Below are 42,740 nucleotides of genomic sequence, written 5' to 3'. Positions count from 1 at the left end.
GTTGGGGGCGGGGGCAACGTCTGGCGGTTGCGCGCTTTCGGCCGCTGTGTTGGGGGCTCTCATGGGCGGATACCTCAGGGGGTGGGGTGCGGGCCGGGGCGGCGAACCGCCTGGGCCCGAGGTGACCTGGTCAGTGACAGGTCGTGATGCTCAGGCTGCTGTCGCCGCAGAGCAGCAGGCTGGCCCGGCTGCCGCCGCCACCGCCGCCGCCGGTCAGCTCGGTGGCCTCTTCCTTCGGGGTCTCCATCGACTGCAGGTCAAGAAGCGTCATGTCAGGTTCCTCTTCTTCCGTCGAGTGGTGCCATGGGTCACGGCCCCGGACGGGGCCGGCTCTGGGGCCGCCGCGCGCTCGCGCAGCGGCGGGAGGAACGGCAGGTGCGCGCGCCCGCCGGGCGCCGCGCTGCCGAGGGCGAGGAGAACGCCGGCCGTGCCCGTGGAGAGGTCCATGGACAGCCGCATCATCTGCTCGCCGGGGAAGGCCAGATGCCCCTGGTACGGCACTGCGTGCCGGGCCAGTGCGTCGATCTGGCGGGCGACGGCCTCGGGTCCGGTGCCGGGGCCCGGCGTCGTGGTCCGGGCCAGGTGGAGGATCATTCCGGCGGCGCCGCGCATCAGCCCGGGCTGGGCGTAGAAGGTCGCCTGCGCCGCCCGTACGATCTCGCGCCGGGCCTGTTCGAAGCGCTCGTCCGGGCCGTGCTCCAGCCAGTCGTCGATCACCATGCCGATGCCGACGCTGCCCTCGCCGAGGTACGGCATCGTGCGCCAGCCCTCGTTCACCTGGAGGGTGCCGAACGCGCTGGTGACGCAGCGGTCGAGGTCGCGGTGGAGCGCGCGGGCGGCCTGGCTCAGGAGCTCCTTGTCGCCGGTGCGTTCGTAGAGCCGCAGGAAGAGCAGGGCGGGGCCGGAGTCGCCGTACAGCAGTCCCGCACGGGCGGGGCGGTGCTCGGGGCGGGCGAGCAGCTCGGCGCAGCGCAGGGCCGCCGTGTGCAGTTCGCCCTCGCCGACCGCGGTGCCGAGCGCGTCCAGGGCCAGGCCGATGCCGGCGAGTCCGCCGTGCAGGTCGGGCCCCGAGCTCTGCCAGGGCTGGTGGAGCAGCTGTTCGGCGAGGTCGAGGGCGCGGCCCGGATGCCCGAGCCGGTGCAGGGTCCAGGCCGTGCCGGCCAGGCCGTCGTAGAAGCCGAGCGGGGTGCCGGACGGCGGTTGCCCGGCCCGGTCGAGGAGCCATTCCTCCGCCTCGGGCCAGGGCCCGGCGCCGGTCTCGGCGAGGGCGTGGAGCACTCCGGCGATCCCGTGGCCGAAGCCGGTTCCGCCGCCGGCGGTCGCGAACTGCGCGATGTCGCCCGGGACGAAGCGGTCCTCGCGCTCCGGGGTGGCGCTCGCGCGCACCGCCGCGGTCATCGAGGTACGGGCGGCGGGCCAGTCCTGCGGCCCGACGGGCAGGTACGGTACGGCCGGTGCGGGCGGGTGGCCGCCCGGTGCGCGCTGCGGGACTCCGGCCATGATCTCCTCGACGGCCTCGTCGAGGAACTGCCGTGGTACGGGGAACTGTTCGGCGATGACCGCAGCCAGGTGGGCGGACTTGGCCCGGTCGAGGACGAGCAGGCTGGTCAACGGGAGGAAGAGGGCGAGCCGCAGGCAGGCGAGGGCGTAGCGGTCGCCGGAGAAGCCGCGCCGGTCGGCCGGGGCGACGAAGGCGGGGTTGGCGACGGTCTGCCGCAGCCCCTCGTCGACGTGCGCGGCCGCTTCGAAGTCCAGCAGCGAGACGGAGGGGTCGCCGGTCTCGTCGTCGGCCACCATGATGTTGAAGAGGTGGAGGTCGTTGAAGACCACCCCGCGGGCGTGCACGGCGTCGAGGGCCTCGGTGACCTTCCGGTGGATGGTGAGGGCCCACTCGGTGTACGAGGCGAGCTCCGCCGGGTCGGGGTCCGCTTCGATCAGCGGGTGGCGGCGGGCGAAGTAGGTGTTGAGCGGTTTGCCCGCGAGGTGCTCCAGCACCAGGAAGTGGTGGTCACCGACCGTGAACCTGCCGCGCACCGCGGGGACGCAGTCCAGCCCCGTCAGCCTTTCCAGCGCGGCCTGCTCGCGGTGCAGCCGGGTGACGGCGTCGGCTCCGTCGGCGGCGAGGCCCGCGTACGGCCGGGCTTCCTTGAGGACGACGGACTCGCCGGTGCGGGTGTCCTTGCCCACGTAGACGCCCCCGCCGTTGGAGAAGTGCAGCGCCCTCTCCACCGTGAAGGGGAGACCGGCCAGGGTGAGCCCGGAGCGCGCTTCGAGGTGCGGCTCGAGGAATGCCGGCAGTTCGAGCCACTCGGGCGGCTGGAAGACCGGTCCCCGGCGGTCCGGTACGAGCCGCCCGTCGGGGGCCTCGATCGCCGGGACCAGCTGGCCGCGCTCGTCGTAGCAGTGCCGCAGGGTGAAGCTGCCGTAGCGGAGGTGGACCGGTCCGGCGCCCCAGCGCAGGTCGCTGAGGATGTACGGGCCGGCCGCGCCGGCCAGGGCGGCGTCGAGGTCCCCCGCGATCCGCCGGCACTGCTGCTCGTCGGCCGGGTAGACGGTGATGAACTTCCCGCTCGCCGCGCGGTCGGCGTACTTGGCGTTGCGCAGGTGCAGCAGGTAGCGGCTCGGGACGAACTTGAAGGCGATGCGCCGGGCGGTGCAGTACTCGTACACCGTCGTCAGCAGGGACTCGGCGTTGTCCAGCGTGGCCGAGACGTGGATCTTCCAGCCCTGCGCGGGCAGTTCGGCGTCGTCGGGACGCAGCGCGAGCCAGTCGCCGCTCCGGTGGGAGCGCCATCCCGGCGGGACGGGGGCGAGTGCGGTCGGGTAGTCCTCACCGGCCCGCCGGTACGGCGCGTCGTAGAACCACCGGTCGGCGTCGCAGAAGGCGGCGTACCCTTTGTTCACACCTGCTCCCTCGGTCGGTTGCAGTACCGACCGTGTCACGTCCCGCGGATGCGGCGACAGTCACCGCTGTCATCGACGGGGTGTGCAGTACGCACGAGTCACTTCCACCAAGGGCCTGCTGACGGTCCGGCACTCCGCCTGCTGACGGTCCGGTAGATTCGCAGGGCAACTGATCTTCAGGGGAGCGGCGTGATGCCGCGTGTGCGACACGGGGGCAGTGGGTGCGGAGCGGACACGCGCAGGACCGTCGGCGGGAGGCCCTGCTGGAGTGCTGGCGTGCGATCGAGCTGTTCAGTCCACCGACCATCCCCGCGCTGCCCCGGCGGCGCTCCGCCGTGCGGTCCGGGCCGAAGGACGAGTACGTCAGCGACCTGACGCCGGAGCCGGGCCGGGTGCCTCCGCTCCTGCCATGGGATCCGGAGCATCCGGAGACGGGGGCACGGCGGGCGCGGGCCGGATACATGTGGCGGCACGAGGTCTACGGCGGGGTCTTCGAGTTGGAGCTGCTCCGCCGGGCGATGATCGCGGTGCTGCCTGCGGGGACCGATCCGGACCCCGGCGTGCCCCAGAGCGAGCTGGTGCTGTCGGGCCAGAGCGCGATGTTCGCGCTCGTCCTGGACGACGAGGGCCGGCCGCTCGAGGACACGTCGGTGATCTCCGCGTGCGGCTGGGCGACCGGCCGGCTCTTCGATCCGGGGCCGTCCGTACCGGGGTGGCTGAACGGATTCGAGGAGCTCGACGACGCGTTCGGCACAGCGATCGACGAGCTCACCGCCATCGCCATCCCTTACGGCCCTACCGCCCCGGGCGCCGCAACGGCGTACGGACGGTGGCCCGGCTCCGGGGACGGGCCGGGAACGCCGGCCGCGGCCGGCGGCGGGAGCTGGCAGCGGCTGCTCGCCGAGGTGCTGGGTGGCGCCGCCGTCGGCGCGGTCGGGGCCCTGTTCGGCGAGGTCGCCGGCGCCGTGCTGCAGGGCGCGGCGGAACCCCTGGTGCGCCGCGCCGCCGACTGGGTCGCGGCCCGCCGGCCCGCCGAGGAGCAGCCGGAGCCCGGGCGGCCGGAGGGCACCGGGGGCGTGCCCGAGCGGGCCTCGGCCGCCGGGCCCGGCACGTCGCCGGAGGCGGAATCCGGGGCCGGGTCCGGGTCCGGGGCAGATCCCGGCTCCGGCGCCGGTCCCCGTGCGCTCGGGTTCGCCGACCTGGTCGCCCTGACCGCGCAGATCGCCGACCTGTGCGGAGTACGGGATCACCTGCGGCCGCAGGTGGTCCGGGTACGCAGCAGGCTGGTCCGCCGGCCGTCGGACCCGCGGACGAAGGTCGCTGCCACAGCGCCCTTCCTCAACAGTCTGCTCCCGCCCGATCTGGCCCGGGTGTCCACGGCCCTCGACAAGGGAATCGGACCGGCGCTGGAGGCGTACCTGACCGAGCTCGGCTCCGTCGCCGTGGGCGCGCGGACGGATGTGCGCGGGGAGCGGGGCGTCGTCCTGGAAGGGGTGGCTCCGGACCTCGTTCCGGCCGGGCGCTGGCCCGCACCGGCACGGTTTCCGCTCGCCCTGAGCCAGCAGTTCGCGGTCGACCGCCTGCTCGCCGACCGGGCGGGAACCGAGGGCGGGATGTTCTCCGTGAACGGCCCGCCGGGCACGGGCAAGACCACGATGCTGCGCGACCTGGTCGCCGCACTGGTCGTCGAGCGGGCTGCGGTGCTGGCCACGTTCGACCGGCCCGGAGAGGCGTTCACCGGTCCGGCCTGGCGGGGCAGGGACCGCCAGGGCAAGCACCCCCGCTTCGTGTCGCGGCTCGACCCGCGGCTGACCGGGTTCGAGATCGTGGTCACCTCTTCCAACAACGGCGCGGTGGAGAACGTCACCGCCGAACTGCCCGGCATCGGCGCGCTCGGCGAGCACTGGCAGGGCGGCCCCGACCACTTCTCCGACCTCGCCTCCGCGCTGCTGGGCGGACCGGCCTGGGGTCTGGTCGCGGCGGTGCTCGGCAACAAGACCAACCGCAAGGAGTTCGGCGACCGGTTCTGGTGGGGCCGCCTGCCCAAGAAGGAGACCGACGCCCGCTCCGCCGCGCAACTGCCCCCCTTACGCGGCATGCGGGACATCCTGAGCGACTGGATTCCGCCCCGTCCACCAGCCGGTGCCCGGCGTACCGTCGCTGCGGCGGACCAGGCCGCGGCCGCGGCCCCCGGACCCGCCCAGCCGGTGCCGTCGTGGACCGAGGCCGTCGCCGCGTTCCGTACGGCCCGGGCCGAGGTCGAGCGGCTGCGTGCCGGACGCACCCGGCTCGCCCGGGACCTGGCGGCCGTGGAATCCCCGTCGGCCGGGCAGCGGATCGCGGACCTGGAAGCCGCCGTGTCCCGGGCCGACCGGCAGGTCGCCGCCTCCACGACGGACCTGGACCGGGCCGCCGCCGGCACCGCCGCCGCCCGGACCGCCACCGCGGCGGCCGAGGCCGGATACGGGACGGCCTCCGAACACGTACCGCGGGCCCGCCAGGAGCTGGCCACCGTCCGCGCGGACCTGTCGGCCGCCCGCGAACTGGCCGCACACCATCGCGACTACGTGACCGCGCTGACCGCACGCCACGACGCTCCCCCGGCCGTCGAGCGCGGCCTGCGCGGCGGGCTGCGCCGCCTGCTGCAGAGCACGGCCGACCGGCAGGCCGCCGACCGGCAGCAGGAGCACACCCAGGCCGAGATCGCGCACCTGCTCGTCCGGCAGCGTGCCGCGCTCGAGGACTCCCTGGAACAGGTCGCCGCGGCCGTACGCGCGGAGTCCCTGGCCTCCGACCGGCACTCCCGGTCCGCGACCGTCGTCGACGAGGCCGCAGCGAGCCTCACCGCCGCCATCGCGTACGAACAGGCCGCGAACGCGCGGGAGGACGAGGCGGGCCGTGCCCTCCGCCACGCCCGGCAGGTCGCCGACGCGTCCCGCCGCGACCTGCGGGTCGCCCTGGCCGAACTCGACGGCCGCCACCGCGCACTACGGGAGGCGGCCCTGACGCTGCCGTCCCTGCCCGTCGGCTGGCACCACCTCGACGAAGCCGACCAGGAACTCGGCTCGCCCTGGTCCGACGACGTGTGGTCCACCGCGCGCAGCGACCTGTTCCTGCGCGCCCTCGACCTGCACCGCGCCTTCGTCGCCGGGACGGCGAAGCGGGTCCGCGGCAACCTGCAGGTCCTGATGGAGCTGATGGCCGGCACCAACGGGCCCGTCCCCGACGAGGAGGTCGAGCGCGCCTGGCAGACGCTGTTCCTCCTCGTGCCCGTCGTGTCCACCACGTTCTCCTCCGTCGGCAGCATGTTCGCCCGCCTCGGCCGGGAGTCGATCGGCTGGGTCCTCGTCGACGAGGCCGGGCAGGCCACCCCGCAGGCCGCCGTCGGCGCGTTGTGGCGCGCCCGGCGGGCCCTTCTGGTCGGGGATCCGCTCCAGCTCGAACCCGTCGTCACCATGCCCGCGGCCCTGCAGCTCCGGCTGCTGCGCGCCTACGGCGTCGACGAGCGCTGGCTGCCCTCGGCCACCTCGGCCCAGGCCGTCGCCGACCGCACCAACCGCTACGGCACCTACCTGCCGGCCCCGGACGGGAGCGACGAGCACGTCTGGGTGGGCTCGCCGCTGCGCGTGCACCGGCGCTGCGAAGACCCGATGTTCACGGTCAGCAACGAGGTCGCGTACGGCGGCCTCATGGTCCACGGCACCGCGCCCGCGTCGTTCCCCGACGCCGAGCAGGACGGTCTGCTCCCCAGCCGCTGGCTCAACACCGACGACCCCAACCGTCCGCCCGAGGCGCCGTGGGGCGAACGCGACCGCCGGGCCTTCGAGTTCGTCCTCGACGCCTTGCACCGGCACGGCGTGGGAGTCGAACGCGTGCGCGTCATCGCTCCCTTCCGGGCGCTCGTGGCCGAATGCCAGAAGGTCTGCCGCGGCCGTGATGGCTGGACGCCCGAACTGATCGACGAGCGCTGCGCCACCGTGCACCGGGCCCAGGGCAAGGAGGCCGACGTCGTCGTCCTCGTGCTCGGCGGCGGTCGGCCGGGCGCCCGCGCGTGGGCGGCCGGCACCCCGCACCTGCTCAACGTCGCCGCGAGTCGCGCCAAGCGCCGCCTCTACGTCATCGGCGAGCGCAGCCTGTGGGCCCCGCTCCCGCACTTCGAGGTCCTCGCCTCCGAGCTGACGGAGTTCCACCACCTCCGCGACCGCACCGCTTGGCCGCCGGCCACCGAATAGCCGTCGGGGATGTGAGGGGCGGGCCCGGCCTTCCGCCGAGCCCGCCGCACCGGCTCCGTTCCGGAGCCGGACCCGTGTGCTGCCGTCAGCGCTGCAGTGTCAGCAGACCCGGCCGGTAGGGCAGGAGGCCGTAGTCGCCGCCGGAGTTGGGGCTGCGTCCCTGGTAGAGCAATTGGAGATTGCAGGGATCGACGGTCATGGTCTGGTCGGCGGTGGTGCGGATCAGTTCGCCATGACTGATGTCGTTGGTCCAGGTGGCTCCGCTGTTGGCCTTGCCGGCGAAGGGGTTGTTCTCGGTCGCGGCCTGGGGTGTCCACGAGCCGTTCAGACTGGTGGCCGTGAAGGAGCGGAAGTAGCGGCCCTGCGAGCCGATCGCCTCGACGATCATGAGGTAGCGGTCCTGGCCCTGGAGCTTGTAGACCTGCGGGGCCTCGAACAGGTTGTTCGTCGTATCGCTCATGATCACGGTCGAGGTCGTGCCGAAGCTGCCCGGGAAGTTCCCGATCGGCATGGCGGCCCGGTAGATCTTGCCGTTGTCACCGGCGAAGAACAGGTACATGTTCGTCCCGTCACCGATGAGCGTCTGGTCGATGGGTCCCGTTCCGGAATCGGCGATGCTGCCGGAGAAGAGCACCTGCGGTGACGACCAGCCGTTCGGGTTGGTGGGGTCGCTCGACGTCCGGTAGGAGAAGGCGGTCCCGCCCCACTGGTAGGTGAGCACCCAGATGTTCTTCGGCGCGAAGTGGAAGAGCGTGGGCGCGACGGTGGATGCCGACATGGCGTTCTGGCCGGCCGCGGCCATCTCCGACCAGTTGGTGAACAGGCCGAAGTTCATCGAACCCCAGCTCGTCCCCGTGTCGTGCGTCGTCGCATAGACGAGTTGCTTGCCGTTGTAGGGGACGACGGTGAAGTCCTTGAGCGAGGCCCACCCCGGCTTGGGCTGCGCCAGCGCGCCCGTCGACGCCCAGCGGTAGGTCGACGGAAGGGCGCACGTGCCGGGGTTGCCGGCGCCGACCGGGACGAGCTGCCACTGCTGGTTGGTGCCGCCCCAGTCGTCGTACTGGACGATGTTCGCGTTGTCGGCGGTGGAGCCGCCTTGTACCTCGAGGGCCTTGTTGCTGTGGCGCGCGATGAGCCTCACGTAGCCGTCCGCGCTGTCGGCCAGCCGCCACTGCTGGTTGGTGCCGTTCGCGTCGGCCCACTGGACGATCGCGGCGCCGTTGGCGGCGGACCGGCCGGAGACGTCCAACACCTTGCCGGAGTGGCGGGACTTGATGCGGTAGTAACCGCCGCCGGAGTCGACGAACTGCCACAGCTGCTGGTTCTGATCGTTCCTGGTCCACTGGGTGATGCGCGCCCCGTCATCGGTCGACAGGTTGTAGACGTCCAGGGCCTTGCCGCTGTTGCGGTTGACCAGCGCGTACGAGGTGTTGGCGTCGACGGTCGCCGCGGCTGCGGGCTGGGTACCGAGGAGCGTGGCCCCGAGAAGCAAGGACGAAAGGACCGCCAGTACGAGTCTCAGGACCCGGGGCGGATGGCGAAACCACATCAGAAGAGCTCCTTTGAAGGACGGGCCGTGTCGTGAGGGGGCGGACACGGCCGGTGATGTTAGCGCTAACATTCATGCGCGGGGTCAGCACCGTCACGGCGTTTCACAACGCCTTCTCGGGGGTCGGGGGTTGCGCGGGGCGGGTCAGCCCTTGGTGGCGCCCGCGGTGAGGCCGCCGATCAACTGCCGCTCGGCGACGGCGTAGAAGGCGAGGGCGGGGACCATGGCGAGGACGATGTAGGCGAGGACGAGCGCGTAGTCGGTCGCGTACTGTCCCTGGAACTGCTGGACGCCGACCGGGACCGTCTGCCACTTCGGGTCGTTGAAGACCAGCAGCGGCAGGAAGAAGTTGTTCCAGCTCGCGACGATCGCCAGCACCGAAACCGTGCCGAGGGCCGGCCGCGCCATCGGCAGCAGGATCTTCCAGAAGAAGCGGAACTTGCCGCAGCCGTCGACGACGGCCGCCTCCTCCACCTCTGCCGGGATGGTCCGGAAGAAGCCGCGCAGAATGATGATCGTCATGGGGAGCCCGAAGGCCGCCTGCGGGAGGATCACTCCGAGCGGGTTGTCGAGCAGGTCGAAGGTGCGCAGGAGCAGGAACAGCGGCAGGACCGCCACCGCGAACGGGAACATCAGCCCGATCGTGAACAGCGTGTAGAACAGCTCCCGGCCCCGGAAGGCGTAGCGGGCCAGCACGAACGCCGCCATTGCGGAGACCGCCACCGTGCAGCACGTCGTACCGATCGCGATGCCCGCGCTGTTGGCGATCTGCCGCCAGAACGTTCCATCGCCGAGGATGCCGGTGTAGTTGCCGGTCTTCCAGTGTTCGGGCAGCCCGAACGGGTTCGTCGTCAGCTCGCCGGTGCTCTTGAACCCGGAGATCACCGCGTAGATCAGCGGCACGACGACGAACGCGCCGATCAGCCAGACCACGGCGTGCAGCGACAGGCCGCGCACCGTCCTGCGGGCGTTCATCGGCCACCTCCCGAGGTGACGGCCCCGCTCAGGTCACGGCGGAGCACGTAGCGCTGGTAGAAGAGGGAGAAGACCAGGCTGATCATGAACAACACCACGCTGATCGCACTGGCATAGCCGACCTGGTAGCGCTTGAACCCGTACTGGAACACCGAGATCGCCATCGTCTCGGAGGAGTGGTTGGGCCCGCCCGCGGTCATGACCCAGACGAGGTCGAAGAGCTGGATGGCCCCGATGATCGACAGGAAGGCGCTGATCCGGATCGTCGGACCGAGCAGCGGTAGCGTCACGTGCCGGAAGCGCTGCCAGACGCCGGCGCCGTCGATGGAGGCGGCCTCGAGGATCTCGCCCGGGATGCTCTGCAGCCCGGCGAGGAAGAGCATCATGTGGAAGCCGAAGTACTTCCAGGTCATGACCACGAACAGGGTCGGCATGACCGTCGAGGGATCGGCGAGCCACTTCCCCCGCAGCCCCTCCAGGCCGAGCGCGCCGGCGAGATGGTCGGCCATGCCCGCACCGGGCAGGAAGATCATCGTGAAGAGGACCGCCGTCACCACCTCGGACAGGATGTACGGCGCGAAGAACAGCATCCGGTAGACGGCCCGGCCGCGCAGCCTCTGGTTGAGCAGGACCGCGGTGAACAGCGCGAACGGCAGCTGCACCGTGATCGACAGGACGATCAGGTACAGCCCGCGCCCCAGATCGCCGAGGAAGACCTGATCGGCGAACAGCTTGGTGTAGTTCTGGAAGCCGACGAAGTCGTCCACGGGGCCGGTCCCGCCCCACTTGAAGAAGCCGGTGTAGATGGCGACCGCGATCGGAGCGAGGACGAAGACGAGGAAGAGGACCAGGGCCGGGACGAGGAACCAGGCGACCGACGCCCAGCTTCGCAACCCGCGCAGGAGCGACCGCTCCGGGGCGGGCGGTGGCACCGGCAGGGTGTCCCGCGTCCGCTCCTTGGTCGGGGTGGACACGGAACTAGGCACCCTTCGCAGCCTCGGTGATCGACTTGGTGACCTGCTCGGGCGTCTTCCGGCCCGCGATGAGGTCGGCGACGCTGTCGTTGACCTCCTGTCCGACCGCCGGCGGGTAGGCCTGGTCGAGGTAGAGCTGGAAGCCCGTCGCCTTGACCAGACTGTCGGCCACCGCCTTCCTGTTGGCGTCGGCGAGCAGGCTCTCCGCGCCTTTGACCACCGGTAGGTAGCCGTTGGAGGCCAGCAGCTTGGACTCGTTTTCCAGTACGAGGAACTTCAGGAACTCCAGGGCCTCCTTCGGGGCGCCCTTGCGCAGGGCGAAGCCGCCGCCACCCCCCAACACCTCGGTGGCCCGGCCGACTCCGCCGTCGACCGTCGGGAAGGGGAAGAAGCCCAGGTCCGCTCCGAGGTCGGCGCCCGCGTCCTTCTGCACCGACGGCCCCCACTGGCCCATCAGCTCCATGGCGGCCTGGCCGTTGCCCATGGTCGCGGCCTGGCCGCCGGGGGTCGAGTAGCCGGCGCCGAGGAAGCCCGTCTGGAACGGCTGGAGGTCGACCAGTTCCTTGAGGTGGGTGCCCGCCCGGACGAATCCGGCGCCGGTGAAGTCCTTGGTGGTCGCTGCCTGCTGCAGCGCGGGGAGGCCCGCGACGCGCATCGCGAGGTGGGCCCAGTAGAAGTGGCCGGGCCATTTCTCCTTGCCCGCGAGGGCGATCGGGGTGACGCCCGCGGCCTTGAGCTTCTTGACGTCTTCGAGGAACTCGGCCCAGGTGGCGGGCGGCGCGGTGATCCCGGCCTTGGCGAAGAGTTTCTTGTTGTACCAGAAGCCGACCATGCCTATGTCGTACGGCACCCCGTAGGTCCGTCCCTCGAACTGATAGGGCTGCAGCGAGACCGGGGTGAGGTCGGAGGACCAGCCGAGCACGTCGGTGAGGTCCTCGACCAGACCCGCGTCGACCTGCTGCCGCAGCACGCCGCCGCCCCAGGTCTGGAAGACGTCGGGGAGTTTGCCCGACGAACTGGTGGCGGTCAGCTTGGACTTGAACGCCTCGTTCTCCAACGAGGCCGTCTTGATCGTGATGTTCGGGTGAGCAGCCGTGAACGCCGAGGAGATCTGCGGGAAGAGGGACTTGCCCGGTTCCGTCGTGGCGATGTTCCACCACGCGAAGGTCACCTTGCCGTCGGCCGCCGGCCCCGAGCCGGAGTCCCCGCCGCCGCAGGCCGCGGTCAGCGAGACGGACAGAGCGGTCAGGCCTGAGAACGCCAGGAAACTTCGTCGACTAGGGGGTGTGCTGGCCATGGGACCTCCGGGGTGGGGAATGCCGGGTTCGAGTTCGAAAATGTTTCGTAACACCCTCGAATTCAGTGCTGCACAAACTAGAAACGTGAGGCTCCCCGGTCAAGCCTTATCGCCGAATCTCCGTTCACAGCAGGTCTCTTGGTGCTTGACAATCCTGTCCGGCCAACCGGAAACTCTTCGAAAGTTTGCGATACCCGTCGCCGGCCCACAGCGTCCACGCAGAGGAGAGAAGTTGAGCGAGCAGCGTCCGACCCTGGCCGTCATCGCCGCGGAGGCAGGGGTCTCCCAGGCCACCGTGTCCAAGGTGATCAACGGACGCTCCGACGTCGCGCCCTCGACGCGCGAACGGATCGAGAGCCTGCTGCGCTCTCACAACTACCTCCACCCCGGCAAGCAGGGCCGGGCCCGCAGATCGGGCCTGGTCGACTTGATCATCGGCGGTCTGGACAGCGCCTGGGCGGTGGAGATCCTGCGCGGCGTCGAGGCCGAGTGCGCCCAGCGGAGCGTCGGCACCGTCGTATCGCTCGTCCCGCCGGGCGAGGCCACTCCGTCGAGTTGGGCCGCACTGCCGGTCCTGCACCACAGCGACGGCGTCATCCTCGTCACCGCCTCGGTCACCCGGGCCCAGCGCGCCCAGGTCGAACAGGCCGGGGTGGCGCTGGTCGTCATCGACCCGATCGACCTGCCGGGCAACGGCGTGCCGAGCATCGGAGCGACCAACTGGGCCGGCGGCCTGGCCGCCACCGAGCACCTGCTGGCGCTGGGGCACCGCCGGATCGCCACGATCGGCGGGCGCAAGGAGATGCTCTGCAGCCAGGCCCGCATCGACGGGTACCGGGCCGCCCTGGAGCGGGCCGGGATCGAGGTCGACCGCGGCCTGATCCGGTTCGGCGATTTCCAGCACGAGGGCGGATTCCGGTGTGCCCGGGAACTGCTCGCCCTTCCCGAGCCACCGACCGCCGTGTTCGCCGGCAGCGACCAGCAGGCGATGGGCGTCTACGAAGCCGCCCGGCAGGGCGGGTTGAACATCCCGCAGGACCTCAGCGTGGTCGGCTTCGACGACCTGCCGATGTGCGAATGGCTGTCACCGCCACTGACGACGGTGCGCCAGCCGCTGGAGGAGATGGGCCGGGTCGCCGCCCGCACCCTGTTCCAGCTCCTGGACGGCCAGCCCCTGGTCAGCCCCCGGATGGAGCTCTCCACCGAGCTCAAGGTCCGGCTCTCCACCGCCCCGCCCCGCTTCTAGGAGAACTCCTTGACCGAGCCCTGGCGCGACCCCCTGCTGCCCGTGTCCGCACGAGTCGCCGATCTGCTGAAACGGATGACGCTGGAGGAGAAGACGGGTCAGCTCGCCGGATTCTGGGCGCTGCCCTCCGATCCGGGAACACCGGTCGCGCCGATGGAGGACGATTCGGGCGAGTCCGCCCCCGGCCTCGACGACATCGTCGCGCACGGGCTGGGCCAGCTCACCCGGGTGTACGGCACCGCGCCGATTTCGGCGGAAGCCGGAATGGAACGCCTCGCCTCGCTCCAGCAACAGGTGACCGGATCCGGCCGGTTCGGCATCCCGGCGGTCGCCCACGAGGAATGCCTGACCGGGTTCATGACGTTCGGGGCGACGGTCTTCCCCGGACCGCTGGCCTGGGGCGCGTCCTTCGACCCCGGGCTCGTGCGGCAGATGGCCGCCGCCATCGGCGCGGGGATGCGGCGGGTCGGCGTCCACCAAGGGCTGGCGCCGGTGCTCGACGTGGTCCGCGACTACCGGTGGGGCAGGACCGAGGAATGCATCGGCGAGGACCCCTACCTCGTCGGAGCGATCGGCACCGCCTACGTGCAGGGTCTGGAAGGTGCCGGGATCGTCGCCACGCTCAAGCACTTCGCCGGGTACTCGGCCTCGCGCGGCGGCCGGAACATGGCCCCCGTCGCCTCGGGGCCGCGCGAGTTCGCCGACGTACTGGTCGAGCCCTTCGTACGGGCCCTGCGCGAGGGCGGCGCGCGGTCGGTGATGAACAGCTACACCGACGTGGACGGAGTCCCGGTGGCCGCCGACCAAAGGCTCCTGACCGAACTGCTCAGGGACGAGCTCGGTTTCGGCGGTGTGGTCGTCGCCGACTACTACGCCATCTCTTTCCTGGAGACCCGGCACGGCGTCACCGGATCCCGCGGCGCGGCCGGCGCGCTGGCGCTCACCGCCGGAATCGACGTGGAGCTGCCCACGGCCCGCTGCTACGGCGAGCCGCTGACCGAACTGGTCCGATCGGGAGACATCTCCGAGGAGCTCGTCGACCGGGCCGCGGAGCGGGTCCTGCTGCAGAAGGCCGAGCTCGGCCTGCTCGACCCCGACTGGAAGCCCCTGACCCCCGAGCCGGTCGACCTCGACCCGCCGGAGCACCGGGCCCTGGCCAGGCTCCTGGCCGAACGCTCCACCGTGCTGCTGGCCAACGACGGCATCCTGCCGCTGCAGCCGTGCCGGGTGGCGATCAGCGGCCCGTACGCCGACGACCCCCAGTCCTTCCTCGGCTGCTACTCCTTCCCCAACCACGTCGCGCTGCCCGGCGACCTCGGGGTGGCGATCCCGACCCTCGGAGAAGCGCTGGCCGCTGCCGGGTTCACCATCACAGCGGACGATCCGGACGTGAACGTGCTGATGCTCGGGGACCGGGCCGGCATGTTCGGCCGGGGCACTTCCGGCGAGGGCTGTGACGCCGAGACCCTGGACCTGCCCGGCGACCAGGCCGCACTCGCCTCCGCCGTCCTGGACTCCGGGGTGCCGACCGTCCTGGTCCTCGTCTCCGGACGGCCCTACGCGCTCGGCTCGTCGGCGGAGCGGGCCTCGGCCGTGGTGCAGGCGTTCTTCCCGGGAGAAGAGGGCGGGACGGCGCTGGCCCGGATCATCCGCGGAGCCGCGGAACCGACCGGGAGGCTGCCCGTCTCCATCCCCCGCCGGGTCGGCGGCCAGCCCGGCACCTACCTGCACGCCAAGCTCGGCGGGCACACCGACTGGAGCTCGGTGGACCCGACCCCGCTGTTCCCCTTCGGACACGGGCTGAGCTGGACCAGCTTCGCCTACTCGGAGCTCTCCGTGGATCCCGTCACCACCACGAAGGGCGCCGTCGCCGTGTCGGCCACCGTCCGCAACGTCGGCGAGGTCACCGGGACCGAGGTGGTCCAGCTGTACCTCTCGGACCCCGTGGCGTCCGTCGTCCGGCCGCAGCGATGGCTCGCCGGATTCGGCAGGGTGGAACTGCCGCCGGGCGGGGCCGCCCGGATCACCTTCTCCGTCCATGCCGACCGGACCTCCTTCACCGGGCTCGACCTGCGCAGAAGGGTGGAGCCCGGGGAGATCGGCGTGGCCGTCGGCCGCTCCAGCGGCGACCTTCCGCTCCAAGGCTCCTTCACCCTGGAAGGCCCCCTACGTCATCCTGGAGCCGACCGGGTGCTGTCCGTGCCGGTCCAGATCGTCCCGGTCCCATGACCGCGATGTTCGGTGATCCCGTGCTGCCCGGGTTCCGGCCCGATCCGTCCGTCTGCCGGGTGGGAGCGGACTACTACCTGGTGACGTCCAGCTTCGAATGGTTCCCGGGCCTCCCCCTGTTCCACAGCCGCGACCTCGTGAACTGGCGGCGCCTCGGTTCCGCTCTCGACCGGCCGTCTCAGCTCGACCTCGGCGGATGCGAGCCCTCACGCGGCCTGTTCGCACCGACGATCCGGCACCATGACGGGGTTTTTCATCTCGTCTGCACGCTGATGGACGGCGCCGGCCACTTCGTCGTCACGGCGAGCGATCCGGCGGGGCCCTGGTCGCAACCGCACCGGCTGGAGGGCGAGGGCTTCGATCCGTCGCTGTTCTTCGACGACGACGGCCGGGCCTGGTTCACCGCCGCACGCGTCGTGGACGAAGCCGCGGGCCGCACCGAGATCTGGTTACGCGAATACCTCCCCGGAGAACGGCGGCTGACGGGACCCGAGCACGTCCTGTGGTCGGGCAGCAGACCGGGCGCCCGATGGTCGGAGGCCCCGCACCTCTACAAGATCGACGGAAGCTACCTGCTGCTCACCGCCGAGGGCGGCACCGATGTGGACCACAGCGTGGTCGCCGCCCGGGCCGGACACGTGACCGGCCCCTACGAGGGCGCCCCCGACAACCCGGTGCTCCCGCCGTCCACGGGCCCGGTCACCTGCACCGGCCACGCCGACCTCGTCCAGACCCCGAACGGCGACTGGCGAGCCGTCCTCCTGGGAGTCCGCCCGGGCTCCGCCCTCGGCCGCGAGACCTTCCTCGCCTGGATCGCCTGGGACGACGGCTGGCCGGTCTTCTCCCCCGTCGTCCACACCGATCTCCGCCGCCCCCTCCACGACGACTTCACCGTCCTCTCCCCCGACTGGAGCGCGCTGCGCACCCCACGTGCGCCGTTCTGGACCACGGGCGACGAGGGTCTCCACCTGAGCCTCCGCCCGGAACGCCTCGGCGAACGCAGCACCCCGTCCCTCCTGGCCCGCCCGCAACTGCACCCGGAGTGCGACGTCTCCACCGAACTGCACTTCACCCCCGCCGCACCGGAGGAACAGGCGGGCCTCGCCGTGGTCATCGACGACGACACCCACCTCCTCTTCCTCCGCACCACCGAAGGCGTCAGCCTCCTCCACGGCCCGAAGCTCCTGGCCCGCACCCCCGTCCCTCCGGGTCCCGTGCGCCTGGAGGTCCGTATCCGCGGGTTCAGCCACACCTTCGCCCACACGGCATCCGACGGAACCCGGCAGGAGCTGGCCACCGTCGAAGCCGCCTTCCTCACCCCGCTGTTCACCAGCGTCCAGCTCGGCCCCTACGCCACCTCCAACGGCCGCCCCTGCACCGCCCGAGCCCGCTTCGCGTGGTTCGACATCACGTACCCGGGGCCGACGCCGTGACCCCCATCGAAACCGGAAGCGCTTCCGTTCCCCCACCCCCACCGGAGGAAGAACCATGCTCAGGTCCGTCCGAGCCACATCCGCCCTGCTGGCCGGTGTCCTCGCCGCCGCTCTCGCCGTCATCGACGTCGGCCCGGCACACGCCGCCGACCCGACCACCATGACCAGCGGCTTCTACACCGACCCCGACAACTCCGCCCTGCGGTGGGCCCATGCGAACCCCGGCGACGGGCGGGCGGCAGCGATCCGGACGTCCATCGCCGACGCCCCGGCCGCCCGCTGGTTCGGCAACTGGAGCGGTGACATCGCCGCGGCCACCGGCGCCTACGCCGGCCGCGCGGATTCCGCCGACAAGCTGCCGATCCTGGTCGCGTACAACATCCCCGATCGGGACATCTGCGCCGGTCACTCCGGCGGCGGCGCCGGGAGCCGCGCCGCGTACGACACCTGGATCGCCGCCTTCGCCAGTGGCATCGGCAGCCGCCCCGCCGTCGTCGTCCTCGAACCCGACGCGCTCGGTCACGAGAGCTGCATGACGGCCGGCCAGATCGCCGAGCGCAACGCCATGCTGAAGAACGCCATCGCCCAGTTCAACGCCAAGGCACCCCACACCTGGGTCTACCTCGACGCCGGGAACCCCGGCTGGATCGACGCCCCGACCATGGCGCGGCAGCTCGTCGCGGCCGGTGTCGGCGGAGCGCACGGCTTCGCGCTGAACGTCTCCAACTACTTCGCCACCGACCAGAACACCTCCTACGGCAACGCGGTCAACTCCGCCCTGAGCGCCTACGGCTACACCAAGCCGTTCGTCATCGACACCAGCCGCAACGGCAACGGTTCCAACGGCCAGTGGTGCAACCCCGCCGGCCGCCGGATCGGAACTCCCAGCCGGCGCGGCGGCGGTGCCGAGATGCTGCTGTGGATCAAGGTCCCCGGCGAGTCCGACGGCAACTGCGGGGTCGGGACCGGCTCCTCGGCCGGGCAGTTCCTGCCGGAGGCCGCCTACAAGATGATCTACGGCTACTGACCCCTCGCCGAAGATGCGAACAGAAGCGAATATTCATTTATGACGGAATCCCTCCTCAGGGACCGTCGCCAGATCCTCATCGAAATACTTTCGATGAGGATCTGGCCATGAAAAGCGGATATGAGACCTCTCCACAAGGGGCGGAATCTCGAAATACCTTCGAAACTCTTGACTTGTTTCTGCAGGGTTTCCAGACTGAGGTCCGAGGCGGTGTCGACCGTCCGTCCGGGTGCCGGGTGCCGGCCTTGGATTCATTCGCCCCGTTGGTGACCGTCCCTTTATCAAGGGACCCGGGCGTCGCTCCCGCGGATTCATTCCGCCGCGCTCCAATCCTTCCGTGATTTCTGCCCTGGAGGCTCATTCATGCGCTCACATGCCATTCCCCCACCTGTCGCCCGCCGGAAGATCGGCGGTCTGTGGACGGCCCTGGTCGTCGGCGTCCTCGGTTCCGCCGCCATGCTGGTGGCGCCGGCCTCGCACGCCGCCGAGGGCACGCTCGGCGGCGCGGCGGCGCAGAGCGGCCGTTACTTCGGCACCGCCATCGCCTCGGGCAGGCTGGGCGACTCGGCGTACACCACGATCGCGGGCCGCGAATTCAACTCGGTGACGCCCGAGAACGAGATGAAGATCGACGCCACCGAACCCCAGCAGGGGCAGTTCAACTTCGCCGCCGGCGACCGCGTCTACAACTGGGCCGTGCAGAACGGCAAGCAGGTCCGCGGCCACACCCTGGCCTGGCACTCCCAGCAGCCCGGCTGGATGCAGAGCCTCAGCGGCAGCACGCTGCGCCAGGCGATGAACAACCACATCAACGGCGTGATGGCCCACTACAAGGGCAAGATCGCCCAGTGGGACGTCGTGAACGAGGCCTTCGCCGACGGGAGTTCGGGAGCCCGGCGCGACTCCAACCTGCAGCGCAGCGGCAACGACTGGATCGAGGTCGCCTTCCGTACCGCGCGCGCCGCCGACCCGGCCGCCAAGCTCTGCTACAACGACTACAACGTCGAGAACTGGACCTGGGCCAAGACCCAGGCCATGTACGCCATGGTGCGGGACTTCAAGCAGCGCGGCGTGCCGATCGACTGCGTCGGCTTCCAGTCGCACTTCAACAGCGACAGCCCCTACAACAGCAACTTCCGCACCACCCTGCAGAGCTTCGCGGCCCTCGGCGTCGACGTGGCCGTGACCGAACTCGACATCCAGGGCGCGTCGGCCACGACCTACGCCAACGTGACCAACGACTGCCTGGCCGTTGCGCGCTGCCTCGGCATCACCGTCTGGGGCGTGCGCGACACCGACTCCTGGCGATCGGAGCAGTCGCCGCTGCTGTTCGACGGCAACGGCGGCAAGAAGGCCGCCTACACCTCCGTGCTCGACGCACTCAACGCCGGCTCCTCCACCCCCACGCCGAACCCCACGCCCGGTGCGGGACAGATCAAGGGCGTCGGCTCCGGCCGCTGCCTGGACGTGCCCGGTGCCGGCACCGCCGACGGCACCCAGCTCAACCTGTGGGACTGCAACAACCGCACCAACCAGCAGTGGTCGTACACCGCCGCGGGCGAGCTCAGGGTCTACGGCAACAAGTGCCTGGACGCCGGCGGCACCGGCAACGGAACCAAAGTCCAGATCTACAGCTGCTGGGGAGGCGACAACCAGAAATGGCGCCTCAACGCCGACGGATCCATCGTCGGAGTCCAGTCCGGCCTCTGCCTCGACGCCGCCGCCAACGGCACCGCGAACGGCACTCTGATCCAGCTCTACGCCTGCTCGAACGGCAACAACCAACGCTGGACCCGCACCTGATGGAGTGGAGCCGGGATGACGATCCCGGCTCCACCCCGTCGTCGTCCGTCAGGAACAGAGTGCACCGTTGAGCGTGTAGCGCGTCGGGATCGCATTGGTGCCCGAGTACGTCGCCTGGAAGCCGAAGCTCACGCTGCCGCCGGGGGCCAGCGTGCCGTTCCACCCCGCGTCCCGGGCGGTGACCGTGCTGCCCGACTGGCTCACCGCGGCGTTCCAGGCATTGCCGATCCGCTGATCACCCGCGAAGCTCCAGCCGAGGGTCCACCCGGAGATCGCCGAGGTTCCGGTGTTGCTCACGGTCGCCGTCGCCGTGAAGCCGTTGCCCCAGGCGTTGTCGATCCGGTACGCGACGGTGCAGGTGGCCGCCGGGGCGTCGTCGTCCGCCTCCGTCGCCGTGAACGTCGCCGGCTGCACGCCAGGGCCACCGGCCGTGAAGGTCGCGCTGCCCGATGAGGCGTCGGCATCCTGTGCGGCCGCTATCGAAACCTGCTGCGCCGTGGCCCAGTCGGCCGGGGTGAAGACCAGGGTCGCGGCTGCCGACAGGTCCTGGTCGCCGGCGCTGCGGGCCACCGTCACCGTGACGTTCTGCGCGGGAGCCGCCGAGAGCCGCACGCCCACGGGTGCCGCACCGCCCTCCGGGACGGTCACGGTGGCCGGTGTCACCTGGACCACGGGCGCCGCGGGGGCGCCGCGCCGCTCGGCCGCGAAGGCCGCCAGCCAGGCCAGCGAGGCGTTCCAGTTGATGGCCACCTCGTTGGTGGAGTACGACCCGATGTCGTCCACGTAGCACGCCGCCGGTGCGCAGCCGGCGAGCTTCTCCTTGGCCACCGGATCCTCCAGCCCCGCGTTCGGCCCGCCCGCGAAGGAACCGGCCGGCGGGTGCGGCAGCGAGGCGTCGTTCTGGTGCGCCCAGAACCGGTGGTGCTGGTTCTCGGAGGAGCGGTCGCCGTAGCCGGTGACGTAGGAGAGGTCGAGCGCGTTGCGGCCGAGCAGGTAGTCCAGGGACTCCAACGCTCCGGACCGGTAGCGTTGTTGGCCGGTGAGCTCGTATGCGACGGCCAGCACCATGGCGTTGTTGGTGACGGCGCTGTTGGAGCCCCACACGTACCCGGTGGCGGGCAGCGGCACCGCATAGCCCTGTCCGGCCATGGTGGACAGGTGACCGTCGGCGGCCGCGGTCAGCAGGCCGCGCAGCCGGGCGGTGTCGTCGGCGGGCAGGGCCGCTCCGGAGACGGTGGCGAGGGTGATCCGGCCGAGCGTCGCCGTGCCGCCCCACCAGAACGCGTCGGCGGGCTTGGTGTGGTGCGGGGAGGAGGTGACGGCGTCCCGGAACTGCGACTCGCCCGTGGTGGCGAGGAGTTCCGCCGCCGCCCAGTAGAACTCGTCGGAGACGTCGGCGTCCTCGTACGCGCCGCCGCCGGTGTTGTCGGTCGCCGGCGCGAGCACGCTCGGGTTGGCCTTGGCGGCCGTCCAGGCGCGGCGGGCCGCGTCCAGACAGCGCGCGGCGAACGCGGCGTCGTAGGACGCGTACACCCGGGCGCACTGCGCGGCGGAGGCCGCCAGGTTCAGCGTCGCCGCGGTCGACGGCTTGTGCAGTTCACGCTGTTCGGCATCGAGTTCGGGTTTGGTCGGCAGGGCGGTCCACTTGGCGTCGTGCATCTTGTGGAAGGCCATCCCGGCCGACGACTTCCCGGCGGGGACCTGCATCCGCAGCAGGAACTCCAGCTCCCAGCGCGCCTCGTCCAGTACGTCCGGTATTCCGTTTCCGCGCTCCGGCACCTTCAGCGTCGCGTCGCCGAGCGCCGCATCGCCACCCGAGCGGCGGGCCCGCTCGAAGGAGTTGACCATCTCCCAGACGGAGATGCCGCCGTTGACCACGTACTTGCCCTGGTCGCCCGCGTCGTACCAGCCTCCGCGCACGTCCAGCTGGTAGTCGCACACCCCGGCCTGGCAGGGGACGCTGGTGTCGCCCTTGTTCGGGGCCACACCCAGGTGTCCGGCCGGACGGGCGTAGGCGCCGCCGCCTGCCAGGGCGGCGTCGATCGCGATGCCGCTGCGCTGCTGGTAGAAGAACGACATGCTGTCCGCGCGCAGTCCGTCGTACAACGATGCGGAGATGTCGAAGGGGTGGCTGCTCTGGCCGCCCGCGACCAGGGTGTATCCGGTGCCGGTGCCGGTGTACGCACCGAAGTCCACCAGGTGGGTGGACTGCCCGGACGCCTGGTCGGCGCCGCGCACCGTGGTGGCGCCCGAGGCGGCCACCGCGCCGGAGGCGTCGCGCAGTTGCCAGGCGATCGGGGTGGTCGCGGAGCCGACTATGGTGGCCCGCTTGGGGCCGTCGGGCAGATAGCCGAGCTGGTTGACCCGTACGGGCGTGTCGGCAGCGAGGGTCACGGGGGCGGCAGCCGCGACCGGAACGGTGAGGGCTGTGGCGGAGAGGCCGCCGGCGGCCAGCGCGAGGCCGGCGAGCAGGGCGGCCGCGCGACGCGGCACGCCGCGGACGGAGGTGACAGGAGGCACGAGTGGGGCCTTCCTCGATGAATGGGGGGTTGGAGTGGGAGCGCTCCCATTCAAGCCAGCCGCCGGACGACGCGTCAAGGCACCTGCGTTGACCGGTAGTTGACCGACCCTCACCCGCTCACCCCTCAACCGAGAACAGCCCCGGCCTCAGGGGCGCGGGGCCTGAGGGGTGTTGCCGTAATAGGCGTCCGGGCCGTGCTTGCGGGTGAAGTGCCGCTCCAGCAGATGCCTCGGCGGTTCGGAGGCCTCTCCGAGGCGGGACCCGAGCGCCAGCGTGTGCAGCGCCATCTCCGCCACGGCCTCGCAGACGACGGCGTTCTCCAGCGCGGCCTTCGCGGTGGCGCCCCAGGTGAAGGGGCCGTGTCGCGAGACGAGCGCTCCGGGGACCTCCTCCGCCCGGCGGGGGTCGCCGTCGAGCCGGGCAACGATCACCTGCCCGGTGTTGTACTCGTAGTCCTTCGCGCACTGCTCCGCGGTGAGCTCGGCCGTCACGGGGACGGGGCCGTTGAAGGTGTCGGCGTGCGTCGTGCCGAGCACGGGGATCGGGCGGCGCGCCTGGGCGAAGGCGACGGCGTGCGCCGAGTGCGTGTGGGTGACGCCGCCGATGGAGGGGAACGCCCGGTAGAGGCACCGATGGGTTTCGGTGTCGGTGGAAGGCCTGAGGTGCCCCTCGACCACGCGGCCGTCCTCCAGCGCCACCACGACCAAGTCCTCCTCGGTGAGATCGGCATACGAGACCCCGGACGGCTTGATGACGAAGACACCGGCGTCTCGGTCCACTCCGCTGACGTTTCCCCAGGTGAGGGTGGCCAGGCCGGCCTCCGGGATGCGCAGGTTGGCCGCGAGGACCTCGCGACGGAGGTCCTTGAGGGGGGTCTCGCTCACTACGCTCTCACCGTCTCTCCGACATGCGCGGCGGTTTCCCGGGACCGGAGTCCGGCGGGCCCGCGATCGCGCATGAATGGGCTGGACCGATCGGGGGCCGCACCAGGCATCGCGGCTGTGCAGTCGCGGCTACCCCCTGTCAGATTGTGAACGCTAACAACCATGGATCTCAAGATGTACGAGAAGATTCCTGCCCACAACATGCGGAGAGCGCTGCATAATGTGAACGCCAACATCGATCCCCGTAGGCAGTCTCCCGATCGGTCCGGGACATGGGCGGGCCACGGCTGGTTCGGTACCGTGAGAGGGCCGCTCGACGAGGAGAGGAAGAGCGTTGACCCAGCCACCGGACGTCTCGCGAGCGCCCACGATGACGGACGTCGCGCGCGTCGCCGGCGTGTCCCACCAGACCGTTTCACGGGTGCTCAGCGACCACCCGAACGTCAGCGCCAAGACCCGGGCCGTCGTGACCCAGGTCATCGAGCAGCTGGGGTACCGCCGCAACTCGGCAGCCCGGGCCCTGGCCACCCGCCGCACCCACACCCTGGGCGTCATCGCGGTGAACACCACCCTGCACGGGCCCGCCAGCACCGTGGCGGGGGTTCAGGAGGCGGCTCGGGACCGCGGCTATCTGACGTCCGCCGTCACGCTCCGGACCGCCACCCGGACGGCTCTCGCCGAAGCCGTGCAGCACCTCGCCGGGTGGGGCGTGGAGGGGATCGTCGCGGTCACTCCCCAACGCGACGCGGTGCGGGCCTTGGCGGCCCTGGAAGCACCGTGCCCGGTGGTCACCGTGGAAGGGGGCCACACCCTGGACCTGCCCGGGGTGTCGCTGGACCAGAACCTCGGCGCCCGCATGATCACGGACCATCTCCTCGCGTCGGGGCACGCCACCGTGTGGCACGTCGCGGGCCCTCCCGACTGGCTCGAGAGCGAGGCCCGCACACAGGGATGGGAGGACGCGCTGCGAGAGGCCGGCGCCGAGGTGCCGCCCCTGCTGCGCGGCGACTGGAGTCCGCTGTCGGGATACCAGGCCGGCCAGCAGCTCGCGGGGCGGGTCCGGGCGTCACGAGGGCGGGGAGCGGGCCTCACCGCGGTCTTCGTCGCCAACGACCAGATGGCCCTCGGCGTGCTACGGGCCCTGCGGGAGGCCGGGCTGAGCACGCCTGAGGACGTGGCGGTGGCCGGCTTCGACGACATCCCCGAGGCGGAGTTCTTCCCGCCCCCGCTGACGACGATCCGTCAGGACTTCGCCTCGATCGGCCGCGCCAGCATCGGGCTGCTCCTGGACCACATCGAAGGCCGGACCGACGAGTCGACGCATCTGGTGGTGGCGCCCGAGCTCATCGTCCGCGCGAGTACGGCCCGTAGGATCTCTCCCCCCGGAGAATGACCCCCACCGCCCAGGACTTGCCCCCTCCTCCTGGAGAGGGAGCAAGTCGCCGTGGGGGCGGTACGGGCCGGGAGTCATTCGGCGGCGGGGCGGCGTCCGCTCATCAGGCGCTGCAGCACGATGAACACGAGCAGCAGGGCGCCGATGACGATCCGGGTCCACCAGGAGCTGAGCGTGCCCTGGAAGTTGACGACCGTCTGGATCGTGCCGAGGACCAGCACGCCGAGGGCGGTGCCCAGGACGAAGCCGGAGCCTCCGGTCAGCAGCGTGCCGCCGATCACGGTGGCGGCGATCGCGTCGAGCTCCATGCCCATGGCGTGGAGGGCGTAGCCGGAGAGCATGTAGAAGGTCAGCAGCAGGCCGCCGAGTGCGGAGCACAGGCCGCTGACGGCGTACACGGCGACCTTGGTGGAGCTCACCGGAAGACCCATCAGACGTGCGGAGGTCTCGTTGCCGCCCAGCGCGTAGACGTTGCGGCCGAAGCGCGTGTGGTGCAGTACGACGAAGGCGATCACCAGCACGGCCAGGGCGATGACCACCGGGATCGAGACGAACAGTCCCCCCGGGCCGTACAGCCGGGTCTGTGCGATGCCCGCCGTGGTGGGGTCGCTGATCGTGATGGATTCGGTGCTGATCGTGTAGCAGAGTCCGCGGGCGAGGAACATGCCGGCCAGGGTGACGATGAACGGCTGGATCTCGAAGGTGTGGATGATCCAGCCCATGAGCGCCCCGCTCGCGGCGCCGACCAGCAGGACCGCGGGGACGACGGTGGCCAGGGGCCAGCCGTGCGACTCGACCAGCCAGGCGGTGAGCATGGTCGACAGGGCCACCATGGAGCCGACGGACAGATCGATGCCGCCGGTGAGGATGACGAAGGTCGCCCCGACCGCGACGACCAGGAGGAATCCGTTGTCGATCAGCAGGTTCAGCACGACTTGCGCGGAGAGGAAGCCCTCGTAGCGCACCGATCCGACGCCGAACATGACGACCAGCAGGACGGCCGTGACGATCAGTGGGATACGGGTGCGCGTGCGCGGGGACACGGTCGCGAAGGGGCGGACGAGGTGCGCGGCGGCGCCTGCGATGCCGGTGCTCATGCGCGTACCTCCTGCTGCTGCGGGGCGGCGCCCGGCGATGCGTGGGATCGGGGAGTGGTCGTCCCGCGGCGGCGCAGGACCTTGGCCCGGAAGACCGGGGACTGCACGAGGCAGACGACGATGACGACGAAGGCCTTGAAGACGAGGGTGGTTTCGGGCGGGACGCCCAGGGTGTAGACGGTGGTGGAGAGCGTCTGGATGATCAGGGCGCCCAGGACGGTGCCGCCGAGGGAGAAGCGTCCTCCGGTCAGGGCGGTGCCGCCGACGACGACGGCGAGGATCGCGTCGAGTTCGATCCACAGGCCGGCGTTGTTCCCGTCGGCGCTGGAGACGTTGGAACTGATCATCAGCCCGGCAACGGCGGCGCACAGCGCACTGAAGACGTAGACCAGGGCGAGCAGACCGCCGGCCCGGATGCCGACGAGGCGGCTGGCGGCGGGGTTCGCGCCCACCGACTCGATCAGCATGCCGAGTGCGCTGCGACGGGTGACGAATGCGGTGAGCGCGAAGAGGGCGGCCGCCAGGAGGACGGCGAACGGGAAGGTCAGCCAGTAGCCGCCTCCGATCATCTTGTAGGGGGCGCTGGTCACCGTGACGATCTGACCGCCGGTGATCAGCTGGGCGACGCCGCGGCCGGCGACCATGAGGATCAAGGTGGCCACGATGGGCTGCACACCGAGTCCGGACACGAGGAGGCCGTTGGCCAGGCCCAGTACGAGGGCGACGCCGAGGGCGAGGGCGACGGCCGTGAGCATGGTGGCGACGCCGCCGGGTCGTGCGGCGGTGGAGATGTACCCACAGGCGAGGGCGCCGGCGATGGCGACGGTGGAACCCACCGAGAGGTCGATGCCCCGCGTGGCGATGACCAGGGTCATGCCGAGCGCCACCAGGGTGAGGGGCGCGCCGAACTGGAGGATGTCGACGAGGCTGCCGTAGAGGTGGCCGTCGCGTACGCGGACGGAGAGGAAGTCGTGGTGGAACGCGAGGTTGCCGAGGAGCAGGGCGAGAAGGATGAGCGTCGGCCACAGCAGGCGGTGGCCGGCCAGCCGTCTCCCGATTCCGCCGGCCGCCCCGGACGTGGCGGGCTGGAGGGTCATGAGTCCGTTCCGGTGGCGATGGTGGTGAGGATGCGTTCGGGCGTGACGGTGTCGTCGTTCCTGAGGGTGGTCACCATGCGGTGGTCGCGGAGCACGGCGATGTGGTGGCTCAGGCGCAGGACCTCTTCGATTTCCGCCGAGATGAACACCACGGCGGTGCCTTCGCCCGCCAGGCGGGCCACGAGTTTCTGGATCTCCGCCTTGGCCCCGATGTCGATGCCCCGGGTGGGTTCGTCGAGGATCAGGAGCCGCGGTTCGGTCAGCAGCCACCGCGCGAGGAGGACCTTCTGCTGGTTGCCTCCGCTGAGGTTGCGTACCTGCGCTTCGGGGTCGGCGGGGCGGATGTCCAGGGCTTCGATCCAGTGCCGTGCCAGTTCGTCCTGTTTCTGACGGGCCAGCGGCCTGGTCCAGCCTCGGGCGGCCTGCAGAGCGAGGACGATGTTCTCGCGGACCGTGAGCTCGCCCACCAGTCCTTCGGACTTGCGGTTCTCGGAGCAGAAGGCGATGCCTCGGGCGATGGCGTGGCGGGGGGTGCGCAGGAGCACCTTCTCGCCCTCGATGCTCACTTCTCCCCCGTCCGCGCCGTCCGCGCCGAACAGGAGGCGCGCCGCCTCGGTGCGGCCCGAGCCCAGGAGGCCTGCCAGTCCGATGACCTCGCCGGGATGGATGTCGAGGTCGTACGGTTCGATCGAGCCCGTGCGGGTCAGTTGCCGGGCCCGGAGGAACGGCTCGCCGGTCTCCCGTCCGGCCGCTTCCTCGTGGGCACGTTCGGACAGCTGGTCGAGGGTGGCCAGTTCTCCGCCGATCATGCGCTGGACCAGCGTCACCGGAGTGAGTTCGCGGATGGGGTACTCGCCTTCCAGGCGGCCGTTGCGCAGGATGGTGACGCGGTCGCAGAGATCGAATACCTGGTCGAGGAAGTGTGTGACGAACAGGATGGCCGCACCCCGGTCCCGCAGGCGCCGCACCAGGGTGAAGAGCTGGGCGACCTCCTCGCGGTCCAGGCTGGAGGTGGGTTCGTCCAGTACGAGCACCTTCGCCGAGACGTCCACCGCCCGGACGATGGCGACCAGTTGCTGCACCGCCAGGGAGTGCGAGCCGAGCAGACCGGTGACGTCGAGGTCGAGGTCCAGTTCCGTCAGGAGCTCTGCCGCCCGCTGCCGCAGGGCGGACCAGTGGATGAGACCGAAGCGGCGCGGTTCGCGCCCGATGAGGATGTTCTCGGCGACCGAGATGTTCGGGCAGAGGTTGACCTCCTGGTAGACGGTGCTGATTCCGGCCTGCTGCGCCTGGAGGGGGTCCGCGAAGGCGTGGGGCCGGCCGTCGACGAGGATGGTGCCGCCTTCGACGGGGTGGACACCGGTGAGCACCTTGATCAACGTGGACTTCCCGGCGCCGTTCTCGCCCATGAGGGCGTGCACCTCACCGGGGAAGAGCCGCAGGGCGACTCCGTCGAGGGCGAGCACGCCCGGGAACTGTTTGCGGATGTCCAGGGCTTCCAGGACCGGCCGCGGGCTCGCGTCGTCCGTGGGCCGTGGGGTGGACGGGGGTGCCATCCGGCCTCCTCTCGTGGGTGGGTGATGGAGCGCGCTCCGGACGGTGGAGGGGGCCGCTCGGCCTCCCCCGGAGTCGGCGCGTGCGGTCTCAGTAGCTCCGGGACGGCAGCGCCGCCGCGGCCTTGTCCTGCGGGAAGACGCCCTCCACGGTCTCGACACGAGTCGGCACGCTCTCCCCGGCCGCGACCTTCTTGGTCAGCTCCATCAGCTGGTCGCCGAGCATCGGGTTGCACTCCACCACGACGTTGATCTTGCCCTCGGTCATCGCGACGAAGGCGTCCTTGATCCCGTCCACCGAGATCACCTTGATGTCCGTCCCGGGCTTCTTGCCGGACTCCTCGATGGCCTGGATGGCGCCGAGGGCCATGTCGTCGTTGTGGGCGTAGAGGACGTCGATGTCCTTCTGGGACTTCAGGAACGCCTGCATGACCTCCTTGCCCTTGGCGCGGGTGAAGTCGCCCGTCTGCGAGGCGACGATCTTGAACTTGCCGTCGGCGCGGATCGCGTCGGCGAAGCCGGCCTTGCGGTCGTTGGCGGGTGCGGAGCCCGTGGTGCCCTGGAGCTCGACGATGTTGACCGGGCCCTGCTCGTTCGCGTAGGCACCGGTCAGCCACTCGCCCGCGGACTTGCCCTCCTTGACGAAGTCGGAGCCCAGGAAGGTCTTGTAGAGGGAGGTGTCCTTGGTGTCCACGGCGCGGTCGGTGAGGATGACCGGGATGCCCGCGTCCTTGGCCTCCTTCAGCACCGTGTCCCAGCCGGACTCGACGACCGGCGAGAAGGCGATGACGTCGACCTTCTGCTGGATGAAGGTGCGGATCGCCTTGATCTGGTTCTCCTGCTTCTGCTGCCCGTCGGAGAACTTCAGGGTGATCCCGGCCTTCTTCGCCGCCTCCTGTACGGACTTGGTGTTGGCGGTGCGCCAACCGCTCTCGGCGCCGACCTGGGCGAAGCCGAGGGTGATCGCCTCTCCGGAGCTTCCCTTGGCCGCCGAGGAGGAGCCGGGGGCGGGGGCGGGGCTCTCGGTCGAGCAGGCGGTGAGCGCCGAGGAGGCGAGAAGGGCGGTGGTGAGGACGAGAGCTGCTCTGCGGGCCATGTCGAGGGTCCTTTCGAGGTGCAACGGAAGAGGCGCCGCACGGCCGGGGCCGGGCTGCGCCCAAGAGGAGTCCCGGGGGTGCCGCGCCGCGCGACGGCCGGGGTGGTCGGCGTCGGGGCCGGGCGGGTCGGGGCGGGGTCGGCAGGAGAGGGGTGCCCCAGGGAGGGGGCGCCGTCGCATTGTGAGCGTTAACAAGCTGCGTTCTCAACCCTCTTGCGCACGTTATCTGTCCGTTACCGCCGCTGTGCCGTCGGAGCTCGCACGAACCCGCACGGACCCCTTGCCTCTGAAATTGTTAGCGCTCACACTACGGAGGGATCACCCGCCGACTGCCAGGATCGCGGGCGGCAACTCCGCCTGCCGGCCGACTGCCGCCCTGTCTGCCGCTCTCTCTGCCGCTCCGCCTGCCGCCCCCGGCTCCTTCGAAAGGCACTCTGTTGACGTCACCCCATCTCCTCGCGCCCACCCCGTACTCCGGGGAACCGGAGCAGTACACCGTCGGCGTCGACTTCGGCACGCTGTCGGGCCGCGCCGTGGTGGTGCGGGTGCGCGACGGTCAGGAGCTGGCCGCGGCGGTCCACGCCTACCCGCACGGCGTCATCGACCGGCACCTGCCGCACGGCGGTGCGCACCTGCCGCCGGACTGGGCCCTGCAACACCCCCAGGACTGGCGGGACGTACTGCGTCACGCCGTCCCGGAGGCCGTGGCGGCGGCCGGGGTCGATCCGGCCGCGGTGATCGGCATCGCCACCGACTTCACCGCGTGCACCGTCCTGCCCACGCTGGCCGACGGGACCCCCCTCGCCGAGACGGAGCTCGCCGGACGGCCGCACGCGTGGCCCAAGCTGTGGAAGCACCACGCGGCCCAGTCGCACGCCGACCGCATCAACGAACTCGCGCACGCCCGCGGGGAGAAGTGGATCGCCCGCTACGGCGGCCGGATCTCCTCCGAGTGGCAGTTCGCGAAGGCCCTCCAGGTCCTGGAGGAGGATCCGCTCGTCTACGAAGCCTGCGCGCGGTGGATCGAGGCCGCCGACTGGATCGTGTGGCAGCTCACCGGCGCCGAGTCCCGCAACGCCTGCACGGCCGGGTACAAGGGGATCCACCAGGACGGCGCCTACCCGAGCGAGGAGTACCTGGCCGCGCTGAACCCCCGGTTCGCCGACTTCGCACGCACCCGCCTCGAGTTCCCCCTCTCTGCGCTGGGCTCACGCGTGGGCTCGCTCGGCCCCGAGGCGGCGGCTTGGACGGGGCTGCGCCCCGGCATCGCCGTGGCCGCGGGCAATGTGGACGCCCACGTCACCGCAGCGGCGGCCCGGGCCGTCGAGGACGGTCAGCTCCTCGCCATCATGGGGACGTCCACCTGCCACGTCGTCAACGCGCCCGTCCTCGCGGACGTCCCCGGCATCTGCGGTGTCGTCAACGGCGGGATCGTCGAGGGAGCCTACGGCTACGAGGCCGGGCAGAGCGCGGTCGGCGACATCTTCGCCTGGGTACTGGACCAAGGCGTCCCGCCCGACTACCTCGCCGAGGCCGCCGACCGCGGCGAGGACCTGCACGCCCTGCTGACCCGCAAAGCCGCCCTACAGCCGGTCGGCGGCCACGGACTGGTCGCCCTCGACTGGCTGAACGGCAACCGTTCGGTCCTCGTCGACCACCACCTCTCCGGAGTCGTCGTGGGGCTCACCCTCGCGACCCGACCCGAGGACGTCTACCGCGCGCTGCTCGAAGCCACCGCGTTCGGCACCCGCGTCATCGTGGAGGCCCTGGAGGCGGGCGGCGTGCCCGTGCACGAGTTCATCGTCGCCGGCGGGCTGGCCAAGAACGAACTGCTGATGCAGATCTACTCCGACGTGCTGCGCCGCCCCGTCTCCCTCGCCGCGTCCGACCAGGGCCCCGCCCTCGGGTCGGCCATCCACGCCGCCGTGGCCGCCGGCGCGCACCCCGACGTACGAGCGGCCACCGCCGCCATGGGCCGGCGGCGGCCCGCCGTCCACACCCCCGACGCCTCCCGAGCCGACGCCTACGACGCCCTCTTCGCCGAGTACCGGCTCCTGCACGACCACTTCGCCGCCGGCGGCCTGCTGCACCGCCTGAGGAAGATCCGCGACACGGCCCACACCACGGGCTGACCCGCCCCCCGTCCCTTCCCGCTTCCTCCACCCGCCCGCCGCACTCACCACCGCCGCGGGACGTCACCTTCAGGAGTCCATGTGTCCAGCCAAGCGTCCCCCGCCCAGGAGATCTGGTTCCTCACCGGCAGCCAAGGCCTGTACGGAGAGGAGACGTTGAAGCAGGTCGCCGACCAGTCACGGCAGATCGCCGCCGCCCTGGCCGACCCCTCCGGCATTCCCGCGCGCGTGGTGTGGAAGCCGGTATTGACCGACGCCGACGCCATCCGCCGGGTGTGCCTCGACTCCAACGCCGAGGACCGGTGCATCGGGCTCATCGCCTGGATGCACACCTTCTCGCCGGCCAAGATGTGGATCGCCGGACTGGACGCGCTGCGCAAGCCGTTGCTGCACCTCCACACCCAGTCGAACGTGGCCCTGCCCTGGGACACCATCGACATGGACTTCATGAACCTCAACCAAGCCGCGCACGGGGACCGCGAGTTCGGGCACATCCAGGCCCGTGTCGGCGTACCCCGCAAGACCGTGGCCGGACACGTCACCGACCCGGTGACGACCGAACGCATCGCGGTCTGGGCGCGTGCGGCCGCCGCACGATCCGAACTGGCCACCCTCAAGGTCGCCCGCTTCGGCGACAACATGCGCGACGTGGCCGTCACCGAAGGCGACAAGGTCGAGGCGCAGCTGCGCTTCGGCGTCTCCGTCAACACCTACGGCGTCAACGACCTGGTGGAGGTCGTCGACACGGCGGACGAGGCCGAGGTGACCGCCCTCGTCAAGGAGTACGAGGACCTCTACGACCTGGCGCCGGAACTGCGGCCCGGAGGCGACCGGCACGACTCGCTGCGCTACGCGGCCCGCATCGAGGCCGGCCTGCGCGCCTTCCTGGAAGCGGGCGGCTTCAGGGCCTTCACCACCAACTTCGAGGACCTGGGCGGGCTGCGCCAGCTGCCCGGTCTCGCGGTCCAGCGGCTCATGGCCCGGGGGTACGGCTTCGGAGGAGAGGGCGACTGGAAAGCCGCCGTGCTGCTGCGCGCCCTCAAGGTGGCCGCCACCGGCCTCCCGGGCGGCACCTCCTTCATGGAGGACTACACCTACGATCTGACACCGGGCAACGAGCTCATCCTCGGCGCGCACATGCTGGAGGTGTGCCCCACCCTCGCGGCCGCCAGGCCCGGCTGCGAGATCCACCCGCTCGGCATCGGCGGGCGGGAGGACCCGGTGCGCCTGGTGTTCGACGCCGCCCCCGGCCCGGCCGTGGTGGTCGGCCTCGCCGACCTCGGCGACCGCTTCCGCCTGATCGCCAACGACGTGGACGTGGTGTCACCCCCTCACCCGCTGCCCGCCCTGCCCGTGGCCCGCGCGGTCTGGCGGCCCCGCCCCGACCTGCGGACCTCCACCGAATCCTGGCTGACGGCCGGAGGACCGCACCACACCGTCCTCAGCACCGCCCTCACCTCCGACCACCTCGACGACCTGGCCGAGATGCTCCGCCTGGAACTCGCGCTCATCGACGAGAGCACCACCCCGAAGCAGTTCCGGCGAGATCTCCGCTGGAACCAGGCGTACCACCGGTTGGCGCAGGGGCTGTGAACCGGGGCCTCGGTCACCCTTAGCGCGCGGGCAGGCGAGCGGGATCGGCGATGATCTGCCGGACCGTCGACCAGGCCGCGCCCAGCACCGGTCCGCGGCGCCCCAGGGCTGAGGGGCGTACCGCCTCCGGGGTCCAGGGCCGGACGGTGATGCGGGCGGCAAGTTCTGCGCGTACCGACGGGAGGAGCCAGTCGGCGAGTTCCGCGTAGGCGCCGCCCAGCACGAGGCCGTCCGGGTCGATCAGGTTGACCGCCGAGGTCAGGGCGAGGCCGAGGGCCCGTCCCGCGCGGTCCAGGGCCCGCAGGGTCGCCGCGTCCCCGGCGGCCGCCCGCTCGGCCAGCAGGGCCACCGGGTCTCCTACGTCTCCCAGCCCGGCCTCGCGCAGCACGGCCGCTTCGCCCGCGTACTGCTCCAGGCAGCCGCGTGCCCCGCAGGCGCACGGGGCTCCCTCCGGGTGGACGGGCAGGTGGCCGAGCTCGCCCGCGAAGCCGCGGGCGCCCCGGAACAGCTGCCCTCCGATGACCAGTGCGGCACCGATGCCGGCTTCGGCGGAGACGTGTACGAAGGTCTCGGCGGGGTTTCCCCGGTGCCACTGCTCGGCCAGCGCCCCGAGGTTGGCCTCGTTCTCCGGCTCGGGCACGGTGTCGGGGTCGGGCCAGTGGTCGGCGGGGCGGACGGCCTGCCAGCCGAGGTTCGGCGCGTTCGCGACCAGCCCGCCCGGCGCGTTCGGCACCACCCCCGGCACGGCCAGGACGCGGCCCTCGACGCGCAGGCCGAGGGCTGCGGCCTCGGCCTCCGCCTCGGCGCCCAGCGCGGCGGCCTCCGCCAGCACCTCTCCGGCCGGCCGGCCCGCGTTGGCCCGCTCCGCCCGACGCCACACCCGGGGTTCACCGCGCAGGTCCACGACGCACGCGGCGAGATGGGTGACGCCGATCTCCAGTCCGAGGCCCGCGGGACCCCGGTCGTTCAGGACCAGCCCCCGTCCGGGGCGGCCGACCCGTCCGCTGGGCGCGGTCTCCGTCTCGGTCAGTGCCCCGCGGCCGATGAGCTCGTCGACCATGGAGGAGACGGCCGGCCTGGTCAGGCCCGTGTGCCCGGCGACGTCCGCCCGGGAGAGCGGTCCGTGCGCGGCGACCGCGCCGATCACCGCCGCGAGGTTCTGCCGGCGCATCCCCTGCTGCGAGGCGGGCGCGGCCTCCGCGCCCCCGCTCGCCCTGCCGGTCCCCGTCATCGACCCGGCCCTCCTATCGCTGTCCCGGCGGGACCTCCTGCAACGCCCGCGCCCGCCGCAGCGTACTGGTGATCCGTTCGAGGGTGTCGTCGTCACGGGCCACCGGGTCCAGCACCCGGCCCTCGGCGGTCCGCCAGCGCCGGGCAACGGCGTCGGCCGGCTCACCGGTGAGCAGTGCGGAGGCCTGGGCCGCTGCCCCGAGCGCGACCAGTTCCCGGACCTCGGGCACCTGGACCGCTCGGCCGGACAGCCGCAGGACGGTCCGCTGCCAGGCCCGGCCGCGGGCTCCGCCGCCGATCAGCAGCAGGGGTTCGTCGGGGGCCGGGCTCTCGCCTCCGGCTCGCAGTACGTCGTCCAGGGCCGCGAGCAGGGCGTGGGCGGCGCCGTCGTAGGCGGCCTGGAGCAGCTGCCCCGGCGTGGTGTCGTGGCGCAGGCCGTGGACCAGGCCGGAGGCGTGCGGGAAGTCCGGGGTGCGCTCGCCGTCCAGATGGGGAAGCACCACGACGGTGCCTCCTTGCTCGACGTCCTCGCGGTCGCGGCCGACGAGGGCGGCGAAGCGGTCGACGGCGAGGGTGCAGTTGAGCGTGCAGGCGAGCGGCAGCCAGCCGCCGAGGGCATCGGCGAAGCCGGCGACGGTTCCGCTCGGGTCGGCGGGCCGGGTCCGGCCGACGGCGTAGACGGTGCCGGAGGTGCCGAGGCTCAGTACCGGACGTCCGGGGGTCAGGCCCAGCCCGAGGGCGGCGGCCATGTTGTCGCCGGTCCCGGTGGCCACCAGCGCGCCCTCGCGCAGCGGCATCCCGGCTCGGACGACGCCCGCCGGGACGCCCGGCGGCAGGACCTGTGGCAGCAGCCCCGGGTCGAGGCCGATCCGGCCGAGGACGTCCTTGTCGTAGCCGTCCGGGCCCCACCAGCCGGTTCCCGACGCGTCTCCGCGGTCCGTCACCGCCTCACCGGTGAGCCGTTCCGTCAGGAAGTCGTGGGGAAGCCGGACGGCCGCGACGCGGTCGGCGACGGCCCGCTCGGTCGCGTGCAGCCAAGCCCACTTGGCCGCCGTGAAGGCGGCCGTCGGGACGCTTCCGGTGCGGTGGGCGAGCTCTGCCGCGCCGAACGCGGCTGCGAGTTCGGCGGCCTGCGGGGCGGAGCGTACGTCGTTCCACAGCAGCGCCGGGCGCACCGGCCGGCCGGATGCGTCGAGGGTGACCAGGCCGTGCTGCTGGCCGGCGATCGAGCAGGCGGCGGCGCGATCCGCCCAGCCGGTGCCCGCCACGGCCTCGCCGAGCGCCCGCCACCACTGTTCGGGGTCGCTCTCGCGTCCGGCGCCCGCACTGACGGCGTGCGCGGCGCGGCCCTCGCCCAGGACGGCGCCGGTCTCCACGTCGACGGCGAGGGCCTTGGTCGACTGGGTCGAGCTGTCGACACCGATCACGACACGCTGAGCAGACATGCGTTCCTCCGGTGGGGTTCCTTCTGGCGTCTCCGCATACTAATTTGTTTTTCGCCATTACAAATAGCCCTCGGCCCTGAACCGGAGACATTCATGACCAGCGACCCGCTCGTCCCCACTCCCGCGCACAGGTTCACCTTCGGCCTGTGGACCGTCGGCTGGCAGGGCCGGGATCCCTTCGGCGACGCCACCCGGCCGGCCCTCGACCCGGTCGAGACCGTGGAGCGGCTGGCCGGGCTCGGCGCCTACGGCGTCACGTTCCACGACGACGACCTGATCCCCTTCGCGGCCGGCGACGCGGCACGCGAGCAGGCGGTCAAGCGCTTCCGCACCGCACTCGACACCGCCGGGCTGAAGGTGCCGATGGCCACCACCAACCTGTTCACCCATCCGGTGTTCAAGGACGGCGCCTTCACCGCCAACGACCGGGACGTCCGCCGGTACGCGCTGCGCAAGACGATCCGCAACATCGACCTGGCCGTGGAACTCGGCGCCTCGGTCTACGTCGCCTGGGGCGGCCGCGAGGGCGCGGAGTCGGGCGCGGCCAAGGACGTGCGCACCGCCCTCGACCGGCTGAAGGAGGCCTTCGACCTGCTGGGCGAGTACGTCGAGAGCCAGGGGTACGACCTGCGCTTCGCGATCGAGCCCAAGCCCAACGAGCCGCGCGGCGACATCCTGCTGCCCACCGTCGGCCACGCCCTGGCGTTCATCAACGAGCTGGAGCGGCCCGAGCGGGTCGGCCTCAACCCGGAGGTCGGCCACGAGCAGATGGCGGGGCTGAACTTCCCGCACGGCATCGCCCAGGCCCTGTGGCACGGCAAGCTGTTCCACATCGACCTCAACGGCCAGTCCGGCATGAAGTTCGACCAGGACCTGCGCTTCGGCGCGGGCGATCTGCGCCAGGCCTTCTGGCTGGTCGACCTTCTGGAATCGGCCGGCTACGACGGCCCCCGCCACTTCGACTTCAAGCCGCCGCGCACCGAGGACTCCGACGGCGTCTGGGCCTCGGCGGCCGCCTGCATGCGCAACTACCTGCTCCTGGCGGAGCGTGCCCGCGCCTTCCGGGCCGACCCGGAGGTCCGGGCCGCGCTCACCGCCTCCCGTCTCCCCGAACTCGCCCTCCCCACCGCCGCGGACGGCCTGGCCGGGCTGCTGGCCGACCGGTCCGCCTTCGAGGCGTTCGACGTCGATGCCGCCGCCGGACGCGGCATGGCCTTCGAGCAGCTGGACCAGCTCGCCCTCGAACACCTCCTCGGCGCCCGCTGAACCGCTGCGCCCCGCAAGCCGGGCCGCTGCATCCCACGGCCCGGCTCCGTCGCGCGCGAACCACAGCGCCTTATGCGTCTCGGTCAGCACCCTCTACCCGGCCGAGAAGCGGTACACCGTCGTCGAGCGGTACTCCTCCCCCGGGCGCAGGTGGGTGGAGGGGTACTCGGGACGGTTGGGCGAGTCCGGAAAGTGCTGGGTCTCCAGCGCTATGCCCGCGTACGCGAAGTAGGGGCGACCGGAACGGCCGACCAGCGAGCCGTCGAAATGGTTTCCGGTGTAGACCTGGAGCCCAGGCTCCGTCGTCAGGCATGCGACGCGTCGGCCGCTGTCGGGATGGCTCAGGACAGCGGCCCGCCTGAGCCCGGTTCCGTCGAGCACCCAGTTGTGGTCGAAGCCGTCGCCGGCCCGGCGGATCTGCGGGTGTTCCTCGGTGATGCGACCACCGATGGCCCGCGCCTCGCGGAGGTCGAACGGCGTGCCGGTGACGGGCTCGGCCGGACCGAGCGGAATCAGCTCTGCGTCCACGGGAGAGTAACGGGCGGCCTCGACCCGCAGCCGGTGGCCGAGCACCGTCCCACAGCCCTCGCCGGCCAGGTTGAGGTACATGTGGTTGGTGAGGTTGACGACGGTCGGAGCATCCGTGGTCGCCCGGTAGCCGAGTGAGAGTTCTCCGTCGGGGCCGAGCAGGTACGTGACCTCCGCCGTGAGGGCGCCCGGGAATCCCTGGTCGCCGTCGGGGCTGACCAGGCGGAAGCGGACGCCGGCCCGCCTGCCCTCACGGACCGGCACGCCGTCCCAGAGCCGAGTGGCGAAGCCGTCCGGTCCGCCGTGCAGGGTGTGTCCGCCCTGCTGGGTCGCCAGCCGGTGCGTCGTGCCGTTGAGGGGCAGCGTTCCGCCGGCGATGCGATTGGCGTAGCGGCCGACCGTCGCGCCGAAGTAGGCGGCCTCCCCGAACAGGTCCGCCGTACTCTCGCAGCCCAGCACGACGTTGGCACACCGCCCGTCCCGGTCCGGCGCGTAGAGGGCCTGCAAGCGGGCTCCCAGACTGAGGACCTCCGCGGTCACTCCCTCCCGGGAGCCGAACGTCCAGCGGGTGATGCGCCGCCCGTCCGGGAGCTCTGCGGCAGCCTCCCGGGTCACCGTCACTACACCAGGTGATTCGAGTGCGTCTCGCGACACGCGACTACTCCGTTCAGCTCGGGGAGGGGGGTGACGCCCGCCGCACGGGCGCGCGTTGTCGACTAGGAAGGGGCGGGGCCGGATCCCCCGGGGCGCGGCACTCGGCGTCGGCCCGGCGTCGGCGTCGACCCGGCCGGGGGCCGGGCAGGTACACCACCCGGAGCACCCCTGCTCCAGGGCCCCGACGACGACCCGGGTGCAGGGCCGCGCAGCACCCTCGCTCGGGTAACCGTCGTCCTGGAGACCGCCTCCGTACCCGGCGGTGCACGCGTTGCGGCTCTCGACGCCGGCCGGCTGCCCGACGATCCGGTCGGCCGCCTCAATCCGCCGCGCGCACGCGGCATGGACGGCCGGATCCACCCCCGACGGCAGGGATCAAGGCCACTTCCTCATCCTTCACATCGGAAATCCGTAGCGCTTCCAGCCGAGTTGAAGGCGGGCTTCTTCCGGGATGAGCCAAATTGTTAGCGTTCACATTCCACCTGTCAAGGAACACCGAAGCCTTCGACCAACGCGCTGCCCGCAGACGCGGCGGAGAGCGCGGCCCCGGGGGTGGTCAGTTCCTGGTCCGACGCTTCCGGCTCAACGCCGGGGGGCCACAGGCCCCGCGCTGCGGCGCAGCACCATCTCGGGCGCGATCCGCACGTGGGTGCGGGCGGCCGCGCCGCCCTCCAGTTCCTCGACGAGCAGCTCCAGGGCCCGGCGGCCGAGCTCGCCGAAGTCCTGCCGCACCGTGGCCAGGGGCGGGGTGAAGTAGGCCGCCTCGGGAATGTCGTCGAAACCGACCACGCTGATGTCGCCCGGGATCGAGCGGCCGGCCTCGTGCAGGGCGCGCAGCAGGCCGAGCGCCATGTGGTCGTTGGCGCAGAAGACCGCGGTGACGTCGTCCAGTTCGGCGATCCGCAAACCCGCCTGGTAGCCGGCGCGCGCACTCCAGTCGCCGGGCTCCACACGCGGTACGGGGGCTCCGGCAGTCTCCAGCGCACTGCGCCAGCCCTCCTGGCGGTCCTGGCTCTCCCTCCAGCCGGCCGGACCGGCCAGGTGGTGCACCGTACGGTGACCCAGATCGAGCAGGTGCCTCGTGGCCGCTTCGGCGCCGGACCGGTTGTCCACCGAGACCATGGGGACCCGGGACTGACTGCCGGGTCCGACCGCGACGACCGGTACCGAGCTGGAGAGCTTGGCCACCGCGCTGACCGCGGTGATCTGGGGCGCGATCGCGACCACGCCTTCCACGCCCTGGTCGCGCAGCCGGTCGACGGCCTCCTGGACCGAGCGTCCGTCCAGGGAGCGCAGACTCGTCACGCTGACGGAATACCCCGCGCTGCGCGCAGCCTGCTCGATGCCGTCCAGCATCGAGGCGGGACCGTACAGGGTCGATTTGAAGCTGACCACGCCGAGGGTTTGCGAACGGCGGGTGACCAGGGCGCGGGCGGCGGAATTGGGCCGGTAGTCCAGCTCACGGATCGCGGCGAGCACGCGGTCCCGGGTGCCGGGCCGCACGTGCGGGGCCCCGTTGAGCACCCGGGACACCGTCTGGTGGGACACGCCGGCCACTTTCGCCACGTCCGCCATCACGGGCTGGCGCCGCTCGGTCCCGGCACTGTCGTTTCCCACGCGCACTTCCCTCCTCGACTCCGGGCTACGGTACGCCACCGACCGCCTGCCAAGACGGCGTGGGTGTTGACGGACGAGCACGTGCAACGGGGTACGCCCTCCGGCGGGCAGGGGCACTGCGGCCCGCAGCCGGCCGCTCCGAAGAGCCGCCCGCCGCCCGGCCCGGGGCCAGGACACAGTGGCTGATCGCCCGCACCGCAGTTAACCCGACGGTGATCCGAACAGACCCTTGACGACACAGTTGTGAGCGTTAACACTCAGGTATCGCCAGGCCGGAGCCACTGCCACCGACTTCGCACAGCGCGAGGAATCGACTCCCCGGCCGGCCCCCGCTCGACCGCTTCCGGTCGCCCAGCCGGGTCGCACCGTGCCGGTCGCGGAACATCACTGGAGGAACTGTGCGGAAGCTTTCAGCCGGCCTTGTCACCGTGGGCCTCACGCTGTCGCTGGCGGCCTGCGGCCAGAGCGCCAACGGAGGGGGCGACGGCGGAGCCGGTGGAGATGCCAAGGGGGGCCTCGTCGGCATCGCGATGCCGACCAAGTCGTCGGAACGCTGGATCAACGACGGCACCAACATGGTCAAGGAGTTCCAGGCCAAGGGCTACAAGACCGACCTCCAGTACGGCGACAACGTCGTGGAGAACCAGGTCTCCCAGGTGGAGAACATGATCACCAAGGGAGCCAAGCTGCTGGTGATCGCGGCCATCGACGGTTCCTCGCTCACCAACGTGCTGCAGAAGGCCGCCGACGCCCACATCCCCGTCATCTCCTACGACCGGCTGATCCGCGGCACGAAGAACGTCGACTACTACGCGACCTTCGACAACTACAAGGTCGGTGTCCTCCAGGGCAGTTACATCGTCGACAAGCTCGGGCTCAAGGACGGCAAGGGCCCCTTCAACATCGAGCTGTTCGCCGGCTCGCCGGACGACAACAACGCCACGTTCTTCTTCAACGGTGCGATGAGCGCCCTCAAGCCGTACATCGACAGCAAGAAGCTGGTCGTGCAGAGCGGACAGACCTCTTTCAACCAGATCGCCACACTGCGCTGGGACGGCGGTCTCGCCCAGTCCCGGATGGACAACCTGCTGAGCAAGTCGTACACCGCCGCCCGCGTCGACGCCGTGCTCTCGCCGTACGACGGCATATCGATCGGCATCATCTCCTCGCTCAAGGGCGTCGGCTACGGCGCCGGCCGGCCGCTGCCCGTCGTCACGGGCCAGGACGGAGAGCTGGCGTCGGTGAAGTCGATCATCGCGGGCGAGCAGACCCAGACCGTCTACAAGGACACCCGTCAACTCGCCAAGGCCGCGGTCCAGATGGGCGACGCGCTCCTGACCGGCGGCAAGCCCGAGGTCAACGACACCGGTCAGTACGAGAACGGCGTCAAGACCGTACCGGCGCAGCTGCTCCAGCCGGTCAGCGTCGACAAGGAGAACTACCAGAAGGTCCTGGTGGACAGCGGCCAGTACACCGCGGACCAGCTCAAGTAGCCCGCGGGGCAGGACCCACGGGTCCGTCCGGCGACACCGAACCGGCGGTGCGGCTCCCGGGAGACCGCCCGGCACCGCACCGCCCCCGACGATACGGATGCACAACCATGGCCCGACCCGTTCTCGAGATGCGGTCGATCAGCAAGTCGTTTCCCGGCGTCAAGGCCCTCTCCGAGGTCAACCTGACCGTCGCCGCAGGTGAGGTGCACGCCGTCTGCGGCGAGAACGGCGCCGGCAAGTCCACGCTGATGAAGGTGCTCAGCGGGGTACACCCGCACGGCGGCTACCAGGGCGAGATCCACTTCGAAGGCGAGCCCTGCCGGTTCAAGGACATCCGGGCCAGCGAGCAGCGCGGCATCGTGATCATCCACCAGGAACTCGCGCTGGTGCCGTACCTGTCCATCGCCGAGAACATCTTCCTCGGCAACGAGCACGCCACCCGGGGTTTCATCGGCTGGCACCGGACGCTGACCCACGCCGCCGCGCTGATCCGGCAGGTCGGACTGGACGAGAGCCCGCACACCAGGATCGCCGATCTCGGCGTGGGCAAACAGCAGTTGGTCGAGATCGCCAAGGCGCTCGCCAAGAAGGTCAAGCTGCTCATCCTGGACGAGCCGACGGCCGCCCTGAACGACGAGGACAGCCGCAAGCTCCTGGACCTGATCCTCGAACTCAAGGCTCAGGGCGTCTCCTGCATCCTCATCTCGCACAAGCTGAACGAGATCGCCCGGGTCGCCGACGCCGTCACCATCCTGCGCGACGGGCGGACCATCGAGACCATCACGATCGGCTCCGAGGGGATCTCCGAGGAGCGGATCATCCGCGGCATGGTCGGCCGCGATCTGGAACACCGCTACCCCGAGCGCGCTCCTCAGATCGGCGAGGTCGCCTTCGAGATCGAGGACTGGAGCGTCCAGCACCCGATCGACCACCGGCGCAACGTGGTCGACGGCGCCTCGCTGCACGTCCGTCGGGGCGAGATCGTCGGCATGGCCGGCCTCATGGGCGCCGGCCGCACCGAACTGGCCATGAGCGTCTTCGGCCGCTCGTACGGTCGGTGGACCGGGGGCCGGGTGCGGCTGCACGGCCGGGAGATCCGTACCCGGACGGTGCCGGAGGCGATCGGGCACGGCATCGCGTACGTGACCGAGGACCGCAAGCAGCTCGGCCTCAACCTCGGCGACGACATCAGCCGGAACATCTCGCTGAGCGCCCTCGGCAAGGTCGCCCGGCGGGGCTGGGTCGACCGGCACGAGGAGGCCCGGACGGCCGAAACGTTCCGGCGGACCATGAACATCAAGGCCCCCTCGGTGTTCGCGGAGACCGGCAAGCTCAGCGGCGGCAACCAGCAGAAGGTCGTCCTCAGCAAGTGGATCTTCGCCGATCCGGAGGTGCTGATCCTCGACGAACCCACCCGGGGCATCGACATCGGCGCCAAGGCGGAGATCTACTCCGTCATCGCCGAACTCGCC

General features: G+C 71.3%; 28 protein-coding genes (1 of these 28 only partly in view). 12 read left to right on the top strand and 16 right to left on the bottom strand.

Going from position 1 to position 42,740, the window contains the following annotated elements; genetic code table 11:
- Nucleotides 1-130: 130 nt before the first annotated feature.
- Together ACFRU2_RS08335 and lanKC are read right to left on the bottom strand one after the other, a co-directional pair.
- Nucleotides 131-271 carry a SapB/AmfS family lanthipeptide gene (locus ACFRU2_RS08335; protein WP_382969226.1) on the bottom strand — a complete coding sequence of 47 codons (141 nt, stop codon included), beginning with the start codon at nucleotides 269-271 and terminating at the stop codon, nucleotides 131-133.
- Nucleotides 268-2,904 (bottom strand): class III lanthionine synthetase LanKC, encoded by a 2,637-nt coding sequence (gene lanKC, locus ACFRU2_RS08330; RefSeq protein WP_382969223.1) that lies wholly within the window; start codon nucleotides 2,902-2,904, stop codon nucleotides 268-270. Before lanKC ends, ACFRU2_RS08335 begins: the two co-directional genes overlap by 4 nt.
- A gap of 221 nt (nucleotides 2,905-3,125) precedes the next feature.
- On the opposite strand from lanKC, the gene ACFRU2_RS08325 reads away from it, so the two are divergent.
- Complete coding sequence (locus tag ACFRU2_RS08325; protein WP_382969220.1) at nucleotides 3,126-7,136, top strand: AAA domain-containing protein; 4,011 nt, start codon at nucleotides 3,126-3,128, stop codon at nucleotides 7,134-7,136.
- Nucleotides 7,137-7,221: 85 nt separating this feature from the next.
- On the opposite strand, the gene ACFRU2_RS08320 is transcribed toward ACFRU2_RS08325, so the two are convergent.
- The 4 genes from ACFRU2_RS08320 to ACFRU2_RS08305 form a co-directional block, all read right to left on the bottom strand.
- The gene (locus ACFRU2_RS08320) at nucleotides 7,222-8,685 is read right to left on the bottom strand and encodes a non-reducing end alpha-L-arabinofuranosidase family hydrolase (RefSeq protein ID WP_382969217.1); all 1,464 of its coding nucleotides are present in this window, start codon (nucleotides 8,683-8,685) and stop codon (nucleotides 7,222-7,224) included.
- Between the two features lie 144 nt (nucleotides 8,686-8,829).
- Complete coding sequence (locus ACFRU2_RS08315; protein ID WP_382969214.1) at nucleotides 8,830-9,660, bottom strand: carbohydrate ABC transporter permease; 831 nt, start codon at nucleotides 9,658-9,660, stop codon at nucleotides 8,830-8,832.
- Complete coding sequence (locus tag ACFRU2_RS08310) at nucleotides 9,657-10,646, bottom strand: carbohydrate ABC transporter permease (RefSeq protein ID WP_382969211.1); 990 nt, start codon at nucleotides 10,644-10,646, stop codon at nucleotides 9,657-9,659. Before ACFRU2_RS08310 ends, ACFRU2_RS08315 begins: the two co-directional genes overlap by 4 nt.
- Complete coding sequence (locus tag ACFRU2_RS08305; RefSeq protein ID WP_382969208.1) at nucleotides 10,639-11,931, bottom strand: extracellular solute-binding protein; 1,293 nt, start codon at nucleotides 11,929-11,931, stop codon at nucleotides 10,639-10,641. Before ACFRU2_RS08305 ends, ACFRU2_RS08310 begins: the two co-directional genes overlap by 8 nt.
- Nucleotides 11,932-12,163: 232 nt before the next feature.
- On the opposite strand from ACFRU2_RS08305, the gene ACFRU2_RS08300 reads away from it, so the two are divergent.
- The 5 genes from ACFRU2_RS08300 to ACFRU2_RS08280 all read left to right on the top strand — a co-directional run bounded on the left by ACFRU2_RS08300 (nucleotide 12,164) and on the right by ACFRU2_RS08280 (nucleotide 19,669).
- Nucleotides 12,164-13,177: a LacI family DNA-binding transcriptional regulator gene (locus ACFRU2_RS08300; protein ID WP_382969206.1), complete on the top strand. Its 1,014-nt coding sequence runs from the start codon at nucleotides 12,164-12,166 to the stop codon at nucleotides 13,175-13,177.
- 9 nt (nucleotides 13,178-13,186) lie between these two features.
- Nucleotides 13,187-15,406: a glycoside hydrolase family 3 N-terminal domain-containing protein gene (locus ACFRU2_RS08295; RefSeq protein WP_382969203.1), complete on the top strand. Its 2,220-nt coding sequence runs from the start codon at nucleotides 13,187-13,189 to the stop codon at nucleotides 15,404-15,406.
- Nucleotides 15,403-16,839 (top strand): family 43 glycosylhydrolase, encoded by a 1,437-nt coding sequence (locus ACFRU2_RS08290; protein ID WP_382969201.1) that lies wholly within the window; start codon nucleotides 15,403-15,405, stop codon nucleotides 16,837-16,839. Before ACFRU2_RS08295 ends, ACFRU2_RS08290 begins: the two co-directional genes overlap by 4 nt.
- Before the next feature lie 55 nt (nucleotides 16,840-16,894).
- Nucleotides 16,895-17,866, top strand: a complete 972-nt coding sequence (locus ACFRU2_RS08285; protein ID WP_382969199.1) for a glycoside hydrolase family 6 protein — start codon at nucleotides 16,895-16,897, stop codon at nucleotides 17,864-17,866.
- Nucleotides 17,867-18,229: 363 nt separating this feature from the next.
- The gene (locus ACFRU2_RS08280; protein ID WP_382969196.1) at nucleotides 18,230-19,669 is read left to right on the top strand and encodes an endo-1,4-beta-xylanase; all 1,440 of its coding nucleotides are present in this window, start codon (nucleotides 18,230-18,232) and stop codon (nucleotides 19,667-19,669) included.
- Between the two features lie 48 nt (nucleotides 19,670-19,717).
- On the opposite strand, the gene ACFRU2_RS08275 is transcribed toward ACFRU2_RS08280, so the two are convergent.
- Nucleotides 19,718-22,189 (bottom strand): glycoside hydrolase family 9 protein, encoded by a 2,472-nt coding sequence (locus tag ACFRU2_RS08275; protein ID WP_382969193.1) that lies wholly within the window; start codon nucleotides 22,187-22,189, stop codon nucleotides 19,718-19,720.
- A gap of 147 nt (nucleotides 22,190-22,336) precedes the next feature.
- Nucleotides 22,337-23,074: an L-ribulose-5-phosphate 4-epimerase AraD gene (gene araD, locus ACFRU2_RS08270; RefSeq protein ID WP_382969191.1), complete on the bottom strand. Its 738-nt coding sequence runs from the start codon at nucleotides 23,072-23,074 to the stop codon at nucleotides 22,337-22,339.
- Nucleotides 23,075-23,444: 370 nt separating this feature from the next.
- Here araD and ACFRU2_RS08265 point away from each other — a divergent pair, with 370 nt between their 5' ends.
- Nucleotides 23,445-24,467 carry a LacI family DNA-binding transcriptional regulator gene (locus ACFRU2_RS08265; protein WP_382969629.1) on the top strand — a complete coding sequence of 341 codons (1,023 nt, stop codon included), beginning with the start codon at nucleotides 23,445-23,447 and terminating at the stop codon, nucleotides 24,465-24,467.
- Nucleotides 24,468-24,541: 74 nt separating this feature from the next.
- On the opposite strand, the gene yjfF is transcribed toward ACFRU2_RS08265, so the two are convergent.
- The 4 genes from yjfF to ACFRU2_RS08245 form a co-directional block, all read right to left on the bottom strand.
- A complete protein-coding gene (gene yjfF, locus ACFRU2_RS08260) occupies nucleotides 24,542-25,564 on the bottom strand; it encodes a galactofuranose ABC transporter, permease protein YjfF (RefSeq protein WP_382969188.1) in 1,023 nt (340 codons plus the stop codon).
- The gene (locus ACFRU2_RS08255; RefSeq protein WP_382969185.1) at nucleotides 25,561-26,661 is read right to left on the bottom strand and encodes an ABC transporter permease; all 1,101 of its coding nucleotides are present in this window, start codon (nucleotides 26,659-26,661) and stop codon (nucleotides 25,561-25,563) included. Before ACFRU2_RS08255 ends, yjfF begins: the two co-directional genes overlap by 4 nt.
- Entirely contained in the window at nucleotides 26,658-28,217 is a 1,560-nt protein-coding gene (locus tag ACFRU2_RS08250; RefSeq protein WP_382969183.1) for a sugar ABC transporter ATP-binding protein, read from the bottom strand. The genes ACFRU2_RS08255 and ACFRU2_RS08250 overlap by 4 nt, the downstream gene beginning before the upstream one ends.
- An 88-nt stretch (nucleotides 28,218-28,305) precedes the next feature.
- Nucleotides 28,306-29,310: an ABC transporter substrate-binding protein gene (locus tag ACFRU2_RS08245; RefSeq protein ID WP_382969180.1), complete on the bottom strand. Its 1,005-nt coding sequence runs from the start codon at nucleotides 29,308-29,310 to the stop codon at nucleotides 28,306-28,308.
- Nucleotides 29,311-29,747: 437 nt separating this feature from the next.
- Between ACFRU2_RS08245 and araB the strand changes: the two genes are divergently transcribed.
- The gene (gene araB, locus ACFRU2_RS08240; RefSeq protein ID WP_382969177.1) at nucleotides 29,748-31,442 is read left to right on the top strand and encodes a ribulokinase; all 1,695 of its coding nucleotides are present in this window, start codon (nucleotides 29,748-29,750) and stop codon (nucleotides 31,440-31,442) included.
- A gap of 81 nt (nucleotides 31,443-31,523) precedes the next feature.
- The gene (gene araA, locus ACFRU2_RS08235; protein WP_382969174.1) at nucleotides 31,524-33,035 is read left to right on the top strand and encodes an L-arabinose isomerase; all 1,512 of its coding nucleotides are present in this window, start codon (nucleotides 31,524-31,526) and stop codon (nucleotides 33,033-33,035) included.
- A gap of 19 nt (nucleotides 33,036-33,054) precedes the next feature.
- Here araA and ACFRU2_RS08230 read toward each other — a convergent pair whose 3' ends face one another.
- Together ACFRU2_RS08230 and xylB are read right to left on the bottom strand one after the other, a co-directional pair.
- Nucleotides 33,055-34,266, bottom strand: coding sequence for an ROK family protein (locus tag ACFRU2_RS08230; protein ID WP_382969171.1), 1,212 nt, complete (start codon nucleotides 34,264-34,266; stop codon nucleotides 33,055-33,057).
- A 13-nt stretch (nucleotides 34,267-34,279) separates the two neighbouring features.
- Entirely contained in the window at nucleotides 34,280-35,710 is a 1,431-nt protein-coding gene (xylB, locus tag ACFRU2_RS08225) for a xylulokinase (protein ID WP_382969169.1), read from the bottom strand.
- Nucleotides 35,711-35,803: 93 nt separating this feature from the next.
- Between xylB and xylA the strand changes: the two genes are divergently transcribed.
- On the top strand, nucleotides 35,804-36,976 hold the full coding sequence (gene xylA / locus ACFRU2_RS08220; RefSeq protein WP_382969166.1) for a xylose isomerase: 1,173 nt from the start codon (nucleotides 35,804-35,806) through the stop codon (nucleotides 36,974-36,976).
- Between the two features lie 93 nt (nucleotides 36,977-37,069).
- On the opposite strand, the gene ACFRU2_RS08215 is transcribed toward xylA, so the two are convergent.
- Together ACFRU2_RS08215 and ACFRU2_RS08210 are read right to left on the bottom strand one after the other, a co-directional pair.
- Nucleotides 37,070-38,158 (bottom strand): aldose epimerase family protein, encoded by a 1,089-nt coding sequence (locus ACFRU2_RS08215; RefSeq protein ID WP_382969163.1) that lies wholly within the window; start codon nucleotides 38,156-38,158, stop codon nucleotides 37,070-37,072.
- Between the two features lie 582 nt (nucleotides 38,159-38,740).
- Entirely contained in the window at nucleotides 38,741-39,733 is a 993-nt protein-coding gene (locus ACFRU2_RS08210) for a LacI family DNA-binding transcriptional regulator (protein ID WP_382969626.1), read from the bottom strand.
- Between the two features lie 440 nt (nucleotides 39,734-40,173).
- Between ACFRU2_RS08210 and chvE the strand changes: the two genes are divergently transcribed.
- Both chvE and mmsA read left to right on the top strand, forming a co-directional pair.
- Nucleotides 40,174-41,268 carry a multiple monosaccharide ABC transporter substrate-binding protein gene (gene chvE / locus ACFRU2_RS08205; RefSeq protein ID WP_382969160.1) on the top strand — a complete coding sequence of 365 codons (1,095 nt, stop codon included), beginning with the start codon at nucleotides 40,174-40,176 and terminating at the stop codon, nucleotides 41,266-41,268.
- 107 nt (nucleotides 41,269-41,375) lie between these two features.
- Nucleotides 41,376-42,740, top strand: partial view of a multiple monosaccharide ABC transporter ATP-binding protein gene (mmsA, locus tag ACFRU2_RS08200; RefSeq protein WP_382969157.1) — the 5' portion only. Its footprint extends 183 nt past the window's final position; only the first 1,365 of its 1,548 coding nucleotides appear in the window; the start codon lies at nucleotides 41,376-41,378; its stop codon lies off the right edge, out of view.

It is taken from the genome of Streptomyces sp. NPDC056883, assembly GCF_042788835.1.
GTDB classification, from domain to species: domain Bacteria; phylum Actinomycetota; class Actinomycetes; order Streptomycetales; family Streptomycetaceae; genus Streptomyces; species Streptomyces stoeckheimensis.
Note: the sequence above shows the minus strand (reverse complement) of the source record. Positions and strands in the feature narration are given on the sequence as shown.

Coding starts and splice junctions, on each gene's coding strand:
- ACFRU2_RS08315 (WP_382969214.1), bottom strand. CDS start 9,660: ATGAACGCCCGCAGGACGGTGCGCGGCCTGTCGCTGCACGCCGTGGTC.
- ACFRU2_RS08245 (WP_382969180.1), bottom strand. CDS start 29,310: ATGGCCCGCAGAGCAGCTCTCGTCCTCACCACCGCCCTTCTCGCCTCC.
- ACFRU2_RS08265 (WP_382969629.1), top strand. CDS start 23,445: ATGACGGACGTCGCGCGCGTCGCCGGCGTGTCCCACCAGACCGTTTCA.
- xylA (WP_382969166.1), top strand. CDS start 35,804: ATGACCAGCGACCCGCTCGTCCCCACTCCCGCGCACAGGTTCACCTTC.
- xylB (WP_382969169.1), bottom strand. CDS start 35,710: ATGTCTGCTCAGCGTGTCGTGATCGGTGTCGACAGCTCGACCCAGTCG.
- ACFRU2_RS08305 (WP_382969208.1), bottom strand. CDS start 11,931: ATGGCCAGCACACCCCCTAGTCGACGAAGTTTCCTGGCGTTCTCAGGC.
- ACFRU2_RS08255 (WP_382969185.1), bottom strand. CDS start 26,661: ATGACCCTCCAGCCCGCCACGTCCGGGGCGGCCGGCGGAATCGGGAGA.
- ACFRU2_RS08335 (WP_382969226.1), bottom strand. CDS start 271: ATGACGCTTCTTGACCTGCAGTCGATGGAGACCCCGAAGGAAGAGGCC.
- ACFRU2_RS08250 (WP_382969183.1), bottom strand. CDS start 28,217: ATGGCACCCCCGTCCACCCCACGGCCCACGGACGACGCGAGCCCGCGG.
- yjfF (WP_382969188.1), bottom strand. CDS start 25,564: ATGAGCACCGGCATCGCAGGCGCCGCCGCGCACCTCGTCCGCCCCTTC.
- ACFRU2_RS08290 (WP_382969201.1), top strand. CDS start 15,403: ATGACCGCGATGTTCGGTGATCCCGTGCTGCCCGGGTTCCGGCCCGAT.
- ACFRU2_RS08210 (WP_382969626.1), bottom strand. CDS start 39,733: ATGGCGGACGTGGCGAAAGTGGCCGGCGTGTCCCACCAGACGGTGTCC.
- ACFRU2_RS08285 (WP_382969199.1), top strand. CDS start 16,895: ATGCTCAGGTCCGTCCGAGCCACATCCGCCCTGCTGGCCGGTGTCCTC.
- ACFRU2_RS08280 (WP_382969196.1), top strand. CDS start 18,230: ATGCGCTCACATGCCATTCCCCCACCTGTCGCCCGCCGGAAGATCGGC.
- ACFRU2_RS08230 (WP_382969171.1), bottom strand. CDS start 34,266: ATGACGGGGACCGGCAGGGCGAGCGGGGGCGCGGAGGCCGCGCCCGCC.
- ACFRU2_RS08320 (WP_382969217.1), bottom strand. CDS start 8,685: ATGTGGTTTCGCCATCCGCCCCGGGTCCTGAGACTCGTACTGGCGGTC.